Source organism: Xenorhabdus ishibashii (genome assembly GCF_002632755.1).
GTDB classification, from domain to species: Bacteria; Pseudomonadota; Gammaproteobacteria; order Enterobacterales; family Enterobacteriaceae; genus Xenorhabdus; species Xenorhabdus ishibashii.
This window is the reverse complement of sequence record NZ_NJAK01000003.1, coordinates 1-55,280: the sequence shown is the minus strand read 5'-3', so window position 1 is coordinate 55,280 and position 55,280 is coordinate 1. Positions and strand designations below refer to the sequence as shown.

At 33.4% G+C, this 55,280-nt stretch carries 70 protein-coding genes and 6 pseudogenes (1 of these 76 running past the window's edge); 26 read left to right on the top strand and 50 right to left on the bottom strand.

The features are described 5' to 3' along the window. The 7 genes in view from traC to Xish_RS18035 are tightly spaced (at most 10 nt apart) and all read right to left on the bottom strand, a layout consistent with a single transcriptional unit that may run on beyond the window. On the bottom strand, positions 1-2,282 hold the 5' portion of the coding sequence (gene traC, locus Xish_RS18065; RefSeq protein ID WP_099119209.1) for a type IV secretion system protein TraC. Its footprint begins 307 nt before the window's first position; only the first 2,282 of its 2,589 coding nucleotides appear in the window; it begins with the start codon at positions 2,280-2,282; the stop codon falls past the left edge of the window. 5 nt (positions 2,283-2,287) lie between these two features. Then, positions 2,288-2,878: a type IV conjugative transfer system lipoprotein TraV gene (gene traV / locus Xish_RS18060; protein ID WP_099119208.1), complete on the bottom strand. Its 591-nt coding sequence runs from the start codon at positions 2,876-2,878 to the stop codon at positions 2,288-2,290. Positions 2,879-2,880: 2 nt separating this feature from the next. After that, positions 2,881-4,227, bottom strand: coding sequence for a TrbI/VirB10 family protein (locus Xish_RS18055; RefSeq protein WP_099119207.1), 1,347 nt, complete (start codon positions 4,225-4,227; stop codon positions 2,881-2,883). Between the two features lie 3 nt (positions 4,228-4,230). After that, a complete protein-coding gene (locus Xish_RS18050) occupies positions 4,231-4,947 on the bottom strand; it encodes a TraK domain-containing protein (protein WP_099119206.1) in 717 nt (238 codons plus the stop codon). After that, positions 4,944-5,516, bottom strand: a complete 573-nt coding sequence (locus tag Xish_RS18045) for a TraE/TraK family type IV conjugative transfer system protein (RefSeq protein ID WP_099119205.1) — start codon at positions 5,514-5,516, stop codon at positions 4,944-4,946. Before Xish_RS18045 ends, Xish_RS18050 begins: the two co-directional genes overlap by 4 nt. Positions 5,517-5,518: 2 nt before the next feature. Beyond that, positions 5,519-5,818: a type IV conjugative transfer system protein TraL gene (gene traL, locus Xish_RS18040; RefSeq protein WP_099119204.1), complete on the bottom strand. Its 300-nt coding sequence runs from the start codon at positions 5,816-5,818 to the stop codon at positions 5,519-5,521. Positions 5,819-5,828: 10 nt separating this feature from the next. After that, a complete protein-coding gene (locus Xish_RS18035) occupies positions 5,829-6,146 on the bottom strand; it encodes a type IV conjugative transfer system pilin TraA (protein WP_099119203.1) in 318 nt (105 codons plus the stop codon). 210 nt (positions 6,147-6,356) lie between these two features. Here Xish_RS18035 and Xish_RS18030 point away from each other — a divergent pair, with 210 nt between their 5' ends. Beyond that, positions 6,357-6,863, top strand: coding sequence for a helix-turn-helix transcriptional regulator (locus tag Xish_RS18030; protein WP_099119202.1), 507 nt, complete (start codon positions 6,357-6,359; stop codon positions 6,861-6,863). Positions 6,864-6,870: 7 nt separating this feature from the next. Here Xish_RS18030 and Xish_RS18025 read toward each other — a convergent pair whose 3' ends face one another. Then, complete coding sequence (locus Xish_RS18025; protein ID WP_099119201.1) at positions 6,871-7,254, bottom strand: hypothetical protein; 384 nt, start codon at positions 7,252-7,254, stop codon at positions 6,871-6,873. A gap of 456 nt (positions 7,255-7,710) precedes the next feature. On the opposite strand from Xish_RS18025, the gene Xish_RS18020 reads away from it, so the two are divergent. Beyond that, a complete protein-coding gene (locus Xish_RS18020; RefSeq protein ID WP_099119200.1) occupies positions 7,711-8,184 on the top strand; it encodes a lytic transglycosylase domain-containing protein in 474 nt (157 codons plus the stop codon). A gap of 635 nt (positions 8,185-8,819) precedes the next feature. Here Xish_RS18020 and Xish_RS18010 read toward each other — a convergent pair. The 3 genes from Xish_RS18010 to Xish_RS17995 all read right to left on the bottom strand — a co-directional run bounded on the left by Xish_RS18010 (position 8,820) and on the right by Xish_RS17995 (position 11,005). After that, a complete protein-coding gene (locus tag Xish_RS18010) occupies positions 8,820-9,020 on the bottom strand; it encodes a hypothetical protein (protein ID WP_099119198.1) in 201 nt (66 codons plus the stop codon). A gap of 78 nt (positions 9,021-9,098) precedes the next feature. After that, positions 9,099-9,554, bottom strand: a complete 456-nt coding sequence (locus Xish_RS18005; RefSeq protein ID WP_099119197.1) for a hypothetical protein — start codon at positions 9,552-9,554, stop codon at positions 9,099-9,101. 971 nt (positions 9,555-10,525) lie between these two features. After that, complete coding sequence (locus Xish_RS17995) at positions 10,526-11,005, bottom strand: hypothetical protein (RefSeq protein ID WP_099119196.1); 480 nt, start codon at positions 11,003-11,005, stop codon at positions 10,526-10,528. Between the two features lie 561 nt (positions 11,006-11,566). Here Xish_RS17995 and Xish_RS17985 point away from each other — a divergent pair. From Xish_RS17985 to Xish_RS18725, 4 genes are all read left to right on the top strand, one after another. After that, entirely contained in the window at positions 11,567-11,929 is a 363-nt protein-coding gene (locus Xish_RS17985; protein WP_099119194.1) for a helix-turn-helix domain-containing protein, read from the top strand. Positions 11,930-12,040: 111 nt separating this feature from the next. Then, on the top strand, positions 12,041-12,304 hold the full coding sequence (locus tag Xish_RS17980; RefSeq protein ID WP_141554009.1) for a hypothetical protein: 264 nt from the start codon (positions 12,041-12,043) through the stop codon (positions 12,302-12,304). A gap of 88 nt (positions 12,305-12,392) precedes the next feature. Next, positions 12,393-12,557, top strand: coding sequence for a hypothetical protein (locus Xish_RS18730; protein WP_167383304.1), 165 nt, complete (start codon positions 12,393-12,395; stop codon positions 12,555-12,557). A 96-nt stretch (positions 12,558-12,653) separates the two neighbouring features. Continuing rightward, entirely contained in the window at positions 12,654-12,830 is a 177-nt protein-coding gene (locus Xish_RS18725) for a hypothetical protein (protein WP_167383303.1), read from the top strand. A gap of 100 nt (positions 12,831-12,930) precedes the next feature. On the opposite strand, the gene tolC is transcribed toward Xish_RS18725, so the two are convergent. From tolC to Xish_RS17960, 4 genes and pseudogenes are all read right to left on the bottom strand, one after another. Further along, a complete protein-coding gene (tolC, locus tag Xish_RS17975) occupies positions 12,931-14,268 on the bottom strand; it encodes an outer membrane channel protein TolC (protein WP_099119192.1) in 1,338 nt (445 codons plus the stop codon). Between the two features lie 197 nt (positions 14,269-14,465). Beyond that, positions 14,466-14,609, bottom strand: a pseudogene (locus Xish_RS17970) (IS1 family transposase); the annotation flags it as partial. 143 nt (positions 14,610-14,752) lie between these two features. Then, positions 14,753-14,872: a type II toxin-antitoxin system YoeB family toxin gene (locus tag Xish_RS17965; RefSeq protein ID WP_099119191.1), complete on the bottom strand. Its 120-nt coding sequence runs from the start codon at positions 14,870-14,872 to the stop codon at positions 14,753-14,755. A 115-nt stretch (positions 14,873-14,987) separates the two neighbouring features. Further along, on the bottom strand, positions 14,988-15,317 hold the full coding sequence (locus Xish_RS17960; protein ID WP_099119190.1) for a hypothetical protein: 330 nt from the start codon (positions 15,315-15,317) through the stop codon (positions 14,988-14,990). 256 nt (positions 15,318-15,573) lie between these two features. Here Xish_RS17960 and Xish_RS17955 point away from each other — a divergent pair, with 256 nt between their 5' ends. Further along, positions 15,574-15,942, top strand: coding sequence for a helix-turn-helix domain-containing protein (locus Xish_RS17955; protein ID WP_167383302.1), 369 nt, complete (start codon positions 15,574-15,576; stop codon positions 15,940-15,942). A 74-nt stretch (positions 15,943-16,016) separates the two neighbouring features. Further along, positions 16,017-16,130: pseudogene (locus tag Xish_RS19265) on the top strand (IS1 family transposase); the annotation flags it as partial. 328 nt (positions 16,131-16,458) lie between these two features. Here the strand turns inward: Xish_RS19265 and Xish_RS17945 are convergent. From Xish_RS17945 to Xish_RS17875, 16 genes and pseudogenes are all read right to left on the bottom strand, one after another. Beyond that, positions 16,459-16,809, bottom strand: coding sequence for an SPFH domain-containing protein (locus tag Xish_RS17945; protein WP_099119188.1), 351 nt, complete (start codon positions 16,807-16,809; stop codon positions 16,459-16,461). An 83-nt stretch (positions 16,810-16,892) separates the two neighbouring features. Continuing rightward, positions 16,893-17,297 carry a hypothetical protein gene (locus Xish_RS17940; RefSeq protein WP_099119187.1) on the bottom strand — a complete coding sequence of 135 codons (405 nt, stop codon included), beginning with the start codon at positions 17,295-17,297 and terminating at the stop codon, positions 16,893-16,895. A gap of 178 nt (positions 17,298-17,475) precedes the next feature. Beyond that, positions 17,476-17,754, bottom strand: coding sequence for a helix-turn-helix domain-containing protein (locus Xish_RS17935; RefSeq protein WP_099119186.1), 279 nt, complete (start codon positions 17,752-17,754; stop codon positions 17,476-17,478). After that, a pseudogene (locus Xish_RS17930) lies at positions 17,751-17,945 on the bottom strand (type II toxin-antitoxin system RelE/ParE family toxin); the annotation flags it as partial. The pseudogene Xish_RS17930 and the gene Xish_RS17935, both read right to left, overlap by 4 nt. A 400-nt stretch (positions 17,946-18,345) precedes the next feature. Then, positions 18,346-18,615 (bottom strand): hypothetical protein, encoded by a 270-nt coding sequence (locus tag Xish_RS17925; RefSeq protein WP_099119184.1) that lies wholly within the window; start codon positions 18,613-18,615, stop codon positions 18,346-18,348. A 126-nt stretch (positions 18,616-18,741) separates the two neighbouring features. After that, positions 18,742-18,891 carry a hypothetical protein gene (locus tag Xish_RS18720; RefSeq protein ID WP_167383301.1) on the bottom strand — a complete coding sequence of 50 codons (150 nt, stop codon included), beginning with the start codon at positions 18,889-18,891 and terminating at the stop codon, positions 18,742-18,744. 57 nt (positions 18,892-18,948) lie between these two features. Beyond that, positions 18,949-19,203 carry a hypothetical protein gene (locus Xish_RS17920; protein ID WP_099119183.1) on the bottom strand — a complete coding sequence of 85 codons (255 nt, stop codon included), beginning with the start codon at positions 19,201-19,203 and terminating at the stop codon, positions 18,949-18,951. Between the two features lie 647 nt (positions 19,204-19,850). Further along, complete coding sequence (locus Xish_RS17915) at positions 19,851-20,135, bottom strand: hypothetical protein (protein WP_099119182.1); 285 nt, start codon at positions 20,133-20,135, stop codon at positions 19,851-19,853. 56 nt (positions 20,136-20,191) lie between these two features. Next, on the bottom strand, positions 20,192-20,974 hold the full coding sequence (locus Xish_RS17910) for a ParB/RepB/Spo0J family partition protein (RefSeq protein ID WP_099119181.1): 783 nt from the start codon (positions 20,972-20,974) through the stop codon (positions 20,192-20,194). A 73-nt stretch (positions 20,975-21,047) separates the two neighbouring features. Further along, positions 21,048-21,284, bottom strand: coding sequence for a hypothetical protein (locus Xish_RS18440; RefSeq protein WP_141554008.1), 237 nt, complete (start codon positions 21,282-21,284; stop codon positions 21,048-21,050). A 58-nt stretch (positions 21,285-21,342) separates the two neighbouring features. Further along, on the bottom strand, positions 21,343-21,597 hold the full coding sequence (locus tag Xish_RS17905; protein WP_099119180.1) for a hypothetical protein: 255 nt from the start codon (positions 21,595-21,597) through the stop codon (positions 21,343-21,345). A gap of 342 nt (positions 21,598-21,939) precedes the next feature. Continuing rightward, positions 21,940-22,227: a transcriptional regulator gene (locus Xish_RS17900; RefSeq protein WP_099119179.1), complete on the bottom strand. Its 288-nt coding sequence runs from the start codon at positions 22,225-22,227 to the stop codon at positions 21,940-21,942. A 43-nt stretch (positions 22,228-22,270) separates the two neighbouring features. Continuing rightward, entirely contained in the window at positions 22,271-22,540 is a 270-nt protein-coding gene (locus Xish_RS17895; RefSeq protein WP_099119178.1) for a CCDC90 family protein, read from the bottom strand. Positions 22,541-22,874: 334 nt separating this feature from the next. Beyond that, entirely contained in the window at positions 22,875-23,129 is a 255-nt protein-coding gene (locus tag Xish_RS17890; RefSeq protein ID WP_244186235.1) for a helix-turn-helix domain-containing protein, read from the bottom strand. A gap of 316 nt (positions 23,130-23,445) precedes the next feature. Then, positions 23,446-24,006: a hypothetical protein gene (locus tag Xish_RS17880; RefSeq protein WP_099119175.1), complete on the bottom strand. Its 561-nt coding sequence runs from the start codon at positions 24,004-24,006 to the stop codon at positions 23,446-23,448. Positions 24,007-24,104: 98 nt separating this feature from the next. Next, positions 24,105-24,620, bottom strand: a complete 516-nt coding sequence (locus Xish_RS17875; RefSeq protein WP_099119174.1) for a J domain-containing protein — start codon at positions 24,618-24,620, stop codon at positions 24,105-24,107. Positions 24,621-25,529: 909 nt separating this feature from the next. Here Xish_RS17875 and Xish_RS17865 point away from each other — a divergent pair. From Xish_RS17865 to Xish_RS19430, 3 genes and pseudogenes are all read left to right on the top strand, one after another. Next, the gene (locus Xish_RS17865) at positions 25,530-26,435 is read left to right on the top strand and encodes a replication initiation protein (RefSeq protein WP_099119172.1); all 906 of its coding nucleotides are present in this window, start codon (positions 25,530-25,532) and stop codon (positions 26,433-26,435) included. A gap of 143 nt (positions 26,436-26,578) precedes the next feature. Beyond that, the gene (locus Xish_RS17860; RefSeq protein WP_099119171.1) at positions 26,579-26,920 is read left to right on the top strand and encodes a hypothetical protein; all 342 of its coding nucleotides are present in this window, start codon (positions 26,579-26,581) and stop codon (positions 26,918-26,920) included. A 17-nt stretch (positions 26,921-26,937) separates the two neighbouring features. After that, positions 26,938-27,048 (top strand): annotated as a pseudogene (locus tag Xish_RS19430) (transposase); the annotation flags it as partial. A gap of 1,291 nt (positions 27,049-28,339) precedes the next feature. Here the strand turns inward: Xish_RS19430 and Xish_RS17850 are convergent. The 3 genes from Xish_RS17850 to parA form a co-directional block, all read right to left on the bottom strand. Continuing rightward, the gene (locus Xish_RS17850) at positions 28,340-29,422 is read right to left on the bottom strand and encodes a Replication protein (RefSeq protein WP_244186233.1); all 1,083 of its coding nucleotides are present in this window, start codon (positions 29,420-29,422) and stop codon (positions 28,340-28,342) included. A 566-nt stretch (positions 29,423-29,988) separates the two neighbouring features. Then, positions 29,989-30,222, bottom strand: coding sequence for a plasmid partition protein ParG (locus tag Xish_RS17845; RefSeq protein ID WP_244186231.1), 234 nt, complete (start codon positions 30,220-30,222; stop codon positions 29,989-29,991). Continuing rightward, entirely contained in the window at positions 30,219-30,845 is a 627-nt protein-coding gene (parA, locus tag Xish_RS17840; protein WP_099119170.1) for a ParA family partition ATPase, read from the bottom strand. Before parA ends, Xish_RS17845 begins: the two co-directional genes overlap by 4 nt. Positions 30,846-31,499: 654 nt before the next feature. Here parA and parM point away from each other — a divergent pair. The 3 genes from parM to Xish_RS17820 all read left to right on the top strand — a co-directional run bounded on the left by parM (position 31,500) and on the right by Xish_RS17820 (position 33,825). Further along, the gene (gene parM / locus Xish_RS17830) at positions 31,500-32,363 is read left to right on the top strand and encodes a plasmid segregation protein ParM domain-containing protein (RefSeq protein WP_099119168.1); all 864 of its coding nucleotides are present in this window, start codon (positions 31,500-31,502) and stop codon (positions 32,361-32,363) included. Positions 32,364-32,482: 119 nt separating this feature from the next. Next, a complete protein-coding gene (locus Xish_RS17825) occupies positions 32,483-33,022 on the top strand; it encodes a hypothetical protein (protein ID WP_099119167.1) in 540 nt (179 codons plus the stop codon). 455 nt (positions 33,023-33,477) lie between these two features. Next, positions 33,478-33,825 carry a hypothetical protein gene (locus tag Xish_RS17820; RefSeq protein ID WP_099119166.1) on the top strand — a complete coding sequence of 116 codons (348 nt, stop codon included), beginning with the start codon at positions 33,478-33,480 and terminating at the stop codon, positions 33,823-33,825. A 602-nt stretch (positions 33,826-34,427) separates the two neighbouring features. On the opposite strand, the gene Xish_RS17815 is transcribed toward Xish_RS17820, so the two are convergent. Then, positions 34,428-34,835 (bottom strand): hypothetical protein, encoded by a 408-nt coding sequence (locus Xish_RS17815; protein ID WP_099119165.1) that lies wholly within the window; start codon positions 34,833-34,835, stop codon positions 34,428-34,430. 107 nt (positions 34,836-34,942) lie between these two features. Between Xish_RS17815 and Xish_RS17810 the strand changes: the two genes are divergently transcribed. Both Xish_RS17810 and Xish_RS17805 read left to right on the top strand, forming a co-directional pair. Continuing rightward, complete coding sequence (locus Xish_RS17810; RefSeq protein WP_099119164.1) at positions 34,943-35,266, top strand: hypothetical protein; 324 nt, start codon at positions 34,943-34,945, stop codon at positions 35,264-35,266. Positions 35,267-35,684: 418 nt separating this feature from the next. Then, on the top strand, positions 35,685-36,062 hold the full coding sequence (locus Xish_RS17805) for a helix-turn-helix domain-containing protein (protein ID WP_167383300.1): 378 nt from the start codon (positions 35,685-35,687) through the stop codon (positions 36,060-36,062). 363 nt (positions 36,063-36,425) lie between these two features. On the opposite strand, the pseudogene Xish_RS17800 reads toward Xish_RS17805, so the two are convergent. Further along, a pseudogene (locus tag Xish_RS17800) lies at positions 36,426-36,851 on the bottom strand (DNA-binding protein); the annotation flags it as partial. A 262-nt stretch (positions 36,852-37,113) separates the two neighbouring features. Between Xish_RS17800 and Xish_RS17795 the strand changes: the two are divergent. The 7 genes from Xish_RS17795 (at position 37,114) to Xish_RS17765 (ending at position 40,537) form a co-directional block, all read left to right on the top strand. Continuing rightward, positions 37,114-37,710, top strand: coding sequence for a recombinase family protein (locus Xish_RS17795; protein WP_099119162.1), 597 nt, complete (start codon positions 37,114-37,116; stop codon positions 37,708-37,710). A gap of 290 nt (positions 37,711-38,000) precedes the next feature. Further along, positions 38,001-38,228, top strand: coding sequence for a type II toxin-antitoxin system VapB family antitoxin (gene vapB / locus Xish_RS17790; RefSeq protein ID WP_099119218.1), 228 nt, complete (start codon positions 38,001-38,003; stop codon positions 38,226-38,228). After that, entirely contained in the window at positions 38,225-38,644 is a 420-nt protein-coding gene (locus tag Xish_RS17785) for a type II toxin-antitoxin system VapC family toxin (RefSeq protein ID WP_099119161.1), read from the top strand. The genes vapB and Xish_RS17785 overlap by 4 nt, the downstream gene beginning before the upstream one ends. A 243-nt stretch (positions 38,645-38,887) precedes the next feature. Continuing rightward, complete coding sequence (locus tag Xish_RS17780) at positions 38,888-39,079, top strand: hypothetical protein (protein ID WP_099119160.1); 192 nt, start codon at positions 38,888-38,890, stop codon at positions 39,077-39,079. 216 nt (positions 39,080-39,295) lie between these two features. Beyond that, positions 39,296-39,724 carry a hypothetical protein gene (locus Xish_RS17775; RefSeq protein WP_099119159.1) on the top strand — a complete coding sequence of 143 codons (429 nt, stop codon included), beginning with the start codon at positions 39,296-39,298 and terminating at the stop codon, positions 39,722-39,724. A gap of 50 nt (positions 39,725-39,774) precedes the next feature. Next, complete coding sequence (locus tag Xish_RS17770) at positions 39,775-40,122, top strand: hypothetical protein (protein ID WP_099119158.1); 348 nt, start codon at positions 39,775-39,777, stop codon at positions 40,120-40,122. Between the two features lie 85 nt (positions 40,123-40,207). Beyond that, complete coding sequence (locus tag Xish_RS17765) at positions 40,208-40,537, top strand: hypothetical protein (RefSeq protein ID WP_099119157.1); 330 nt, start codon at positions 40,208-40,210, stop codon at positions 40,535-40,537. Between the two features lie 264 nt (positions 40,538-40,801). Here Xish_RS17765 and Xish_RS17760 read toward each other — a convergent pair whose 3' ends face one another. Genes Xish_RS17760 through ccdA form a run of 3 tightly spaced genes read right to left on the bottom strand, consistent with a single transcriptional unit; the run spans position 40,802 to position 41,620 of the window. Continuing rightward, positions 40,802-41,038: a hypothetical protein gene (locus Xish_RS17760; RefSeq protein ID WP_099119156.1), complete on the bottom strand. Its 237-nt coding sequence runs from the start codon at positions 41,036-41,038 to the stop codon at positions 40,802-40,804. A 54-nt stretch (positions 41,039-41,092) separates the two neighbouring features. Further along, the gene (locus tag Xish_RS17755) at positions 41,093-41,401 is read right to left on the bottom strand and encodes a CcdB family protein (RefSeq protein ID WP_099119155.1); all 309 of its coding nucleotides are present in this window, start codon (positions 41,399-41,401) and stop codon (positions 41,093-41,095) included. Further along, the gene (ccdA, locus tag Xish_RS17750) at positions 41,402-41,620 is read right to left on the bottom strand and encodes a type II toxin-antitoxin system antitoxin CcdA (protein WP_099119154.1); all 219 of its coding nucleotides are present in this window, start codon (positions 41,618-41,620) and stop codon (positions 41,402-41,404) included. It abuts the gene before it with no gap. Between the two features lie 781 nt (positions 41,621-42,401). Between ccdA and Xish_RS17745 the strand changes: the two genes are divergently transcribed. The 3 genes from Xish_RS17745 to Xish_RS17735 all read left to right on the top strand — a co-directional run bounded on the left by Xish_RS17745 (position 42,402) and on the right by Xish_RS17735 (position 43,635). Continuing rightward, positions 42,402-42,671 carry a type II toxin-antitoxin system Phd/YefM family antitoxin gene (locus Xish_RS17745; RefSeq protein ID WP_099119153.1) on the top strand — a complete coding sequence of 90 codons (270 nt, stop codon included), beginning with the start codon at positions 42,402-42,404 and terminating at the stop codon, positions 42,669-42,671. Positions 42,672-42,673: 2 nt separating this feature from the next. Continuing rightward, positions 42,674-42,967 (top strand): type II toxin-antitoxin system RelE/ParE family toxin, encoded by a 294-nt coding sequence (locus Xish_RS17740; protein WP_099119152.1) that lies wholly within the window; start codon positions 42,674-42,676, stop codon positions 42,965-42,967. A gap of 170 nt (positions 42,968-43,137) precedes the next feature. Next, entirely contained in the window at positions 43,138-43,635 is a 498-nt protein-coding gene (locus Xish_RS17735; protein ID WP_099119151.1) for a hypothetical protein, read from the top strand. A 440-nt stretch (positions 43,636-44,075) separates the two neighbouring features. On the opposite strand, the gene Xish_RS17730 is transcribed toward Xish_RS17735, so the two are convergent. The 11 genes and pseudogenes from Xish_RS17730 to Xish_RS17680 all read right to left on the bottom strand — a co-directional run. Beyond that, a complete protein-coding gene (locus Xish_RS17730) occupies positions 44,076-44,651 on the bottom strand; it encodes a DUF459 domain-containing protein (RefSeq protein ID WP_244186229.1) in 576 nt (191 codons plus the stop codon). Positions 44,652-44,682: 31 nt separating this feature from the next. Continuing rightward, entirely contained in the window at positions 44,683-45,201 is a 519-nt protein-coding gene (locus Xish_RS17725) for a hypothetical protein (protein ID WP_099119150.1), read from the bottom strand. An 82-nt stretch (positions 45,202-45,283) separates the two neighbouring features. Further along, entirely contained in the window at positions 45,284-45,748 is a 465-nt protein-coding gene (locus tag Xish_RS17720) for an H-NS histone family protein (RefSeq protein WP_167383299.1), read from the bottom strand. A 10-nt stretch (positions 45,749-45,758) separates the two neighbouring features. After that, positions 45,759-45,965, bottom strand: a complete 207-nt coding sequence (locus Xish_RS17715; protein ID WP_099119148.1) for an Hha/YmoA family nucleoid-associated regulatory protein — start codon at positions 45,963-45,965, stop codon at positions 45,759-45,761. 56 nt (positions 45,966-46,021) lie between these two features. Then, complete coding sequence (mobF, locus tag Xish_RS17710) at positions 46,022-50,965, bottom strand: MobF family relaxase (protein ID WP_099119147.1); 4,944 nt, start codon at positions 50,963-50,965, stop codon at positions 46,022-46,024. Positions 50,966-51,000: 35 nt separating this feature from the next. Beyond that, positions 51,001-53,055, bottom strand: a complete 2,055-nt coding sequence (traD, locus tag Xish_RS17705; RefSeq protein WP_099119146.1) for a type IV conjugative transfer system coupling protein TraD — start codon at positions 53,053-53,055, stop codon at positions 51,001-51,003. 20 nt (positions 53,056-53,075) lie between these two features. After that, the gene (locus tag Xish_RS17700; RefSeq protein WP_099119145.1) at positions 53,076-53,549 is read right to left on the bottom strand and encodes a hypothetical protein; all 474 of its coding nucleotides are present in this window, start codon (positions 53,547-53,549) and stop codon (positions 53,076-53,078) included. A 118-nt stretch (positions 53,550-53,667) separates the two neighbouring features. After that, positions 53,668-54,051, bottom strand: a complete 384-nt coding sequence (locus Xish_RS18430; protein ID WP_141554006.1) for a hypothetical protein — start codon at positions 54,049-54,051, stop codon at positions 53,668-53,670. Beyond that, a complete protein-coding gene (locus Xish_RS17690) occupies positions 53,958-54,494 on the bottom strand; it encodes a hypothetical protein (protein ID WP_099119143.1) in 537 nt (178 codons plus the stop codon). The genes Xish_RS18430 and Xish_RS17690 overlap by 94 nt, the downstream gene beginning before the upstream one ends. 97 nt (positions 54,495-54,591) lie before the next feature. Next, complete coding sequence (locus Xish_RS17685) at positions 54,592-54,858, bottom strand: hypothetical protein (protein ID WP_099119142.1); 267 nt, start codon at positions 54,856-54,858, stop codon at positions 54,592-54,594. Between the two features lie 50 nt (positions 54,859-54,908). Next, positions 54,909-55,280, bottom strand: a pseudogene (locus Xish_RS17680) (hypothetical protein); the annotation flags it as partial.

Here is a 55,280-nt window from a genome sequence, read left to right as displayed (position 1 = left end):
AATGATTTTGCATCTTGCATTAATGTAAATTTAAAACTGCTATTATCATAAGCGGCTAATGCAGCCGTACTCAAATTTTTATCACTAATTGACTGTGTTACTGTACCGAATGAACCATTATGACGTCGGGCTGTTCGATAGCCTTCTTCAATAAACATTCTTATTTTTGGATTTGAACCGCTGAGTAGTTTCCATCCCTCATCAATAATATTCATTTTCCTCAGACTACGTTCAGTCCGGTACATCATGTTTTCAGACCAAATCATCAGTGTAAATAAAACCGCCATTAACAGATCACCGTTTGCTCTCAGGTCGCCCAGTTCTGTCACAACGAATTGCATATCATCTTTTAATGTTGGGTCACTTGAATTAAAATAATGTCCATAGATACCCTTTGTAGTGTATTTATTCAATAAATATACAATTTCATCAATCCGGTCAGTGATTTTTGTTGCTTGTTGAGCATGAATTTTATTTCTGTGTGTATTTAAATAATCTACTACATGATCAATCCGCATATCTTGCTGATAATGAGGGAATTGCTCGATAATAGCATCAAGAATTAAGGCTTCGTGGACTTCATCTAATATTCCGTTAGGGCTTGCCAGAATACTTAATTGATCTCTGATACGTTCAGCATTCATTCTGATATCTGTAATATTCGCAAAGGGATTAAAACGTAATGTAGAACCATTGATATAAGTTCCTCCCATGCTATGACAAAATGCTTTGTAAGAATCCCCGATATCATAAATAGATAACATGCCGTTTCTATCAAGAACCTGACGCCCGATAGCCTGAGAAACTACCGATTTACCCGCACCAGACGTTCCCGATTCAAACCAATTAAAATTAGTATTCGGTAAATCCTCATCAAAAATATCAAGGAACGCGAGCTGGTTACGATAGCTTGGAAGCAAAATACCCGCACGGCTTAATTTATTATCGGCAATGATAGGAAGTAAGTTTACAGCTTGGTATGTTTCTGCCCGAAGTATTGCACCTGTTGTATAAAAGTCCTTCCACAATTTGGGATCATCTGATATAGCAAAAGGGATCGTGGACAGAAAACCCCTTAATTGCATAAAGTCGCTTCGTATCATTTTTAAGCCCTGATTCTCAAAAGATTTAGTAATCTTTTCAGTCTCTCTAGACATTAAATCATCATCATCAGGACAAAAAAATCGAATACCCACATGATACTGACTAATGGCAGTGTTACCACTTAGCAGGTTCATTCTGAGTTTTTTCCACTCTTCAAATTCTTTTTTTGTGCCGGGCACAAACTTAGCAAAAGACGAATGCGCTTTCTTTTCTAGTCCCAAAAACTTTGCGTTAGCTTCACCAGTGCTTTTTTGCTGATCTTCGGTTAGTAACGTCATTGTCATGATAAACGGATAAGTGATCCCTCTGTCGGGGTTCATTAAATCAGCAATGATATTACCGTTTTGCCATAAATAATGTTCACTCGGATTTGCATCAAGATGCATTGATACTGAGCGTGTTTTTTGACGTTCTCCCCGTTTATTATTGGTCGATATCTCAATATAATTATGCTTTACAAGGTATTGTGTTCCTCTATCAACAACTTGTTTGTTTAAATAACGATCATTGCGATAATCATGTGAATAATCAGAGAGCTTACCAAATTCAAAATTGACGATTTCGCGCATTAATCCACAAAAAATATTCACGTTGATAGTTTGACAATGAATACTGTTACTGGTTAACCCACTCAGAAGGGAACGTCTGACTTCTCTTATTTTCATAATTTCCATTTCATCAGCCCGTTTAACAGGCTGCGAATAAACGAAAAATAATCGATAATCACGTAGGGTTAATGCATGATCGGCGGCATTCCTGAATGTGTTTTGAGCGGCATCAAAATAAAAAGAACGGGTTAATTCATTGCATTCTTCTGACCGGTATCCTTTCCATGAAAAATCTTTTAAACCAAATTCAATGGCACTTTTGACGGATTGACTGCCTAATAAAACTAGTTGTAAATAGCGATCTCTAGGTATATTGTTTTGAAATATCCTGTCTAAACTTTCAACAATTTTCTCGTTTGCACCGATTAGCGGTTGAGCTTCAATAATAAATCCCAATGAATTTTTGTTAAAAAATAACTCAGTATCTGTATCATAGCCAATACAAGGTAACAAATCGCTGATATGCGGATAATCAAGTTCTTTCATATAATCAGCGGTTTCTGATGAAGTATCACGCTCACCAATAATATTACTGATAATTTTTAAAATATTAATATCATCTAATTTCATGATATCTATTTCACCCCATACCAATTAGATTCTTCACTCACGAAATAGACGATTTCACCCACATGAACATTACTGTCAGGCGAAACATACGGTGCTAGCCATACTCGCTGAATTCGAGCTGGGGTTGTAAAGGGTTCTCCCGCTTCTTGGTAACATCGTTTTTGAGTACAATTAGCAACATTATTCACGCTTGAAATAGTTGTCACCGTTGGTGTCTGTTCTATCGTGCTTGTCGTTGGGGTGATTGTCGATGTTCTCTCAAGTGCGATAGGTTTTGATTTTATCCATTTATCGTTACTTTTAATCGGAGTTAATGTGGGACGAAAAATATTCACCGTTTCGTTAACAAACTTAATTGGTAAAGTAATATTTGTAATGTTAATAAGTTTATAGTTGGCTAAATTAAACTTTCCCATACCGCTATTATTAACACTCGATTGGCTGGTAAAGTGACTATTTGTTACATCTGTCATTTCATCGGCTTGTTGCATCCAATAACCTGAGTCTTTCGCGGGTTTATTAAATTCAAATTCACTATTCATTCCTGCACAGCCAGATAACATAACAGGGATAATGGCTATTAATAATTTATTCATGATTATTGACTCTTATTATTCGGTGCAACGAACTCACCAAGATTGCCATTTGTTATAGCACCCAATTGATTAACTAATTCAGGGGGTAAATCTGAGTTATCCTGATACTCCTGCGATGCCTGCTTATTAACTTCTGGCTGTATTTCATCTTCGCTTTCTTGATCTTCCAAGAATTCAGCCCAAAATCCCTCTTGAAACACGACTTCAACGCGGTTAGCAGCACCAATCGGTATAATCGGATGATATTGTTCAGCTAAGGCAATGTAATAATCAGCTAATTTATTTGCAGCACTTTGTACGCCTTTTCCGGCGGCTTGTTGAGCAACCTCACCCGCAGATATAGTATGTTCTGCGCCAATGCCGACAGAAGTTGAACCAATTTGAGATACTGCACTACCAATGCTCCCTAATGCACCAGACGTAAAGGCCAAGCCTAAGACTTGCCCGTTTCTCATAACAGGAGTACCTTTAATTCCGTTTTTTCCATAGAATGAAACGTGACCTTTTACCGCCATATCAATATGCTTATCATTGATAACACAAGATAGTCGTTGTAATCGAGGAATAGCCCGTTCACTCGATATATCGCCATAAGCTCCTGCCGTAACAAAACAGCCGTTAAATTTATCCAGTTTTTTATTTTGTGGTAAATGTAATAAACCAGTTAGTTTAAATTGCATCGGAGACATATCCGTTTCTTTTGCTGTAACAGCAGCGTTAGCATCTACCCCTTCTAAAACAATGGCATTAGAGAATGCACCCGAAGGAATGTAATATTTTTCCTTTTTCTTTGTTTCTTTCTGACTGTAGGTAAAATTTTGAGTTTCAAGTAATCCCTGTATAGGTTTTGGCGCACTGTAGCTAACCTGCCTCCCACTGATCCCATATTGCCCCTCACCTATACGTTCTATCGTAGAGCTATCATTATTAGTTGCAGGTTGTTGACTTTGGTTAGTCGTACTATTCGTGTGATTGCCTTTTTCTAATTCTTCTATTTTTTGTTTAAGCGTATTGATTTCACGATCTTTTTTATCTAAATGCGTTTTTAATCCTTGAAATTCTTTTGTTAATTCTTTTACTGCTTGTTGACTTTCCCTAGCAACTGTTTGTGAGTCAGTCAGGACTTGTGAATCAACACGACTATTAAAAGTATTTTGAACAGCACCCGTTAAATTAGGTTCTATAATTGACTCGTCTTCATATTGAGGTTCAGATTGTACCGTTGCGTCTTCTGTCATTTTTTTATTGATGTAGTAAATAGATGTCACAACAACAACTAGAGCAATCCCAATGGCAGTTAATAATTTTTGCTGATTCTTCTTGATAAAAGAATTAATGTTTTTTGACATGATTCACCCCCTTTTTTTTACAACATAGGCGGTCACACTCATATTGGGTTTGAGAGTAGTTACATTTGGTGAAAAACTAACCGCCATAACACCATATTCCCAAAGATAGCGTTCATTTAATTCAATCGTATGTATAGTCTTATTTGTCACTCGGAATTGCTGGATAACAAAACTATGTCCATTCCATGCATTCACACCTTTAACATCCAGATACTGAATAATCTCAGAAGATAAATTAATCGAAGCAGATTTAGTCTCAATAAATCCTTTTGGTGTTTTTCCTTTCATTATTTGCGTCAATGAAGCAGTAATTAGTCCTGAATAACTTTGATTATTTTCCTCATAGTTTAATGCTTCCTCTCCGCCTTTTGCCTGTTTATTATATACAGTAAGAGAAGCACCATTGAATCGGCCGGATGGTTGAGCAATCAAGGTAAAGGTAAATCCCGTTTCTGTCTCAATAATGATATTGAAACTTTTAGTAGCTTTAGTCGTAAATACAATTTTACCTTCTGTGGTTTTTTTATTACTTAAAATATTACCACTGTTCGCCGTAATTGATGTTATCTTATCATTATAAACAGAGATAACATTGGGGTCTTTCGTGCTAATCTGTGTCTCTATTTTTTGCATGGGATCAATAGAAATTGATTCTGCAAAAATGCTTTTTGATAGCAAAAGCAAAGGAATAGCAATCATGCATTTTAATTTTAAAATCATTTTTCTAACTCCACGAAATCAACGAGTTTAAAATTCCCATTTAGAGTTTCCATCCTTAACTGATAGTGCTTAGGTACTGGATCAGATCTTTCTATCCCATAATAAAATACCAAATCACCTGTGATATCAAAAATTCCGTTTGATGGGCTTACCTTCATTTCTTTAGGATAAAAAACAGAGCTGCCATTATTAATTTTTAACCGTTGCTTTTCCTGAGATAAAACAGGGATCAGTTTTTCCCTTAAACCCTCATCAAGATAACCTGTCAATATTTCATGGCTTTGTTCTACCGTTTGTGTACTGACATCAAGCCTTAACCCAATGAAGCTTAATCCCATTAAACGAAGATAACGCGCATCTCCTCTTTTACCTTTAAATGAAAATCCCTCATCATCATTAACCATTGGTTTAATGATGATTTGTTTATTGCTCACTAACTGGCTAACAAGAACTCTATAGTCAGAATACAGTTTATAATTGAAACCCAAAGATAAAATTGTCATAAAAACTAAAACAATGGCAGATATCGCCAACGTTCTCTCATACGATTTTTTTAAATTTATATCCATAATTATGAAATCCAATATCGTTTATAAGATGCTGGCAAGGCTCTAATAAAAAAATCTGCCATTGTTTTTGGTAAAAACCAATACACTAAATTGAGTAGATAACAGCTTCCTTTTCCTTTTTTTAGTTTACGGATAGAAATATAGGCCATCGCTAAGATAGGAAAATAAAGAAATAGATTCGAAAAAATTCCGGCAAGCGCCAAAGGTATATAAATACAAAACTCGTCTATAGGTAATCCCATCACACGCCGCTGGTTTGTTAGCGTGGATGGAAAGAGATAACGATTTTCTTTTCCATCCATTTTTTCTACCTTATATTAAACCAAAAACAACGTTAACGAAAATCATAACCACAGCGATGCCAACAAACACGCCAAGATTTTTTGTTCTGGCGTATGTATATATGGCAGCAATGATTTCAATTAAATACAGAACATAAACAACCGTAGAACCTTTACCAAATGAATCTTTGATTTGTTCTTTACCGCCTGCAAATAGATCATCTGCATGGGCTTGTAAACTGGGAAACAGCATCATTAGTGCACCCAAGACAAAAAATGTCATAATCGTGATAGTATTTTTGCTTTTAGAAAATTTCTTGATTTTTTGTTTTAAAACTACTGCATTCATTTCATGATTCCTTTTATTATTTGTTGAAAAGAATTGTTTAGATAGTGATTCATCAAAATATATTTTACTTAACTCCAATCAAAAGTAAACAAGTAGCTTGATAAAAAATCAATCACACATCACATACACAAAAAAATATGGCTCCCTCCCTTAAATTAATTTAGATTTAGTGTAAAACTCTATTTTTAACTTTTTTAAAAGAGAAAAAAAATGCCAACTGTTTCTAATCGTTTGAAAATGATCATAAATAAATTAGGTATAAAACAAAAAGATGTCGCTAATTTAACAAACCTTTCACCACAAACAATTAGTTACATATTGACTAATGATGTAGAAAAATCTTTCTATACATATCAAATAGCTTTAGGATTAGGAATTAATCCAGAATGGTTAGCAAATGGAATTGGAAAAATATTTTTAGATAAAACCATAGAAATCCCTTGCTACGATAGCATTTCAGATCTCAAAAGTGATTTACCTAATTTAAAGAAAAAAACATTAGTTAAAAATATTTCTTTCATTATATACAGTTTTAGTGTCTTTTTAGATAAAAGAAACTCTGTTATTTGCGGCGTGGCTCCTGAAAAATTGCTACAAAAAAAAGAGTATCTTTGTATTTTGGGTAATGAATACTATTTATTGGAAAATGTGGAAAACAAAGATAATTATGATCTTTGTTTCCTTGTACTAGAAAAAAGAAAAAGCAATCTAAAATAGAAAAATGTTATGAAAGTAGTTCCTTAGCTGCATCAGCCCACCGTTTTCTTAAATCAATTAACTCATCCGAATTCTTTAAATAATCTATTTCCCCAGAATTAGAGGCTGCCATACGTGAAAAATACTCACACGATAAAATAAGTTTGACAACAGTTTCAAATTCCTTTGTGTAAGCTTTTTGTACATCTGATGAGTCTTCTAAACTCTTTTTTAAAACTTGAGCACCTATCACCATCATTTCAATGGCTACAGCAGTTCGATTAATAGGGAGATCATCATCTCCATTATTAATACGGTGCTCTATGATTTTTTCAATAGTAGCGGAAACTTTATTGGGTATTTTTAAAGAAAGTCGTTTTCTCTGATCTTGATAACCATCTGAATCTTGCATCTATCTATTCCTAAATTTACATTATTTTACTATAAAAACACATTATATCACCCACCCAATTGGATTCCAAACATCATTAAATTGGAATCCTTGAAAACAAAATATCATTTTATATCAATATAATAAAAAAAAATCAAATAGACTCCGCATGGAGTCTATTTGGCGTCCACATGGAGTCCTAATTTAAAAAATTATTTAATATCATACAAATAAACCATTTAACCATAAAAAAATCAAATGGATTCTATATATATATAATTGGAATCCATGAAAATTTAACATAAACATAACATTTAAATAAAAAACACTATACTTTCATATATATACATACAAAAATCAATTTTGTGTATGGTGTGTGTATTTAAAAATACACAAATTGGCAAATTCGTTTTTTTCCGCTAATCTATACGGGTTTTCGGGTTAAACGAAGTGCTTCTAATTTAAAGGGGCGAAAGTATGCCTAATCAAATTTTTAAAAAAATAGTTTTTACTTTCATTTTATCTTTTAGTAGTACTGTTCTCGCTGATTGTTTTGAAGATGCAGGTAGGTATTATGGAATTGATCCGGATTATATCAGGGCTATAGCATGGCAAGAATCCCGATTCAAACATAATGCGATTAATAATAATGTAGATTTTGGCATTATGCAGATCAACACAAAAACATTACGCAGTATCAAACGAGAATACCCTACTCTCACAAAAAAAAGGTTAATCAATGAACCGTGTTTAAATATCTTTGTCGGGAGTATGCTCTTGAAAAGAAATTTTGATATGTATGGTAAAAAATGGCTGTCTGTGGGAATGTACAATGCGGGAATGAAAAATGAAGACTATGTTATAAAGAATCGCTATGACTATGCTTTACTAATCAGTAAGCATTATCAAGATTTGAAATCAGGGAAAATTAAAAGAGTTGTTGTGAATTAAAACATCCTTTGCTGCGCTGGCGTTAGCCAGCAAATGCAGCGTGGCGGTTTGAGTTATCCACGGAATTCATTTTATTGAGTAGAACTATTCAGCCCTAAAAAGCTGGATAGTTCGTAACGTATGGGTAGGCGATAGCGGAGCGAAGCCGTACCCACAATAAAATAATTCGGTGGATAACTCTGTTTAGCATGGTTGGCTCAATGCCAAGCATGCTAAAAACGGCTGACTCTTTGGTAAAAATATTTAAAATTTAGAAATAAAAAAAGTAGCAATTTTTTGCTACTAAGTTTTCCTATCTCAATAGTTTCTACAAAAAGGGGCATTTGCCCCTTAGTTAAATGACTAATTTTTTATTGGTAGTGATAGACGTTCCTGTTTAACAAGATGAATAAATTCACCCAATTGTTTCATTGTCATGAGTGGGAAGGTCACTTCAAAACCTCTTGCGAAAAATTTTGCGACTGTTATCATTTCATTTGACATGATTTTAATCTCTACAAAAAATGATTGTCTCGGTGCTAAGTTGTTGGAGCAACCTAGCACCACTTTTCAAATTTAATTTTTTATTCCTCCTTATCAATTTTTTTCATGCTACCTTGTAGGTGGCTAGGGTTTTCCCTAGCCTAATAAAAAAATCAAATAACCACTTCCATATAAATATCATTCACATCAATATCTTGCTGTTTAGCCAATTGCTTTAAAGTTGCTTCTAATTGGGATTTGCTTTCAATTAAAATGGCTTTTGTTTGAAATAGATTTACGACACAATTTTCAAAATCAATTTTATCGAAAGTGAATTTAAATTTATTTGGATATGTGTAATTTACTTTGATCATTTTAAAACTCCTAGCCGTTCGGCTGTTATGGTTTTGGTATTTCCCCTTGAAATGATTCAAGGGGATTTTTAACATTAATTATGAAAGTTCCCATTGCATTTTACTACTAAATGGCAACTCATAATACATTTTGTTTTTTACTTCTTCTCTTGTGTAATAATGATTTTCTATTAACCATTCTTTAAAATGGTTGAGCATTTCATCTTGAGCAATTTTTAGTGTTTTATAAACCAGCGTTTCTTGATAGCCGTCAAACCCACAAACTTGATAAAAATAACAAGCGATATTAACAATCATTTGCATGATAGCTAAATGTTCATCATGTTGAGAAACATTTGTATTTTGTTTGATAAAATTATATTTAGTGAAAATAATTTCATCCTCATTTTTATAACCTGAATAATAAGCCCTATCATTCAAATCCATTACCATATTTAAAAAACATTGAGCTTCTGTATTATGGATATAATTTAATTCAATTAATGCAGTAACAATACTTGATGCAGTTTTATTGTTAATAACAAAACAACTCATTTTTTAACTCCTAGCCGTTCGGCTGTTATGGTTTTTAGAATTTCTCTGTGTTGGTATAGATATAATATACTCCTTATTTAAGGAGTCATCAAGCATTATTTTTACTTATTCTTGATAAATCAGGCTGATGTTATAAATTCCGTAATCACCAGATAAGGGGCGAAATATGGCTAAAAAGGCATATAAACGCCGATACGCCCCGAAGCGGAGCATTTGAAGGAAATGACGCAAGGCATGACTGAAAAGGCGACTGAGTGCCTTACATAAAGCACAGAACCCCTCCCTGCAAAGCCCGCCCTTAACGAAACGAGCTGCGACTCGAAAGCCTGACGGTCGGAGACAAAAGAAAAATAAAGCGTGGGTGTTAATTCATTTTAAACATCGCTTGTTATCCGGCAGGACAGAGACGCTCTGCGGCTCTGCGGAGCTTACTGGACAAATTTATTTGGACAGTTAGCGCAGTACAGGCGACATTTTGCCGATTTCGGTAAAATGCCTCCGGTGTCCCTGTTTAGAGTAAAAATTAATTATTTTTCAATCTTTAATATGGGAATGTTCTGGAAAGCTGACAGTAAGACCTGTTGCTTCATTTGATTGAAAGGCATCAAGTAGTCCATAATTTTTTTGGGGTAAGGATACTTTTATCAAATTTCATCTTTTTTATTCCTGTATAGATATTCATTTTTAAATCGGTTAGTGAGTTTCTGAACGGGTAACATAATGAAATTGATATCATTTACACTATCAAATAAAAACTCATTATTTAATATTTCGAATCGCTGACTTTTTACGCCTTTTGCTTTCTCTGCTTTTGTTGGATTAGTTCGGCCTAGAATAAGATAATGCAACTTAAATTTTGTTCCATCGCTGTATACCGTAAGTATACTTCTAACGCTCCCTCCTGATCTCGTCATGTATATTTGCTTCATATAACCTCTTTAAGCCTTTAACGAATGTTAAAGGCTTTATAATCAAAGTGTTGTTATAAATCCAATGATTTTTATCAGTTGGTCAGTTGTTAGATTTTTAATTTTTAGATTATAATCATCACGCCTACGTGAGTATTTTTCAACAAAACCATAAATTTTATTCACCGTATTAAAACCTGTAAAAGCGTTATAATGTGGTGTCAACGAACCAAACCTTGAAATCATCCCTTTTAGAATCCGCTCCTTCTCTTTTTCGATCTCATACTCTTCAATATTTTTTTTGTATTCTTGAATTTCTTCATCAAGATGATTTAAAATTTTTCGGGTGATATCTCTTGCTATCTGTTCGGGTTTTCGTTTATCTGAAACTGTGCATTGATGATCAGCAGTACTAAACAAACTGGTATCAATTGAACCGTGAATGATTAAACGATCTTTTTCTTTCCTGACACAAACTGAATAATCTTTATACTTTGGTGAAGTTAAATGAATGCAGTGATACCATGATTTAATTTTGTTCATTCAGAAATTGAAGAATATAAACCACTTATAATTATAAGTGGTCAATATTTCTATATTGAATAAACAGGATCTACGTAATTAACAATAATTATAATAATAATTTTTAATTTTCGTATCATTTTTAAATCTAATTTAATTTCATGTAGTTTTTTTTTGAAAATAGCATTATATAAAACATGCACGCTCAATGTAGCAATAGAATATTTATGCATTCCAAATGAATTAATAAACTCTATCACATTTTTTTTTAGTTTCGATATTGAATCATTCCATGGAAACGTTGCTAATTTAACAGCAATAAAATAACATGTGTTATAATTGTGAAATTTATTATATTTCAACATATAATACTCTCTCTAATTTATATTTTTTGATACCCTCCAATAAAAAGGAGGAAGGGAGCAATAACATGATTATTAAATAGCTAAGTGATTCAATTTTACATCCATAAAATATTCACATCATGAATATAAGTAATTAAATATACATAATATGGATACTTTATAAGAATCTAAATCAATGTTAGTACTTGGTCAACTATTTATTTAATAAAGTTTTTGTATGAACCCACAAAGATTGATAGCAGCTAGAAAAGCACGAGGTATAACTCAGCAGCAGTTAGGCGAAGCGTTGGGCGAGAATCAACAAAATGCTGATTTTGCGAAAATGAGAATTTATCGTTATGAGAGGGGGATAGTAGTTCCACCGTATGATATTGTGTGTGAATTAGCGGAAATTTTAGATATACCAGAGTGTTATTTATATATAAAAGATGATTTATTCGCTGAACAAGTTTTAATTTTATATAAAAACAAAGAGTTAAGAGAATCACTCTTAACATTACTCACAGACAAAATATCTAAAATAGAGCAATATGAACAGATATTTAACACCATTAAAAATACCCTGTCACAATTAAAATAGATTTAAGAATATAAATAATGTTTTTTTTAGGTAATTAAAAGCAATTGTATCAAGTTTCATACAAAGAACTTTGATTTAAATAAAAATCAAAACTAGTTAATGTATTCACAGATGAATTTCACATTCATTTATACTGTCACTATGAATAACACTCATCGTGATTTTTTAAAGAAAAAAATAAAGAGGTTATCTATGTCTAACTGTTGGAACTGTACCGATTATTCTGCACAAAGTGCTGCTAGAATGGCACTAAGTAGTGCTAGCTTGGCAGAAAGTGCTGCTACCAAAGCTGCATCGGAAGCTAATTATGCCGACAAAAAACTCAAAGAACTAAAACAACGTGTAGAATCATTAGAAAATAAGATAAAAAGTTAAACTATTTTATTTTAAATAATTAATATACAATATCATAATTTATGAATGACATTCATAATGATTTTAAAAATAAATAAAGAGGTTATCTATGAACTGTGATGATAGAACTGCTCGAAGTGATGCTATGTGGGCAAGAAGTGCTGCTAGCAGGGCGCAATTTACTGCTGACAACGCGAAGATGAGTGCTATATATTCTAGCGAAGAAGTCAAAAAATTAAAAATACGTATAGAAGAATTACAGAAAAAAATATAATATTAAAATATCTTATTCAACTTCATTTGAAGTTTAAGAAGTTAATATTAAATTCCATATCATAAATTATTTTAAAAATAAATAAAGAGGTTATCTATGAACTGTACTGGTACAGATTTTTATGCTCAAAGTGATGCTAATGGGGCACAACGTGATGCTGACAATGCACGACGTACTGCTGATCAAGCTTATATGAGTGCTAGCTATACTAACGACGAAATCAAAAAATTAGAAGAAATTGTAACAACACTAGAGAATAAAATAAGAGGTTAAGCTATCTTATTTTTAATAATGATTAAGGTCATGTTTTCACATGGCCTTTTTATATCAAACTATAACATATTACACAATACTAAATTGTTGGTGATTTCACCTATTTAATAATACTATTGGATGATGTTAGAACTTTTTCCCCCAATAAGTTGTTTAGTTCTAAAATATCTTTATAATTTAACGTACCACGCGCTTGACGATTATTTAATATACTGAGTAAATAATCATAACGAGCTTGTGACAGATCCCGTTTAGCCTGATACAACTTAGTAGTAGCGTTTAGCACTTCAACAATAGTTCGAGTTCCTACTTGATAACCTGCTTGCATCGCGTTTAATGAGCTTTCGGATGAAATAACAACCTGTTTATTGGCTTCAATTTTACTAATAGACGCGGTGATATCATTGTAAGAAGAACGTACATTTTGAATTACTTTACGATACTCATTTTCCAAATTTTGTGTACTGGAAACTAAATTGTATTCGGCTTGTTCAATATTAGAACTGGTTGAACCTCCACTGTAAAATGGAAGAGATAATGATATTTTGGCCGAATTAGTACCATTATATTCATTTATATTTGATCCATTACGTTTATATATATTCTCGACACTTGTATTTGTCGATAAAGTAACAGTTGGCATATATCCTGTTTTTGCATCTTTTACCTGTTCTTGTTTCAAATCTTGCATCAAGCGTGCAGATAACAGGCTTAGATTGCGAATTTCAGCTTCTTTTAGTATGTCTTCAATAGATTCTAGTTGACTTATTTTGAAATTTTCAATATTTAATGATGCCAATTGTGAATAATGAATTCCGGTAATCAGACGTAATTTTTCTAAAGAATTGTTTAATTCATTACTATCATAAATCTCTTGAGCTAAAACAGCATCATATTTAGCTTGAGCACTTCGTACATCAGTAATAGCAATCAACCCAACATTAAAACGTTGAGTGGCTTGATCCAGTTGTCGATATAGTGAGGCTTTTTGCGCTTCTGTATGGACTAGTGAATCAATTTTGTATAGAACATCGAAATAGGTATTAGCGGTATCCAAGATTAACTGTTGTTGAGCGTTCTGGTAATTGATATTGGCAATGCTAGCGTTCTTTTCAGCCTGATTCAGTTTACTCCACTTAGACATATCAAAAATCGTTTGTTCTAAAGTTAAACCCGCATCGGGGCTATAACTTTCTTGTCTGCTATTGCGAAATTTTTTTTTATATGTAACGTTTGTATCCAATTCTAATTTTGGTAATAACGGGCTACGGGCTATGTTAATCCCTTGAAAAACCGAATTGCGATCAGCTAACGCCTTAAGCAATCCTGGGTTAGTTTCTCTCGCTTGTTTGTAAATTTGTAACAAATCTTCTGCATGGCTTGAAGTACTGAAACAGACCAAGTTCGTAGCGATAAAAAGAGATAGCAATTTTTTCATTTGCGTTCCTTATAGTTCAGTTATTTTTCTAAGGTTACCTCTGATTAAAAACTAACATAACAGATTTTAACAGAAAATAATTGAATAGTAACAAATTACTCACACTGAATGTACATGCAATCTCCTTAATGCTTCTTTCACAGCATTTAAACGAGAGTCCATTAGCTTGTATTTGGGGCTGTCAATATTTAGCCCAGACAAGCCCGATAAGAATAATCGAGCTGGAAAGTACGATGACAGGATAAACAACGATAACGTTGGTGCACACCTTTTCCAATACCATGTTTTTTAACGTCCTTCGTCTGGTGACAAAATCGACATTTTACTTCTACTGTGGCCATGCATGTTATCTCGCAAAATAAGCATTATAGATGAAGAACAACGCCTTAAATACATTCCCCTTAAACCATAACGCTCGCCACAGCCAAGTGACCGACCGTAGGGAGCGAACGGGCGAGGAAGCGTAATGTCTTCCTATGTCATTTCAACTCACCCTAAAAGTCGAGCATCGCGTTAAATTATGTTTTAATGACTCTGGTTTACCTATGCCGTGAAAAGGATCTCTTTTAATATCTTTTATCAAATCATTAATGCGTTTAACCATCTTTTTATCTTGTCATGTGTTAAGTGATTAGATTTAATATCAAAAAATAGTACTCACGCTCAATGAAAGCCCCTATCACTTTAGCGTGTATCTCCTCTGATTTAGTTAACTCGATTTAATTTATAACGTTAAGCATATTGAAATTTGCATTTATCAGAAATTTATCCATTAAAAAAATCGCAGTGACATTATATTTAGTAAACGTAAGACTCACATCATCAACATCACTCCGAAATTCAGTTAATAATAAATATATACATGCCATACCAATACCAGTACGAAGATTATTTGAATAAGATTCAATAATATTATAAATATTTTCACTCAAAACCCTAATCTCATCAACATTTATCTCTATCTCGTCGGTCTCATTGTTTCCCCAATTTAAATTTATGAGTTTATTTTTAATATCTAGAATACTAATAGTGCCTATCTCTTCTATCATTATCTTAACTCCACTAGAATTTTCAAAAAAAACCCCAAAAAAATGGGGCATAATCGGATAGCTATATAAGGGAAAAATATGGTTTATAATAACCGTACTAAATTAAATTTCCCCTGATGGAAAACAATTTTAGGTTTAGGAAAATGCACTCAAAAGACTCACTTTATGACTCATGAGTCACTTTATGGGTCTGATACTTATTGTGGGACGATGGTAAAAAATAGTCAAGAACAAAATGAATGATAGGTCTAGACTTATGAAACCACAACGGCTAAGAACAGCAAGAAAAATCAAGGGATTGTCACAACAAACTTTAGGACAACGGTTAGGGATCACTGATCCAGAGATGGCTCGAAAAAAAATTGGCCGATATGAACGGGGCGAAATATGTCCCACTTATGAATTGATATGTCAAATTGCAATAATTTTGGACGTTCCAGAGTACTATTTCTACATTAAAGAAGACAATACTGCTGAAAAGTTGTTGAATTCATATAAAAATAATTGCAGTGAAATTGATCATGATATGATTATTGCAACAATCGTAGAAAAAAATCAGAAGTATGAAAAAGCATTAAAAAATATACAAAATGAAATTAATTTTATAAAAAGTAATTTTTTATAACCTGATTAAATAAAAAACTGCGGGTCATGTATTAAATGGTTAATTGTAGTAAACTTCCTGATTTTTAGTGATAAGAGAGAACGAATTTAACTCATCGTATTCGAATCAAAGGACTGAATCGCAAAACGATAGGTTACTCTATACACGCTAAAGTGATAGGGGCTTTCATTGCTGATAATATTTTTTCTTTGTTTCTCGTAGTTTTTACTGAAACATATTCTTCGTCACGTACGCAAATAGCTAAATCTTTGTTAGATAATATAGAATCAACTAGTTTTTTTGATAATCATATGTTCACGATGCATTAGCTTTTCCATAACAATTACCCCTTAGAAAGATTGTTTTTTATTTACGATAACTATTATACCATTTTCAATTTATAAAAAAATAGCAATTATTTATTTTCTACTAAATTTTATCTTAATGCCATTTACAAAAATGGGGCATTACGCCCCTGTAAAATGAAGTTTTAACCCCAGTGCTTTTGTGATTTTTAGCATTGCACTAAATGTGGGGTCACAAATACCAATATGAAAACATTTTCGGGTTACAACTTATAGGTCTATAATTAAATTTAACAATTAACTCCTTAACCAATTGACGCCTACCTATAGCTGCTTTTGTCATTTTTTTATAAAAATCATAATCAAGGTTGGAGCGCAAGCTTTCTTCCCAAATGTCATTTTCCATGATATCTATTTTTTTCCATTCATTCATTATAAACATAAAATCTTGAATGAATTTTTCTTTTTTTAAAATTAAAAAATTTAATTTTACTTGCTGTCTGTCTTTCTCCATATTTTGACGAGACAAGCGGTCTTCTCTCTCCTTATCTGAGCCACGAACTTCGTAATCAAATACTGACATATTGATCTCCCTACAATTTATTCAACTTAATCTACAGCGGGGATTCCCCGCCTTCTATTAGATTAAAAATGTGTATCACATCTTTATATAGCTTGATTGAACCTATTTTCAGTTTTTATACTCAGATCTGCATAAAAATAAATATTTTTTCCCGTTATACTTTCATGGCGCGTTATAAATGCCTCACCTTCTTTTTTCAGACTTTCCATATATGAATCAACGATTCTTTTCTCACGACCTTTGGTGTAATCACTATCAGATTTAAACTTTCTTGATAAATAATGATATTCAATAAATGCATAAAGTTTTTCATATGATGTTAACTCCATGTATTTACTCTCCCATAACTGGTATTCCTGCCTTGCTTTCCATGAGCGTTTGATAAATTCATCATGCAGTGATTTTTTGTTTTTAAAAAACCTTGCCTTTAATAACAATTCAGAACATTTATTTTTATATTTTTTTGCCAAAACTTCCGCCATATTCATATTTAACTCCTAGCCGTTCGGCTGTTATAGGTTTATTTAGGGTTTTCCTGTGTTGGTATGGTGATAATACACTCCTTATTTAAGGAGTTAGCAAGCATTATTTACTGAATACTCGATTTAAAATATAAAATTAAAACAACTCAATAAAAAAGGGCTTTATTAAGCCCTTTCAAATTTTCTATAACGCAATAATGGGATTTTCAACACCACACGCCTTTGCATAACGCGCTAATGTGCTGATACTGGCCTTATCTACATTCGATTCCATACGGCTAACGGTAGAGACATTAACACCCATAATTCTAGCCAGCTCTTGAGGGGTTAACCCTTTATATGCGCGCCATTGTTGCAAGGTTTCTTGTAACCGTTCTTTTCTGTTTTCTTCTTCTAAAGCCGCTCTGAATTCTGGATCGTTCATCCATTTATCCGCTAACGCTTTATGTGTTTTCAATTTCATTTAAGAATCTCCTTTAATCGACTCTTAGCTAACTCTATCTCAGACTGTGGGGTCTTTTGCGATTTTTTAATAAATACCCGCAAGATAACTATCTTACGGCCTGATTGATAAACCCAAATACCTCTCGCAATATCTGTACCCATCGTTCTCAACTCGAAAAGCCCTTCGCCTAGCGCTTTTGTATGGGGTTCGGAGACAAAAGAAAGATAAAGCGAGGGTATTAATTCGTTTTAAACATCACTTGTTATCCGACAGGACAGAGACGCTACGCGGCTCTGCGAAGCTTACTGGACAAATTTATTTGGACAGTTAGCGCAGTACAGGCGACATTTTGCCGATTTTGGCAAAATGCCGTTGGTGTCCCAGTTCTATTTGTTGTCTACTTCTTGATACAGATCGCCATTGAATACACAGTATTCCGATCCATCACATTTCAGATCTTTTGTCTGGAAAATGTAGTTTCTATGACTCTGATAAAAATTTTTGTGCGAAATATTGATTGCCCGCACCTCATCAAACATTCCCATTTTTTTTAGCCTTTTCTTACTCTAAGTATTTAATACTTACTCATCAGACGTGGATTGCCAACACCTAATCCCGATTTTTATTTTTCATAAATTTATCTTGGTTTTCTTTCTCTTCATCTGTAATAGTCAAACATATTGCTTTTAATTTTTTTTCACTTTTCAATAATTTAATTCTTAAAATTTCGCAAGTGGGGAGATCAGAAATTTCAGTAACGGAAATATTTGCAAACCCATATGATAGTGAATTTTTCAAGATCAAGTATGTGTTATTATCCGCTAAAGTTTCTTTTGTAAAAAAAAACAATATTAATGTTACAAATAATTTTAATTTCATGTTTTATTAACCTTATGATTCGTTTTTTTAAATATATCATAGCCCACTAAAAAGTGGACTAGCGTTAATCACAAACACCAATACGAAAATCTTGCTGTGTTACAATTTATAGGGTTGTAATTAAATTTAACAATTTAACTGCTTTCTTATTGATTTAGTCATGGATGAACGCTTATTTACCCACGTTTTCGCACTAATCCCCAACATATCAGCCATATCCTGATCGGAACGCGATAAATAACGTTGAAAAAATACTAAATCTTTTGGGTTAATCACTTATTACCTCCTAAAATCAGGCAGTTCCCTGCCTGATTTTCCATTCTAATAATAGACTTATATAATAAACCGTTTAATAGCAGAATGTGAATCGTTAAGTCTATATATGTCTGACAGAGTTCCTTCACGTACTAAAATAAACGCATTATCATTCAAAAGTGAATTTAATGCTTGTTTCCATTCATCAATCTCATCACTTTTTGCAAAGGTCAAAATCGAAAAAAAAGTAAATTCAACATTCTTAAAATTCACAAATAATGTATCAATTAGACTTACAGGAATAACGATTGATTTATTTTTCAATACTGACATTTTAACTCTCTCGCCTATTGGCGCCAGTGGTAGGGAATTATCCCCGTATCGATAAAATCATTATGCCCGAAATCGGGCATAAGATCAATATATTTTACTATTTCTTTATCACTTTTTTACCACTAGGTTAGTCATGCAGTGCAGAGAACACAATATTATTACCTAACTTTTTATATTACTATAAATACTATCACTTTTTATTATTTTTTTTAGTTCAGATTCTTTATAAAAACCATCTTCAATATTTGAAGATGCATTATTAAACTTCTAAATCCGATCTTTTTGATAATCTGAAAAATTAAATTCAGATTCAGATTCAGATTCAGATAAAAACAATAAGCCTAGTTTTAAAATAAATAATGGCTTTTCTTTCTTCCCTTTTTCATAAACCCATATACAAAAACATCCTTCCCTGTATTGATTTTTTCATTTTATCTTCCTAAACCATCACCAAAAACAAACATTGTAAAATATAATAATATTCAAACAGAAAAAACGCAAACATTATACTTGTAATAATAATCTGATTGTGTTCATCCTCCTTATCCAGAAAATTCGATAATTTTATATCAGTATGAATTAATTTACTTTTTATACCAAATTTTTTACGTCTCATTTCACGCCTTGTATATTTATTAACATTGTTTTCACTTCCAAATAATGTTAAATTTTTCGCAAAATTCTTTTGATAACGTCTTACAGGGTAATTGTGAGAACTCTATATTTTCTAATGTAGTAAAAAAAAAATTACTTTCCATCAGTAGTTTTCGCTTAGGTTTTATCCCTTTTTTCTTATCTGATTTTGAAACTTGATCCCGTTTAAATTTTTGAAAGACTAGTTTATATTTTTCACCATTATAAAAAATCGAAAATCCCTCACTAAATGTATTCCCCTTTAATCGTCTATAGATGGGCTGATAACTTGAATCCATAGGTTTACCTTTTAAGTAGAGCGACCTGAACACAAGTCACTCTTTTATATGCTATATCAGTCACTTACAATGTCATTTATCAAGTCAATTTCAGGTGCAAATAACTGTTTATACAGCTCTATTGGAATAGATACGTTTACCGAATCACCATCAATTTCAGGTTGTGCCTCTGCCACAATATCAAGAATTTTTGTAATCGTCTTTCTCGGAGGTGAATACTTTTTAGGCGTATCACCTTGCAAGGCTTTAGCAACAGTTAGTTTTTTTTGCCGTATCAATTTTTTTGTTTCAAGCGACAAGCCGTTCACTCTTCTCATGTAGTAAACATATTGAACGGTTTTACCCACTTTTTGTGCAATTTCTTCTACTGAAAACCCGAAAACATCTAATCGTGCTAAACCTTCAGCAATTTCAACAGCGCTGACATCTAGCCGTTGGCCTGTGTTTATCATCAATAAAATGTTTTTGGCCTCATCGCCTTTCGAATCAGTAACCGCATGGCGAACAATCTCAGCGCCTAAATTTTCATTGGCTTCTTTAATAGCTAAGTATCGATGCGCACCATCAATGATAATCGCTTTCTGTGTTTCAGGGTTAAAACTCACAACAATAGGCGGAAAAATATCACCTTCTGCGTAGTCACGAGCCAGTTTTGATACATATTCTTTTACATGAGGTTGCGCCCAGTATTCATCAAAACCAAGACCTGCATAGCGAATATTTAGATTTTTTGGTAACTCAAGTAAATTAAGATCAAGCATTAATGTTTTTCTTGATCTTACCGCTTCTTTATCAATGCGTGACAATTGATCTAATGAAGTTGCTTTTTTGTCTGTCATTTTTAAACTCCCGCCAATTGGCGTTTAGTGGTAGAAAATCCAAAATAATTTAATTAAAAATATTTTAATTAGATCATTTATTATTTTTAGTTAAATAATATTGGGAATGATTACCTGTTAATAGCATAAAATACTCGCATTCGGCAGGGCTTAACAACTGCTTTCTTATTGCTCTAGACGTTGATGAACGTTTGTTTATCCACGTTTTCGCACTAATTCCCAACATATCAGCCATATCCTGATCGGAACGCGATAAAGAGCGTTGAAAAAATACTAGATCTTTTGGGTGTACATCTTTTGGATTAATCACTTATTGTCTCCTAATATCAGGCAGTATCCCTGCCTGATTATCCATTCTAATAATAGACTTATATAATAAGTCGTTTAATTGCAGAATGTGAATCGTTAAGTCTATATATGTCTGACAGAGTTCCTTCACGTACTAAAATAAACGCATTATCATTCAAAAGTGAATTTAATGCTTGTTTCCATTCATCAATCTCATCACTTTTTGCAAAGGTCAAAATCGAAAAAAAAGTAAATTCAATATTCTTAAAATTCACAAATAATGTATCAATTAGACTTACAGGAATATCAATTGATTTATTTTTCAATACTGACATTTTAACTCTCCCGCCTATTGGCGCCAGTGGTAGGGAATTATCCCCATTTCGATAAAATCATTATGCCCGAAATCGGGCATAAGATCAATGTATTTTACTATTTCTTTATCACTTTTTTACCACTAGATTAGTCATGCAGTGCAGAGACGAGAACACAATATTATTACCTAACTTTTTATATTACTATAAATACTATCACTTTTTATTAGTTTTTTTAGTTCAGATTCTTTATAAAAACCATCTTCAACATTTGAAGACACATTATAAAACTTCTAGATCCGATCTTTTTGATAATCTGAAAAATTAAATTCGGATTTTATTTTTTCATTGATTACTTCGCAATCATAATTTATCTTCAATGCTCAATCTATCAAACTCTGCGCCTAGCCTGTTCATTTCATTTAAAATACGGGATAAATTTTCATCATCCAGTACCAATTGCGCCGCAATAAAAAATAAAATGTGCAAATTAAGCTCTCTCGGTTTTTCACCGCCTGTATATTTTCGCCATTGGTTACTATTAGATACTCCCGCTAATTCAGCCATTTTCTGCCCTGTAAACTGCAATCTAAATTTCAGATCAGCTAAATCATTTGTTGAAGGCGGTATGTAATTTTTAATTAGACGCATATATCTTCCGTTTAAATGTGGGGCAATATGCCCCATACATGAATCAACCTATAAAAATATATTTAATGGCTGCAATGACAACCGCAATCCCAACAGTGACGATCAATTTTTTCAGCCAATCCATATCGCTTTTAATGGCTACCAGATCAGCTTTTAGATTATTTTCAGTCTGCTTTAAATCCTCTTTTGTCGCCGCGCTCACATTCTGCAAATCTGCAATGATTTCTACAATTTTCTCAGCTTGCGCCTCATCCATACCAGATGCTTTCAGAGATTTAATCGCGTTATGTGTATTCATAGTGATGGTTGTCATTTTTCATCCTCTTGGGGTTGATAGGCTGCTGACTATCAGCTACCTGTTTATTGACTACAATATTAACACCAAAGGGGCTAACGAGCAAGTTTTTTACACACCTTTTAAACCATTATTATGACATTTAACATAGTTATGCGTTGTTCAAATATCATACAAATTAAATACTAACTCAATAAACAACCATTAGCACTGTTTTTCTCTGTCATGATCACAAGGTTATCCACAGTTATTGTGATTAACATTTCATCAAGATTGGTTTGGGAAACGAAAAATATTGTACGATAAGAAAGCACGATTTAATCAATTACATAAGAATTAATTATCAGAAAAATTATTGATAAAAATCATTTTTTTTATCGCGTTTAACCAAAACATAATCAGGATGTTTATCGGAGAGTAATAAGAGAAATTCGTATTCCAATTTTTTCAATTTTCCACTGTTAGAGTTATCATTGACAGATATTTTGTTTTGCCAAGATTTTAAAGATATACCGAGGGCATCGGCTATTTCTTGACCTGTCAGATTAGTGGCATCTCGTAATTCAATTAATTTTTTTGGGGTAAGGATACTTTTATCAAATTTCATCTTTTTTATTCCTGTATAGATATTCATTTTTAAATCGGTTAGTGAGTTTCTGAACGGGTAACATAATGAAATTGATATCATTTACACTATCAAATAAAAACTCATTATTTAATATTTCGAATCGCTGACTTTTTACGCCTTTTGCTTTCTCTGCTTTTGTTGGATTAGTTCGGCCTAGAATAAGATAATGCAACTTAAATTTTGTTCCATCGCTGTATACCGTAAGTATACTTCTAACGCTCCCTCCTGATCTCGTCATGTATATTTGCTTCATATAACCTCTTTAAGCCTTTAACGAATGTTAAAGGCTTTATAATCAAAGTGTTGTTATAAATCCAATGATTTTTATCAGTTGGTCAGTTGTTAGATTTTTAATTTTTAGATTATAATCATCACGCCTACGTGAGTATTTTTCAACAAAACCATAAATTTTATTCACCGTATTAAAACCTGTAAAAGCGTTATAATGTGGTGTCAACGAACCAAACCTTGAAATCATCCCTTTTAGAATCCGCTCCTTCTCTTTTTCGATCTCATACTCTTCAATATTTTTTTTGTATTCTTGAATTTCTTCATCAAGATGATTTAAAATTTTTCGGGTGATATCTCTTGCTATCTGTTCGGGTTTTCGTTTATCTGAAACTGTGCATTGATGATCAGCAGTACTAAACAAACTGGTATCAATTGAACCGTGAATGATTAAACGATCTTTTTCTTTCCTGACACAAACTGAATAATCTTTATACTTTGGTGAAGTTAAATAAATGCAGTGATACCATGATTTAATTTTGTTCACTCGCCAATCATTACCTAATATTCTACAAATACTTTCACAAGTAGGCTCATACTGCTCAAAGAATGTTTTTATTTTACTCATTTTATCCTCTAGCCGCTCGGCTGTTATTCATGATTATAGGATATACCTATTGCCCTCATGACATAATGTCAATGTATAAGGGGCTATTGCCCCTTTTATTAAGCCCTATTTTCAACTTGTAGTCTTCCTTTTGACTTCTGTAACCCTGATGTACCGTACTTTTCACGGATTTCATCCATGCTGTGCTCTCTGCGATTTCCAAGACATTTATGCTCTTCAGGATGGTAATTCCACAATTTCTTTTTACGCGCCCATTTACAACCTATATTCTTAAGTTCTTCCTTATGGGGTTTAGTGTTGCCACTGATCCAAATCCAATTACCTGTAACCTCAAAAAACACTCCCTCCATCGTGATTAATGCAGTTAATACGCTTTCCAGTTTCTCACCATAATTGTATTGTGAGCTTGGATCAGTACTTTGCCATTCATTGATTCTATCAATGTTTTTCATCAGAAAATTATAAGCGTGATTAACGGCTTTCATCATTTCTGCACCAATGGAATTGCGGTCAGGATGATATTTTAACGCCGATTTTTTGTAGGCTTGTTTAACGTCTATTTCAGTTAATTCACCAGATAAACCAAAAACGTTTAATGCTTCTTGAAAGTTCATTTTGTAATTCCTCGCCGTTCGGCTGTTATGATTTTTTTATGTTTTCCCTTGTTAGGATACAGATAATATACTCCTTATTTAAGGAGTAATCAAGCGTTATTTCTGAATAAGCCTTATTTTTGAGAGTTATTGAGAGGAGACAATGATGCTAATGGGAAATGGCATAAAACGAAGTGAAACGACTTCTAAGCGGTTTTATCAGTGTATTGAATGAAATCCCAGTGAAAACATAAATATTCCTTACAATGCGATTTGTGAGCTTAAAAAAATAAAAATGGTTTTGCAGTAATCCGCAACGCTCGCCGCAGTCTTTTTCTGAGGCGTACCGTAGGAGCAAAGCGACGAGGAACGAACAGAGAAAGCGAGGAAGCGTAATAGCATCAGAAGTCGCATTTAGCACGGTCACACTTTGGTTTAAATTCGATCAGTTTGAAATAAGTTTAAGAAATGACCGTTAAAACCGGCTTTTTTATCAGACTGGCGACATTTATCCACAGTGATATGTGATTAGATACTTATAAAGCTTTTTTTTATTAGAAACTTGAAAGCTTGAACTACATTCAATGCATTAATATATATGTCTTTTTTAAGACAAACATGAGTGTTTAGTTCGTCAAACATGAGTACTTAGTTCGTTAAATATGAGTGCTTGGTTCACTAAACATGAGTACTTAGTTCGTTAAATATGAGTGCTTGGTTCACTAAACATGAGTACTTAGTTCGGCTTATTAACAGACTTTTTGTTGTTTGTAGATAATGTACTGATTAACTCAATGAGGTATGAAACAATTAAACTTAGATGTGAATGTGATCTAGCTCTAAACATGAGTGCTTGGTTCGTAAAACATGATAAATTAAATTTTACACTCATGTTTTTACTGCTAAGCTTATCGTTATAAAAGGTCAAATATGAAACTTAAAAGTGCTATGAATATTACTCAAAAAACAAAGATTAGGCATCGTAACGAGCTAAATCAAACTTTGGCTCAATTGCCTTTGCCCGCTAAAAGAGTCGTATACATGGCATTAGCGCCCATTGATAGTAGAAACCCGATAGAAAATGGACGAATATTTAAAATCAGAGCAGATGATTTTGCGGCTATTGCTGATATATCAGTAACACTTGCTTACCGACAACTAAAAGAAGGTGCTAAATTATTGAGTGCTAGTAGTTTATCACTTAATGGAAATGATATTGTTTCCTTAGCAGAAGATCTTGGGCTTCCATATTCTGCCAAAAATAAACCATCCCAAATTGATTTATCGATAACTGATTATTGTGCCTATTTCAATAATGAGGGATATTTAGAATTACGTTTTTCAAGAACCATTGAACCATACATCTCTAGTTTATTAGGAGAAAAGTATAAATTCACAACACAATTACTAATGTCTAGTATGAGACTTAGTAATCAATATTCATCTGCTTTATATCAATTAGTGAGGAAAAACTATTCTAGTTTTAAAAGGAAAAATAAATTTTCAATATCATTGATAAATCTTAAAGATGAGCTTGCTGTTTATAAAATTCTTCCTAATGGTGATATTGAATATAAATATCCAGATTTTCCGATTTTTAAAAGAGATATTTTAAAAAAATCCGTTGCTGAAATAAAGAAGAAAACAGAAATTTCTTTTTTAGAATTCACAGAAACAAGAAGTGGAAGAAAAGTAAGTAATATTGTTTTTGAATTCCTTATAAATGAAGATGTTTTCTCTGGCAAAGGAATTGAAAATAATATTGACATTGATTCTTTAAGTAAAGAGGAGGCTGGATTTATTAAGATGTTTGATGAAGAATTTCCCTCAGAATAATTGTAACTACTGGTGCATAAATCAAACAATTGATATGATTTATTTTTTCGACTAGAACAACAATTAAAAATACACTACCGAGTATTGAAGCGCTGGAGACGGGGTTGAACAGAGACTTGAATGAAGATGAAAGGTAAGCAATCATGAGTAAAGTACCTGGTGATTTCATAGGTTACAGTAAGTTTGTCGTGGATAGTGACTGGCTCAGGGATCAGAAGGAATTGCGTTATCAGAAACGCCTCCGCCAGTTTGAACAGTGGTCTAAAAAGTGGATCACTGTAACCCGCCTGAAAACGGATCGACTCTGGACTGATTGGGCAATCAGGCAATGGCTGGGAAAACCTAAAAAGCAAGGTAAATATAACGTGTTTTCGGTAGAAGATGTGAAGGTTGCCGAACGCAAAAAAGCCTTTAAGGAATGGCGTCAACCACGACTTGACAAGAAGCTGTCCATCAATGAATTTTTCGAACTTCCAAGATTATAGATAAATGGAATGATACGACACAAGCGATAGCAGACAGCAGATGTCAACTGGAATGGCTTCCCGCTTATAGTCCGGATTTGAACCCAATAGAACACAAATGGGGAGGAGCAAAAGCGATCAGGAGGCAAAAAAGATGTTCAGTTGATGAGTTATTTACGGAGCATATTTAATATGTCATATTATGATGATTCTGCTATACCATGAAATGATATTCTAATTTTACTCCATATTGGGGGGTTACCCATTCCCTCGATAAATTCATTCGAAATTTATAACAAGGAAATTGTTTTATGTATCAAATTTATATGTTATCCCCTTCTGCTCATAAGAGCATGGAGCTAGAAAGATAAACATTAGGCAGAGAGACAGAACGCTACTTAAATACTAACGGACGCTGGTCTAGTTTCCCCCCAAAACGTGATAACAGGCTCTTGTATTAGTCTTCTTTTGAAGAAGCACAGCAGGCTGCAAACCAAATGATGTTATGGCGGAAAAGAAAAATTAATGTATCTCAAGCAGGATTCTCAGATAAACGTATTTGGAGCGATTAATACCGTTTTAGGATAAAAATATCCCTTGTTTACAAGGATACCAAACTAATAAATTATCAAAAATCGAAATTGGGACTATTTAATCTTAATATTTAAAACAATCGGATTTTTGAATCGTGGAATAAGGTATCAATGGTTTTAAATTATGGTACTAAAATCCGTAAAATATTATAACTGAATGTTAATAAAAAATGTTGTTTTATTTGCGTAGCAAATATAAGGGGCGAAATATAGCTAAAAAAAACTACAATAGCCGATACGCCCCGAAACAGAGCATTTGAAGGTATGACGTAAGGCATATCTGAAAATGCGACTGAGAGCCTTACATAAAGCACAACCCCCCTCTTCCCTGCAAAGCCATATTTACTCAAGTTAATGATGAAGTCTCGTGAGTCTCTTACGCAGTGATTCCGCTGTTAAGCGGAATGTATCTGCGAGTTAGTCGGACGCGGATAGCGGGCGACTTACTGAGACGGCTAGTGCTATAGCTACAGGTAAAGAAGATTAAATTTTCATTGATATAAATGTAGTATTTTTGTTTAGCTCTGAACAGAGTGAAGAGTGCTAACATTCGGAGTTGTTGCCTTTAGGCCAACTCCATGCCATTCCCTTTTTAAAGGGCTTTTTTGTTCAGAAATAAGCTTCGAAATTAATAAAATTTAAAACCACTGATTCGAAGTTAATGGCTTTATTTTTATACCTCTTGGCAAATTTTAAGTAGAGAATCGATTTCAGATGCACAAGTTCGAAAAAGAGATAGAAATAGATGGGTGAAACGAGTAAGAAGCAATCGAGATTTATCATCGAGTGAAACACCAAAACCGCGCTAGGCACGGTTATTCGGATTAATCATCAAAGAAGTATTTAGTTAAGTAAGGATGATGCCTTCTTGCTCAAGTAACAGTCGGTAAAATTGTTCTGAGTACTCGCTTATGTAAGGATTCAGCTCTTTTAATTTGTTTTTTGCATAATGGACAGCAACCGGTGTTGTTGTTTTTTGCCATTCGACAAACATACTCCAGTAGATTGAATCTGATTTGTCCTTTTTACGTAGATTCGCCACTGAACGCCGCGTTCCATCAAGTTCGGCTTCCAGATTTTCCGTTTGGTTATCCAAAGTCTCAATGTTGTCTTTGATGTGTCTCAGAGCTTCGTTTTTCTGTTCCTGTAAATCCTGAGCAACTACTGAGCGTTTAATCTTTTTCAGTAGCTGGCGCAAAGCATGTTTATTCTTTATATCAATACCCAGCCTTTCCATTCGCAATAAGTGACGCTGGTATTTTTTATCCAGTGATTCTAGTTGGCCACTTTTGATAGCCCAGTTTTGAAAATTAACCAGACTACGCCGTATTTCTTCAATTGGAATACCTTTAGACGTAAAAAATGAGGGTGTGAGCCAGATACGCATCGGTTTGTTTTGCCCTGTATCGAGATCTTTATCTCTATGAACAATGAGATGTCCAAGTTGTTCAAGGACAGAAAGTGCATGGAGTGTTACATCATAGGCTTTGCGTCCATTATCATAGATATGCAACACACCCATCGCAGCAGCAATTACCTCAATAGACGCCATAACTTCAAACAGGTGATCACGGCATGGATAAAAGTCTGCATACGCTACCAACGCCAGTGACAATGATGTTAAAGCTTCACGACTTTCAGAACGAGTTGTAATTCGCATCGGTTTTGGCACAAAATGCGGATTATTACGTTCTGTATACGGAGTATACCCTGTTTGGCGCAAAGCAATAAGTTGCCTATCCTTTCGCCAGTCATGGCTTTTCAAGGTGCGCGACAGACGGGCAGGCGTACCATTGGGAATGCTAATATCCCAGTTTGGTGTGTGGTTACGGTGCGTTTTTGTTCCATTTCGTGGGACAGTTGATGAAATCGGCGGTTGTTCAGCACACGGAATCGAGGTAGAAATTTCGTCGAGTTGTAAATTATTCACCCATTCCCGCACTTATGGTCGGGCGAAGGGGTTGATCTGATGTCCACATTTGCTATAATCCTCTTTGCCGCAAGGAAGTTTAGCCCCCTGATTGCTCTCTACCGACCAAAGTTGAGGAGCATCAGGGGGTTTGTCTTTTCAGGCGTTTTACAGGACACCTGCGCCTTGCGAAATGTGTTTACTGTTTGTCCAAAGATTCTGATGAAATTAATTTAGTTTATATTTTTCTACACTATTACCTTATTATGGGTACTCGTTTCATCAAAAACTTAAATTATTCTGGCTGAGTTTCAACCCTCTCATAATAGCGGCTTGCATCTTCCAGCGCAAGCCAGCATAAAGAATTTTAAGTTAAATATTCTGCCATTCTGGTCACAGAGATTTAATTTATTTGCTTCATTGCACTATTTCGTTTTTTCATCAATTTTTCTGGAAAAAAATTGTGCATCTTGATTTTGTGGCTTACGAATAAAATTTATTCTTTTCTGATTGTATAAAGCCAAAATACTAATCCTAATATGGACATGGCAATTCCTGCGAACCAAATAAAATATCTATAATAATCATTATATTACATCCTTATTTTGTTCGTCTAACCAATTTTTAATCAGTTCAATCACAACACCTGTCATGTCGATTTCTTGAGTTAAACACGTCAGTTTGAATTTCTTATGCAGTTCCTCTGGTATATTCATCTGCAATTTCTTAGTTGGTAATGAAGGTTGCTGAATAGCCGCTAATGCCTTGCTCACTTGATTGTGTTTACCTAACTTCATTAATGGTTTGTTTTGACTACTCATGATTTGATAATTTCCATAATTTCTTTTGTTATGTTGTCAATTTCACCCTTAGCATGTCCATCCGTGGTATCGTAGACAGTTCCCCCATCAAGCATCGTTTTAATATAAGATTGTCTTTGTGTGATCCCTGTTTTTAACGTATTTACACCCGTTGATTCAATTGAATCTTTTAAAATTTTCAGCATTTTTGCGGTATTAATTTTCTTTGTAATCAAAAACTTAGCCTTAACTGGCTGTAATTCGTTACGGGCATCAATAACAGCTAAAATTGCCGTACTTGCAGCGAAATCTAACGGAGATGGTGTTACCGGAATGATAACCAAATCACTGACCATGACCGCAGCGGACGATATCGCTGAGATAGCGGCTGCGCCATCGATAATGATGTAGTCATAAGATTTAAGGGTTTTCTTGATGGAGTAAACTTCTTTCTCTGAACTTGCTGCAACAACCTCAAAAGCACATTTTTCTTCTTCATACCAATTCCCTATACTCATTTGGGGATCAGTATCCACAACAACAACGCGATGCCCCATTCTTACAATAGCTGTAGCTATGTTGATCGAAGATGTTGTTTTACCAACTCCGCCCTTGCCGTTTAAAAATGAAATAACCTGACTCATACAATGACCTCTTTGATTCGGTTAATCCTGTAATCCTGTAATCCTGTAATCCTGTAATCCTGTAATCCTGTAATCCTGTAATCCTGTAATCCTGTAATCCTGTAATCCTGTAATCCTGTAATCCTGTAATCCTGTAATCCTGTAATCCTGTAATCCTGTAATCCTGTAATCCTGTAATGATTGAAGCATACCCCTGAAATTTGTCAACCATAATCACATAATCTCGCCCTCCTAAAAAACACCATTAAGATCAAAAAAACAGTAACATATCACTACCTTATTTCTATTTTATAAAAAATAAAGACACCACAAAACCACCATTTTAACCTTGATATATAAAATAATGGTGATATCATGTAACCATATTAATTATTTTATGGTTACATTAAACTCCCTTTTTTAGTTTAAAAGGTGTCATTAATAAGTAACACTGATGCAGTGTTCTGACTTCATAGGAAAGATATTTCGATGAAAAAATGAACGTTGACAAGAAAGCGAAAAGGGTGAACACACACAAGAATGCATAAGCAATATATCTGATTCAGTAAGCTCAATAGAAACAGCTATTGATGAATTAGGAAATGTGCAAGAAGACTAAATTGCAATTAACACTATGTATCAAAATATTCAACTTAATAAAATGAGGTTTATAAAATGATCGTATTTTGTGATGATGGTTCTACAGCAACAAAATTATCTTGGTTTGATACAAATAACAAACTGCAAACCAGTGTGATTACAAATGGTTTTACGTCATCTTGGAAATCTAGTGGTTTCGGTATAACAAGCTATAACTATTTACTAGAAGATCAAAGATATTCTTATTCACCAAACAGCCATGAAATAGAAGTAACAACGAATATTAGATATCAATACAATGGCATCAATGCACTAGGTATTCAGCAGGCGCTACAAGAATCAGGTCTCAAACCACAATTGATTGATATTGTTGTCACATTACCTATCTCTGAATATTACGATTCTGATTCTCAAGAAAATACACAAAATATTAAGAATAAAATCAAAAATATCAAGAGAAAAATTTCATTGAATAAAGGCAACGTGTTCACATTTAATAATGTATATGTTTACCCTGAATCTATACCAGCTCTCGTCCCTGAGTTAGAAAAAACACATATATTAGACTATGAAAAATCACTCATTCTAGATTTGGGCGGTACAACGTTAGACTGCGGTTTAATCATGGGGGAATTTAAGGATGTAATTAAAGTATCTGGTGCTCACAACATTGGTACTCAATCATTAATAAAAGAAATTTCTAATGCTTTGTTAAAAGCAGATACCTGTATGAATTTTAATGACACGGATATTTTTATCAGGAAAATGTTAAATAATGAAGATATTGCACCATTGGTTAATAACATTGAACAGATTCCAAAAATCAAAGAACAACTGGTAATTTCTTTGAAGAAATTAGCCAAATCATGTGTTAATCATATAGAACAAAATTATGAAGGTTTTCAGAGGATTTATATCACAGGGGGGGGGCAGAATTAATCTATCCTCATCTACAAAAGCACTGGGAATATTTAGGTGATAAGGTTGTTAAGCTTGATTCGCCACAACTTGCGCTAGTGATGGCGTTGCACATGATTCACACTGAATAAGAGATAATAATGAACAATAAAAAACTATTTTTTTACTTGAATACCGATAATGCTGAACAAAATGAGTTGTTCGAATTTATCAGTAATGAAAAAAATAGAACTCAAGCTGTTAGGGATTCAATATCCCTAACTCTCAGATTGCACAAGTTAAACAATAGCTTACCAACAATACTCAATGCCTTACTACAAAACTCAGGCAACATTGATGATATCAAAGCAATGCTTGATGCTATCAATAAAAACGATAGCAACCATTATGAAAATGTGGCTTGGCAAAAAAGAGTCGTAAATACGTTAGAGCCTAACCATCCGTGGTCTGATTGGATTGCAATTACACAATCCGAATATGAAAAATCATTAAAAACACCTGATTTAACAACGCAGGTGAGGGCACTGAAAGGAAAACAACTAGGTGATAAGGAAAACAATATAGATCATGTGATAGCGATAAAACCGAATAATCCAGTGAACGCGCAACCCGAAAAATATAAAGTACCAGATAATGATGTTGTCAGTAACGCTAAGAAAATATTCGGTAAAAAAAGATAACCATGCGATAATCTTATTTAGGGTCTAAAATGCTAAAGACGAGAATTTAAAATATCTCCTTTAGCATTTTAGATTAAAATTGGAGTGAACATGTTTATATTTTTGATAGTTACACAAGTTATCATCTATGGATTAACACTGTACTACTTTGTTCAACACGGGAAAACGGGAAAACATAAATCTACTTTTAGAGTGTTATTATTTTTTCTGATATTTTTATCAGCGACATTATTGATCTTAACTGGCACACCAACAAAATATCCAATTAATTTTATATAAAAAATTAATTACAATCATTTTCTCAGCGGGTTCACGTTATGTCACGCCAATCAGAAAAATTTAAAACCAGATTATATATGAATATGATATTATGGTAAAATAATTAACTAGGAATTTTAAATTATTAACACTAATATTACCGCTAACCATACAAATAAAATTTTAGAGAAAAATTAATGAAAAAAATACTTTTGCCTTTGATCGTCTCTGTGTTGTCACTTTCTAGCATCAATGCTCACGCGACGCAAACACCTAACGATAGTGATAAAGCTGCTAAGAAAGCGATTCAAACGGTGAAATCTGAGGTAGATACAGGTATTCTTATTGATATTCTGATTGAATTGAAGTTCATGCGATCAGAGTTAACCAAATTGCAAGCAAAAGAAAAAGGCAATTCAAATCCCACTTGTACGGATGGTGAAAAAACGTACTCTATCGGAATGGTTATTAAAGGAATGAATCACAATCTCCGCTGTGATCTTCGCCGTGGTCATACTGAGTGGGTGGATGCAAGAATATTGTAAATTAATATTCGATAAAATCACACACTATATCGGTAAGTTGTACATTATACGACTACCGAATATCAGTTATAACTTTAATTATAGGGGATAGATCATCATTCCCTATGAATTTATTGGTTGGATACCTGTTAATCTTGGTGAATAAAGTATTCATCATTAGGTGAACATTAATTTATGGATATTATTCTTTTCTTAAAATACAGTTTTTATGCTTATGTCGTAATAACTGGCTATATCTTATGGCCTCCTTGCGTTATTGGAGGGTTAGGATGTATTTATGGTGTGTATAAAGCTAAAAAGATAAGAAGAAAAATTCTATTTTTAATATTTTCTCTGGCGATTTTAATTCCACCGTTAATCATATTAAATGTAGATATAAATTCTGGTCAGGGATCTAGCATATCGAGTGAAAGTTATTACTCAAAGTGACAACTGATTGATAATAAGTCTAATATTTGTAATCTTGTGGTTGTTCTGTCTTACACCCTGAGCTAAAAGATGGTGGCGCTACGCAAAATCCAGTAAGATTTCACGGAGTTTATTCCGTGTTTTTCACGTAGCGTTATCTGTATTTGTGATAATTTATAAACAGAAGCTAGATATCACTCTAATGGATGTATCTCTTTAACAGAAATATCCATCTGGTTAATTTTACCCTCAGCATCCATGATGTTAATCGCACAACGTTGATCATCATAAATTTTGGCTATCTGGCCTTTAAGTATTTCGCCTGTTGACTTTTTCCATGTCACAAACTCACCAATGCAGGGAACACGAAAATAAGATCCACTGACCTGTATCACCGCAATATTTTTTTTCGAATAAATGATACCGAGTAATGTTATAATCATTGAATAAATTGCTACTATAAAGACACCTAAAGATGAAGATGTGTTAATGATTTCTGTTAGTGGTTTTTTTGTTACTTCATGTAACATGAAGATACTTAGAAGAAAGATACCAATAATATTCATTGCAATATACATTATTCCATTATCCGTTTTTTTCATACTTACTTTATTCCTGTTTAATTAATTAAACACTTATTATACTATAACCAATTGATTTTTTGCGATATTTAATTTAATGATTATTTAATATATGTATCGGAGATCATATGTCACATAGTATTTACGTAGTTAAGTTTCAAGATGGATTAAGTTTGTATGGTATCCGTGATACCACTGACTGTGTTACCTATCGATTTCTTTTTCATACAAGAAAAGAAGCAAAAAACTGGATATTTAGCAAACCCTGTATTGTTCCAGAAGAACCAAAAAGAGCAGTTGAAACAGAAGAAGCTGTTATCTTTGAACCTGACGAAATGTGGGAAATTGAGACGCGCGCGTCTCGTTCAGCAATGTGGTTAACTGGAGCTAGAAATTACGAAGATTTAGAGAATGAACAACCAATGCATTTAAAATATGCAACGTCAATATAGTATATTTATCATTTTCAAATGATTTAACAAGATCCATCACTTCTTTTTTCAATTCCGATAATGTTCTATTCCATGAAAATTGTTTGAATTTTTCAGTAAGAAGATCACATGTATCACAGTGAGTAAAATAGTTTATCTCCATAAAAACACATTTTCAGTTGGATTTTTCAAAAAAATCCCCTTTTACGGGTTTTAAAAGGGGAATTGCATCGAGTCTTGTTTATTATTTATTATTTTATTCTAATATCAAATGTTATAATTCCCTGATGTTACCAATGGAAAATCACTTTAGAAATCATATATTGTTTACCCAATAATCAAGGTAAACACTTTGTGTTTCTGGTGCTCATTTTGTGATAGTGATAGTAAATAGTCAAGCTAACGTAATACCCATGTTATGAATAAAAAATGTATATCTATGAATAAAAAACGACTATCTGATTCTAGAAAAGCTCAGGGACTTTCTCAGAGAGAATTAGGTGAAAAATTAGGCTTTGAGGATGAGGATGTAGCGAAAGTCACTATATCCCGATATGAGCGTGGGATTGTTTCACCTGAATACAAAACTGCTCATGAGATGGCTAAAATCCTAGATGTTCCCTTATGCTATTTTTATATAGAAGATGAAAAAGATTTCTTTGCTGAACAAGTTTTAAACTTACACCGGACAGGCAACACGAAATTAGAAGAAGAGTTATCGATAGCCAGAGAAAGAATACAACAATATGAAAAAGCCCTGAAAACAGTATTAGAAATAACACAAGGCGAAATATTAAAATTGGAAAAAGGAGCGTAAGCTCCATTTTTCCATGGGTACATGTAATTTAAATTGTCCATTAAGCTAAATTTTGATATCTTTCTTTTTGAGAGTTGCAGCCAAATAAATCCTTTCGCTATCCCCTCGATATAAAAAAACGTCACTCAGTATTACTCAATAAATAGTAATTCTCTTTAATATATAGCATTGAATTTATTTTAATGATATAATTCATACCATTACATGAATTTTAGCTGATGGTTTGTGTATAGGGCTTGATACTCAAGCCCGTTCATAAATTTTTTATATAAACACAATTATGTTCTTTCGTAGTCATCTTTTATACTATCTATAAATGTATTTATTGCTCGAAATCCGTCTGGGTCAAGTCGAGCAACTGATATTATACTGATTACTCAATACATCCAGCCGTTCTTCTAGATCATTCACGGTCTGCGCAGCATCAGCTAACTCTCGCTCAGCCTGTGCTGTTTGTTCACCTGCTGCACGAGTGACTTCGAAAACGCGCAACTCTGCGGCTTTTACGGCCTTGTCATTCAGCTCTGTAGCAAGCTGATTGATTCGTTCAGCCAGAGCTGGCGATACTGTTTTAACTTCCTCAGCTACTTCCACGGGCAGTTCAACTGCCGGTTCTGCCGTAACTTCCATCTGAGCGGAAAGATACTCATCCCATATTTATTTTAATCTCGCAGGATTACCACCGCCAACTTTATTTCGCAACGCAAATCCGTTAATACTTTTTCCTTCGACCTGCAATGCCAATCCTGCCTCAATAATTTGTTGTGGTTCAAACGTTGCTGGGCGCATGATGCTATTTCCGTTGCGATGAGTTGTTTGTTAATTATACGCCAAACTAATAAAACAATAAACTAACAAACCAATTAATTATGTGACAACGTCACTTTTTTTTCAGAAGACGTCTGCACGAAATGTCAAAAGTCGGATGCACTCAATTGTCCGAAAGCGAACCATTTCGGACAGATAGGAACTGATATGTACGAAAGCAAGCTGATTTAATATCGTACATCTGTTATAATTCGTACATCCATTTCGGACAGGAAAATGTATCATGTCACGAGTTTTTGCTTATTGCCGAGTTTCCACTTTGGAACAATCAACAAAAAATCAGCGACAGGAGATTAAAACAGCGGGATTTAATATTCAGGCACATCGAGTGATGGAAGAAAGTATCAGTGGTTCGGTAACAGCTTATCAACGTCCGGTTTTTAATCGATTGCTGGATAGGATGGAAGCAGGCGATATTTTGGTTGTTACACGACTTGATCGGTTGGGACGCAACGCAATGGACGTCAGGAGGACAGTCGAAGATTTGGAAAAAAGAGAAATTCGGATTCATTGCCTGGCTCTTGGCGGTGTGGATCTGACCAGTTCAGCAGGAAAAATGACAATGCAGGTTATTGCTGCCGTGGCTGAGTTTGAACGTGATTTACTTATTGAACGCACTCATGCAGGTATTATGCGGGCTAAAGCCGCAGGCAAACGCTTTGGTCGCCCCCCAATACTAAATGAAGCACAAAAAAAAATAGTGATCGAACGTTTAAGAACAGGGCACAGCGTTAGCGCAACTGCCCGTGAATTTAATACGACAAGGCAGACGATCTTGAGAGTAAGGGCTGCAAATGCTGAACCGAAAGGAAAAAAATAAAGGCTTTAAACTGGAATCAACTGAATATTTTTAAATATTCATCCTCAACTTTGCATTCCGTGCTATCAGCTTCTGAAATTATTTTATCAGAAGTAATATGCGTTCTCGATTGTAAGCCTTATCCTTATCAATTGGACAATGGGATTCCATATTTTTTAAAAAAGTAATCGAAACTAAAAAATAATGATATCCATCACATATACCAGCATATGGATATGTTGACATATATATATATTGGCATATACTTGTTTATATGTAATGAGCATAAAAATGAGGTCGATACTATGGGAATAAGAACTGTTTCCATTTTTAAAAATGGTAATAACCGTGCTGTGCGTTTACCGAAAGATTTTGATTTTGAGGGCGTGAATGAATTAGAGATCAGACGTGAGGGTGATAGCATTATTTTACGCCCCGCTAAACCTAATTGGCTTTCCTTCAAAAATGAGGAAAAAGCCGATAATGATTTTTTAATTGAGCGCATTGATGTTATTGATGATGGACGGGTTATTTTGTGAATAAAATAATCATGCTCGATACTAATATATGCTCTTTTATCATGCGGGAACAACCTGAATTTTTGCTTGAAAAATTGCAAGAATCTGTAATGAAACATCACTCAATTGTTATTTCTGCAATTACTTACGCAGAACTGCATTTCGGGGCAGTAGGTAAAAAAGTATCAACTAAACATGTTGATTTACTAAATGCTTTCTGTGAACGTCTCGATGCCGTTCTATCTTGGGATAAAGCAGCAGTCGAGGAAACAATGATGGTGAAAAAATGTTTATCGGACGCAGGAACACCTATTGGTAACAATGATAGTGCTATCGCGGGTCATGCTATCGCTGTGAATGCAATATTAATGACAAACAATATTCATGAGTTTTCTCGCATAGAGAGACTTAAAATTTCAGATTGGATAATTGATTAGAAGATAAAATAAAAATGAATGACTTCCTTTTATTATATAAAGATAATCTTGATAGTTTTTCTCCTATTACTCTATTTTTTATAAGCATTTTAATTTTTTATATTGTTTGTAAATTACGAAAACATAAACCTAGATTAAAAACATCATTACTTGTAGCTTGCTCTATGGTTGCAATCATTGGATTGGTTATTTTTATCTATTCTTTATTTGAATACTTACAATAAACTCAGGAGTAATAAACTAATGAATATAATATTTAATTTTTTAGTTGGGCTTGGTGTATCGATTTGGCGAGTGTTTTTTTCGTTGTTTAACTTGATATTTGGCGCTATGACACTACCATTTATTGGTGTCTATGAAATTTACAAAGTTGGTAAAAAAATAAGAGACGATAACAAAGCAAGCCCATTTTATAAAAAACCAAAGAAAGAATAATATAAAAACTTTCGACGGGTATTTTTTTAAAATGGCAGTCTATATGTTGTAAAAACACTGCCATTCCTTATGATTTTTTGTATAGCAATGGGTATAATCTTCATGCCTAAAAAGTATTATTAGCATGTCTTAAAAAATAAAATTTATGAATTGCTGGAGATATGAAGCATATCTCCAATTTTACATCAAAGATTTTACGCCAGAGTGGATAAAACCATGATGAAAAAACTAGAAAAACAAAATTCTAAAGACATTCCTATAGAAATTTATGAAGTAACTCATTATGCAAGGCAATTATTTGATCATTTATTAGACTTCAACTCATTGAGAAACACGAAAGGAACATGCTTACATGCTAGCCTGCTTCTTGCTTTCATGTTAGAGCGCGCCGGATTTGAATCTAAAGTTTGTGGTGGGGATGGTTTGAGTGATGGAGGCTTATTTACTAAAAAAGGAGGACATGGGCATTACTGGTGTGAAGTTAAAAACTCACCTGTATCAATCATTATTGATATCACGGCTGATCAATTCGGTTTTGAGAAAATTATTATAAAAATGTTAGATGACATAAACTCATGGCCTAAATATATTGCTGGAGATCGAGAAGTTATTGAACAACATATTATAGAATATCGTTCAGAATAATTAAAAACAAACAATATATGGTAAGTATATATTTATAGAGGAGATAAATAATGAAGTTAAAGAAACTTTTTGCTGTTAAAAAACCTTGTGTTAACTGTCCATTCCTCAAAGAAACCCGTTTTATTTTATCTGAGGGAAGACTAGATTCTATCAAAAAGAAATTATTAGAGGATGATGAGCACGTATTTGAATGTCATGAAACAACATTTTCTACAGGAGGATATTTTGACGAAAATAGCGTTTATCATGCTTCGGGGAAAGAATCTTATTGTGCTGGTGCAATGGGGTGGTTAATGTTAAAGAAAAGACCTAATATTGCTATGAGATTAGGTCACGCCTTTGGAGAAATAGATCTAAAAGAATTAGAAGAGGCTACAAGAGATTTACTGTCTGAATAACCAACAACCAACTAGTGACTTTTTGTTAAATATCCATTGAAATTGTTATAAACAATAACGCAACGTATTTATTAGGAATATAATTATGGGGAATACTGAAAAATTTCATTCATCATACGAAAGTAAATTAGGTAATGCTTTGTTTCCTAAAAAAGAAGACGAAAATTATTTTAACCATGAAGCTCGTAGTTTTGTTTCTGAACTACTGCATAAATACGATGGTAATATTAATTCAGCGAAAGAATTTATTGAGCTTCTTGAAAATTTCATTCCTAGTAGAATACAAGATGAAATAGACAACCCCTCATGGGCTACTGAAAAAGAAGTTAATCGTTGGGAAAATATGATAAAACCAATGATTATAAATAGGGTAAAGAAATTCTTTGATTCAGAATTCAAAAATAGCACTTTATAAGTGTTAGGCAAAATAATCATAAGTTTTTAAATAAAAGAACAAATAAATAAAGTGGTTAATTAAAACACTTTATTTATTTGTTGCCATTGTAGCAATACTTTATTTGCCACTTATACCCATTTCAAATTTTACTAAAAACATTACTATATAAATTAACCGCATTTAAAAAACCCACGTATAAAATAGCAATAAATAAAAGTGCATGGGTAATAAAAACAATCGACTTTAGTATGAAAGTCAAATTAAACCCAAAATTTGTTTTATTTAAATCAAACAAAACAGCAAAAAAACAACTGGATAAATAAAACCAATTAAAATAATAATAATATAATATGGGATTGAATCATTCCCTAATTTATCTTGAATAAAAAACAACATAAAGGAAGAAAGAAAAACAATCATTACCGATGATGATAACAATGATACTGTTCGTCTGAAAAATTCAAAAAAATCATTCCAATCAAGAAATAAAAACCCTTTTTCGTCTACTGATTTTCGCATGAAAGCTCCTGAAAAACATCATTATACAAATTCCATTTTATGGGGGGTAGTAATTTAAACCCCCCAAAACAATATATTAATAGCATCTTTAATATTCGATGACCATTGACTTACATCAGCAATCTCTTTACCTATTACACTTTCAGATACACCTGAAATTTCTGTTGTTAGCAGTTGATAATTTTCTCCTCTGATTTTCACAATTGGGAATAATTGACGACTCACTTTATTTGAAAAATGATGAGCTTCAATCAAAGGAATGACGATCCGGCGTCCTGACGTTTCAATGATATCACTCTGAACGTCAACAAGAAGACTATATTTACTACCACTGCGTTTGTATTGATAAACAAAAAATTGCATTTACCAATTCCTATTCTCATCAGCAAAAGAACCATATTGTTTGATAAATTGAGAAACCTCTTCCATTCCTTCTGAATTGTCTGTTTTCCACTTTTCAGCGTTGATTCGTTGAGCTTCCCTGTTCATCATCTCATTAACAAAAGCTGAAATATTGACACCTGCGGAATTCAAGGTTAAATAATTTTCTTTATCAACTGTGACATTAACTCTATGTTTCATAACACACCTCAATTACATACATTTAAACACACTAATAGTGTGTATTTAATGAAGACAAAAAGCAAGCTTATTTTCTATCCCTGATATTGCTATCAATTTATGTTTCTTGCTGTGTAATCATGTTCGATTTGCGCAGCAAATATAAGGGGCGAAATATAGCCAAGATAACTACAACAACCGATACGCCCCGAAGCGGAGTGTTAGGCGCACTTACGTAAGGAAGTGCGCCTAATGCGACTATAGAAGCCATAAGACGCATTGAAACCCTCCATCCCTATAAAGCCATTTCAATATAACATGTTAAAAATAGTTAATTTGAGCCTTCAAAGAACGCAGTTAGCCGACAGAATAGCAAAGCTATGAATGGCGGGTGTACTGCGAGTGTGAGCGATAGCGAGCTACTGGCGAAACTGTAATGATTGGGGATTATCACTCATACCCTGATCTATAATTCAAAGGCCGGACAATCGAAGACGAAATAACGCGATAACTAACACTGAAAAAGATTTTTGTTTTGACCGGTATTGAGCCAGTCAAAACAAAACACACTTACCCACAAACTCCACAACCATAAAGTCGCACTCTTACGAGTGCTTGCCGCTCCCGTTTGCTTTTGCCCTTATTGGGTCAAAGCTGCACTGGCTGTTTAGGATGTGTATTTGATGGATAAGTATGCTACGCGATAGCTATGGCTACCCATTTATTAAGCTATTGTAACTGGTATTTACTCTCTATTTTGTCTAAAATAACTATTCAAGCCATTTTAGACAGAAGGTGATGTATGGAAGTTATCCCTGCACAATTAGCTAAGAATCAATTTGGTGATCTACTTATGAAAGTCCAACGTGCGCCAGTGGAGATCAGTAAACATGGTAAGCGAGTAGCTGTGGTTATCTCTCCTGAAGAGTATGATCAGTTTGCACAGCTTAAATTACAGAATTTAAAAGCAATTTTGGCTGAATCCATTGCACAGGCAGATCGGGGCGAATTGCATCATATTGATGATGTGTTTGCACCGCTGACGATTAATGAACTTGAAGGTAATGATTAAGGATGAGCGTTCGATTTACGCAGAAAGCTAGAGAGCATATTCGTGCAATAAAACGCTATTCTGTACGCCAATGGGGAAACAGTATTGCAGAAACTTACGCTTATTCGTTACGTGTGACCATGACAGAGATTATTGCTCGTCAACCCTCCCTCGGTCGGGATCGCAGTGAAGATCTTTATATTGGTGTGCGTAGCTTCCCTGTTGAGCGTCATATTATTTACTATCGAGAAGTTCTGGCGGGTATTGAGGTGTTGGCGGTGTTACACCAAACACAAGATCCACATAATCATTTATAATAAGCGACGATGAAAAATTATCACCTAAAATTTTGCAGATTACCGCCGAAAAAATCGATTCGGACAATGCTTTAATCACGGACGAACACCGGATCTTTTATCGCATAGTAAATAAAGGATTGGAAATAGTTTCTTATTGTTATCATTACAACTAAAAAAGGTAATATTTAATGAAAATGAAAAAAACTTCATTACTTTTAGCCACTATAGAAGTAACTATTGTTTTAACTGGTTTAGTGGTTGCTTTCCTGTCAACGTTTCATTACTTACCAAATTTTGTAGTAGATAGAATCGATTTTATACCAAATAGGTTTAGCCAAATCGGTATTTCGACTACAACTGATTTCATAAGTTTCATATTCGAGGGAATGTTACTTACAAGTTTTTATGTTTTAAATTTTACCCTTATCAATTTAGTTTTTAAAAAACTTACTGTTATCACTCATCATATTGCTGTTTTTTATAAAATAGGATTAAAAGGATATAAAAAATATAACGCCTTGCAAAATATAAAAAACGAAAAACTAAGAGAACATAAATCCATTAAATATCAAAGAGAAGCCTACAAAGAAAAGCGTAGAAAAGTATTAGCTAGAAAATACGACAACTCCAGTTTAAAAACCAAATATTTATTACTTGGCCTAATTTTTGGATTGTTCATAAGTTAAAATATCAATTGAGGTTATAAATATATGAAAGACTCACAATACGAAGATGTTTTATTATGTAATAAACCAGAAGGAGTTGATTTCCTCGTTAATGTTTTATTGTTAGCTACAGATATATATGTAGACGAAAAAAAGAAGGAATAAAAAAACTTCTTGGACTGATAACAGTCACAGACTATATTAAAAGCCTTTTACTTTGCAGTGTTATTATTATTGTTGTTTTGACACTTTCATTTTCTAGTAAGGAAGGTATAGAAATATGGATAATTATAATTCTCAACTCAATTCTATACCCTTTTTCAAATAAAATAATAAGTGATATCAAATCCATATAAAATAATGTATTATTCTATCACCTTGATAGATATTAGAAAATATCTTTCTATCATTGTATTATATTGGTTTGCGTATCATTATACTCTCACCTATATTTATAATGATTACCTTATTATAGCATTAACAACAATATCAGCACCATCTTTCGTGATATGAATACCATCTTTCGTTCTCACCTGAACGCCGTTAATAATGGAAGTATAATTTTTTCCTAGTGCGTTTCGCATATCGAATGTTCTCACCTTCTCTTGATAGGCCGCTTGAGTTATCGCCAGTCGGGTATTATCTAACAGAGTGTTTTTTTGTTCATTTTTAAGTGTTGGCGGTAATAACCATACAATATTTTTATTTTGCTTTTTGATCTCCTGAATAAATTGTTGTGCTTTGATTTGGTAACTGGGTATATCTGCCTGTTTAATTAAATCATTTGTACCCAGTACAATGTATACAGTGTCATATTGATGAAAACTCACTTGTTGTATGTAATTCTGCCAGTGAAGTAATTTTGTTGATTGCAGTCCTGTACTTTCAAGAAATTTAGCGTCTACGGGCGCACGTTCTTTGTAACTCATGGCGAGTTGATACGTTAACGAATCTCCCATGAATAAGGGCTTGGCATCGCCAAATAAAGGGATTGTACAAAGTAATATTGCACTGAACGATTTTAAGCCCTTGCTCATGAAAACCTTCCTAGCTTATTCAATGTTATTGCTATAAAGCATGGTTTTTGTTGATTTGTTCATCAACAAACTTTTTGATATTCTCTCTCAGACTGTATGTAGGTTTGTATCGATTCATCAAGAACAATATCATCATAGATAAAATGGTAAGAACAATGATAAATTCAGCCAATATCGATAGATTGGATTTTATCCATTCAAATAATATCACCATATTCTCTGTATTAATCTCGTTGATAACCTCTGGTGAATGTATAAATAAGATAAGTAGACCAAGAATGATTAAATTCGGTAACACTCTAAAAATGACATGGAATAAACTATTTAAAAAGTCATAACATAACCCAATGATAATTTTTATAAAAATTATTGATGTCATTGCTTTTACAAAGCAACTATTTAACTCCTTCTTCTCAATTTCAACTTTAGTTTCATGTTGGTTGTCGCTTTTGACGGTCACAAAAACCTTACCTTGATTTATTTTTCTCCCATATTTCAAGTTTAATAAAACAACAAAGTATATTGAAAAAAATATTAATACTATCCACATAATTAACCTCTTGAATAATTGAAAAACATTGCCTGAATCTACGCTCAGGTAACAGGTCATTATTTATACTTTAAATATAATTTTATAAATTTTCGTTACTTTCATTCTTATCAATCAAAAACTCTTCAAGAAAGTGACCTTGATCAATCAGTTGTTTTAAGCCATTTTTCATGCGACCAACCCCTGTCCACGTTTCTTCTTGTTGTGTTTGTGGATTAATAAAGCGATATTTAGGGTGTGTTGCTTTAGATACCCTTATTTTTTTACCCGAATTATTTTCACTTCCTTCAAAGGAGATAGCAGATGGATCAAATCCCATTTCTTTTGCTATTTCAAGTAACTTACTTTTTCTGTTTTCTAACTCCTGCCTTTCAAGCTCTAATTCTTTTTCTTCTTGTTGGCGTTCATCAATAATAGCCGTTAATTTATCGTATACATCAGTGAGCCATGCAAAATCCTTTTGTTTGGTGAAACGCCTTAATGCAGTAATACTACCTAAGTGGCTTGTGACAATATCATATTCTTTGTCACGCGATAATTCACTCATTTCTACCTCGCTATTCAACATATTTCCAGACGGAAACGGGGATGTGGTCATAGTGCTTATTCATAATAATTTCAGCTTTACGGTGATCACTCGCAAGTTGAAAAGATTCTTTTTCTTTACTCGTGAGTTTTGTCAGAATTCGTTCACTGACAATACCTAATGTTCCTAGATTCTGACATTTTCGTAACTGCCTCAACCAGCTAAATTTATTTTTCATATAACCTCATAGTATGAATTTTCCTTATAAAAAAACAATAAAAAATTTGTTTTTTTTTAAAAAGTTATATCCATATCATGGTTTTTATCTTTTTCGGATTGATGCCTAATGATATTTTCTTCATCATGCCTAATTCGTTTGTCACTTTCTTTGCTGTCGTACTCATTTTGAGTATCGATATCTTTATCAAGATTTTGTTTAGCTTCAATGATGCTATCAAGCAACATTTCTTTTTGTTCATTATCATCATATTTAACGTCTTTTTCTTTGTTCTGCTGCATGACTTCCTCAATGGTTTCTTGTAACTTAATCTCTTCTTTGCTTAATGGTATTTCATTGATTTCAGGTTTATCAGCTTCGTCAAGTTTTATTATTATTGCATTATCACCATTATCATTATTGATCGCTTTATCAATATCATTTTTATCATAAATGAGGGTATCAAGTTCTGAATCACCCCGATTCAACACAATAATCGTTCCATCGCTTGCCCCATTATAATGACCTTGATCAATATTTAAGCTCCCACTAAAAATACCCACAGGGATATGATAGTTGCCACGTTGAACACCATAATCATCATGAACAGGTAATAATATTTCTTGTTCTTTTCCTGAGTATTTAGCGATTTCTTGTAAATTACTGGGAAGTTTATCGGCTAAATCTCCAGAGATAAGGGTACTTTCATTCCATTTTTTTAATGCTTTTTCTGCTAATTGGTTATCAACATTATGTAAAACATTGTGTGCTGTTGAACGTTCACCAGAATTATATTGGAGGTGTTTTTCCCATTTATCAATATCATCAATGTAAAGTTGCACATGCTCTTTACTTCGTGATAATTCAACATAGGTACTGTCTAAAGCCGCTAAACTACGTTTAGCACCGTCAACACCATCATAGACAATCACATAAGGAATGGACGCACCTTGTGATGAGTAAGAAGTAATCGCATAAGAATAATCTAAATGACGATCATTCAACTGCTCTTTTGGTGAATATGTAATTTCTTTACCGTTAAAATCCATTGTGATTTGATCATCTTTGATACTTTTTACGACTCCCATATCATTATTAAATGCATTTCTCTCTACATCCGTTACGGTTAGGCGGATTTTTTCACCAACACTAATATCAATTTCACGATCTTGGTAAATAGCAACCCTGTGCGAATTAACTTCTAATGCAGACATGGCTGATTCGTGGTTATTTTCTAAATTACGTAATGATATAATTCCTTCTTTGTTGACATCTTGAATTTGAAAATAGTTTTTCCCAATTTTTGCCGTGTGACCGATATTTTCACTCCAATATTTAGTCGATTTTAATTCATATTCTTGACTATTAATGCGTTGATAAGTAGGGATTCTGACACTATTTTCTAAACTTCCATTCTGAACCAATGTAGAATGGATGCTTTCATTAATCGCGTTCCTATCTGCATTTAATGGAGTAATAATGAACGTATCATTTCTTGCTTCTGGTGTACGGCTGGCGAAGTCTTCTGCAATGATGACAATTTTTTCCGGTGATGATTTGTCATTTAAATCAATGACTGATGAAGACGGTGTTTCAGCGTCTTTCACTCTCGGTACAACAGTCGGAGACACTTTCTCAATCACACTGATTGACTCGTTGACTTTACCTTTTATGATAGCTTCCACTGCTGGTTTTAGTTCTGGCGTTTGACGAACAATTTCATCCATAACAACATGATCAATGGCGCTTCGCTCCAATGTCAGTTTAAAAGGTGCTCCGCTTTCAAATGATTTTAATTGTTGTTTGTCACCGGATAAAATTACCCGACCTTTATTTTCAATGATCGTATCCAGAAGATTACTGAGTCCTTTGTTTCCTACCATTGAGCTTTCGTCAATCACAAATACCGTATTCTGATAATTAGCATTAACATCGCCTGATGCCATTTCCTGTAAAAAACTGGCAATGGTTTGTGATTCAATACCTGCGGATTTCAGTTCTGATACGGCTTTGTGAGTTGGAGCTAAACCCCGTAATTCGATATCTGTTCGGTTACTTTTGATGGCTTCGGACACTGTTCTGAATTGTGTTGTTTTACCAACGCCAGCATAACCCTGAATCGCAATAATCGTATCTTTCGAGGTTAACAATAACTCACTTGCTGCTTTTTGTCCTTTTGTTAATGAGGTGTTTTCTAAAGAAATTTCCCCTTTAATTAAGGGTTCGGCTTTGTTCTTTCCTTCAAATATTTTCCTGACAATATTAACTTCATTATTTAAGGTTTCTCTTTTTACATAGTTATCTGTCAATGAGGTACTGCCAATCGGAATAATACTTCCTTTTTCAATACGATGATTGATTGAATCTGATAATTGCTCCAGTGTTAATTTATTATCGAGATTAGAGGCATGAAGAATAACAGCCGAGCCATTGAAATAAACTTTACCGCCGCTTGATTTCTCAATACTCAGATCAATAATTTTATCTAAGTCGCTTACCGTGTCTTTTTTAAGATCATTTATTTTCGATAAGGTATCAAAGATATTTCCATTATTTTCAGGAATGTGATTAATACTCACATCGGATTTGTTTATTTTTGTTTCTGACTGTTTTTTGCTTAATCCCGTAATGGCAATAATGGAGTCACCACTTTTTTTTATTTTATTTAACGTAGTACTACTCACATCATTTTTATTTAATAGGGCGATAACGGTTCTTTCTTTATTAATGGAATTACCAAATGTTTCACTGTAGTTATAATCTAACTTTGTTGTTTTATTCGGATTGATGGTGATTTTATTACCGTCTTTATCCTCTAAGATAACACGTTCACCAAACAGGAAGTTACCTTTTCTAAAGCCAGATACCATATATTCACTGTTTGCCTTAACATTATCAAAGCGTTGATAAGTCCTTAACTTTTCGCCTACACGTATTTCAAGTGCATTTTTTTCAATTAAATTATAATGTTTATCAATATCACTAATTGATAAATTAGATATTTTGCCGGAGTCATTAATCAATCGTAAATCATTATTTGATTTATCTATGTCAGTGATAGTAAACCTTTCTTTTTCTTTGGTGTTCTCTAAAATCAAACCTTTTCGGTATGTACTCCTTAAATTTCGGTTAGCATCGGATAAAAACACTTGTTTTTCATTATCAAGATGAATATGACGGTCTGATAAAATACCATTGTTAATTAATGATTCTCTTATTTTATCATTGACTTGATTCTTTGATTTATTGTCATGAACCTGAACAATAGCGTCTTTATTATTGACTGACAGTGTTAGATATTGTTTTGTCGCTAATTTCACTCTATCACTTTTATCAATGTCACTAACAAAATAAACGTGTTTTTTTTCATTTTCTTCATAAAGTTTAAAGTTTTCATATTTTGTTTTTTTTAATAGATCGACAAATATCCCTTCACTGTTTTTAGTTCCGGTATCAATAGAAACCACAACAGAATGTTGATTTTTAGATTTATTTAATATTGCATTAATTGAATCTAATTTCATATTTTCAGTTTGGTAAACAGAAACAATCGAATTTTTAAAACTACCTTCATGCGTTGATTCAATTTCCTTTGCTGTAAAAATGGAAACATTCTTATCAATATACTCCTTAAAAAAAGACTTTGATTTATTATTCGGAACAATAATAATATTCTCTTTACTATTTTCTCTTGCTAATTCATTTATGCCATTAAGTGTTTTTATAGAAAAATCACTCCCTCCCCTTAACGTCAATGATTTAAATTGATTTTCATTACTTGTCATGTAATTAGCTAATGAATTAGTTTCTTTTGAAACCAGAGTGACTTTATCATGATTAAGCTTATTGATATTTTTAATCACATTTGTTTCATTTTTTAAATGTTCAATCGTTGTAAATAGATCTCCGCTATCTTTAAGTGGAACAAGATTACCTAACTTAATTTCATCCTTGATTATTTCTCTTAAATCATCAATGCCTGAGAATTGACTCATCGACATTGAGTTAATAACTTGTGTCAGTAACTTATCATGTGTAAATTTAGCACTCTCTTTACCTAAATTCGCTATTGCCGTTTTGACGGTGTTTCTGATATCAGAACCCTCATCATTTTTTACTATCTCTATATTTTTAGTGCCTTTTATACTTTCATGATCAAATCCCGTTTCTGACAATTTTGTTTTCCAGCTTTCTCTTACTTCTTCGATATTCGTAAAGTCCTTTTTTTTACGTGTATCTTTTGCGGCAACACTTTTTTGCTTTGCTGTCGCATTTTCGCCAACCGCATCAATAATCTCCTGCCTGCGTGAAGAAAACATTTCTGTTGGCACACCTTCAATTTCAAATTGACCATGTTTACCTGCGTCTATAAAGCTATAACCTAATTCTTTCAGTTCAGGCTTTAAAAATTGTCGGTATAGTCCACCAATAGCAACGGGGTTTTTCCATATTGTTTCAATGAAAGCATTAATGTCTTTTCCCCGATCAGCCGATAACGTTCTCCAATTGCCCTCCTTTGTCTCTGTGACATTAGATAAAATGGCATGTGTATGTAAGGCTGGTTCTAGATTTCGTGAGGTATCGTGTAAAAATAATGCAGCAGTTATATTATTAGTTTCCTCAACACTTACAATACCCTCTTTCATTATTCGTGTTGATGCCATCTTTTCTAGTTCAGTGAGTGTTTTTTTTACGGCGGTATTATGAGCATCTAACACCGCTTTATCACCAACAACTAAGGCTAATACAGAAACACTTTTAGGGGCTGAAAATGTTAAGTCATATCCTGGTCTATGCTTATTTTCACCATTAACAATATGCTCTAAACTTTCACCATTGGGTAATTTTCCCTCTAAAACGTTTTTAAAATCCTCACGGTTAACCTGACCTGTTAAACCTAAACTTTCCGCACCCTTACCGAACCATGAAGTTGTTGCTTCCCCTAAGAAGTAATAATTATCTTCTTGTTCATAATAACTGGCTGCGCCACTCGCGCTACGGACTCTTGATAGTGATAACATTTTCTATCCTTATACTTATAATTTAGTGAATAAAATTAAAAACCATCAAGACCAAGGTCTTTATCATTTTCTATTTTCCTCACGATATTAGGTTCATTATTATATTTATCATTTTCTGTTATTATCTCTTTTTCATGGTTTTTGTTTTTCTTAATGTGATCATTGATATCAGGTTTTTTAATTATTTTTTCTAATTCGCCATCACTTCCTGATGTCGCATTGGTGCTAGTGTTTGAATTATTGTTTCCTTCATTTTCTTTTTTTTCAGATTTACGATTAAAAATTCCATCGACAAAATCATCTTCTTTATCCTCTTTTACAGATTCCAATTGTGATAAATCAATATCATTTCTTGCTACTTTTGCTGTAGCAATAATAGGGAATGATTTATATTCTAATTTTAGTTTAACAATAGGATAATCACCTTTTAATGAAATATAACACTCTAAATCATTCAAATTTTGAATATCTGAATAGCTGACTATTTTATCCATTGTGTCCGTTTTTGAAAAATTTACACCATCTCGAATAGTGTCAACCCCATAACTGTATTGGTCTTGAAATTTATTATGATGCGTTTCGCCAATTTCTTCTTGTACCCATTTAGCAACATTACTGCTTGGCGCACGAAAATAAACAACGGTATTACAGAGATCCCAAATTGCACTGGCTGATTTCGCGCCATAAATATCTTCAAGTTGGGGATAACTTTGTACACTTAAGAATGCGACACCGCCAAATTTACGAGCTTCTTGCATATAATCTTGTAATTTAGGTAGTTTTTTCAGACTGGCCACTTCGTCTAATACTGTCCATATACGACGAGTACGGCTAGGAGTAAGCGATAGAACAGACTCCATAAGAATGTTTAGCCACGTTGTAATAAGCGGAGTCAGTGCTGTTTGTTCTCGTCCATCACTGGCTATAAATATCCATGCATCCTCATCAGCATTATGCACCCATTCCCGAATAGAAAAAGGCTTACCTCTTCCATTGCTTAAATGTTGACAATATCTCAGTGTTTCGACATAAGATGCTAAAACGGTACGGATTGTTTGAGCCGTCTTTTCAACGCTGCCATCAATAAGACTGGCCGCATCTGTATTTTCTACATATTTCCGCAAATCGTCTAATGAAAAAGTGACTAATTTATCAAGTAATTTTTTTATTGAACGTTCAGGATCATGCCGCATTTTTTCAGCGGTTGAGACGAAAAGACGCCTTGCTGACATATTCCAAAAGGGATCACCTTTTCCATCAGGGACTAACGGTAGAGCAAAAGACTCAAAATCCGCTTTATTTAAACACTCCCGCCATAAATCCCAATTAGGGCATCTTAAATCCATTGGATATAAGATAGTATCTTTTCCTTCTCGATAAAATAAAGGAATAAAATTATTACCTTTATCATAAATAGCAGCTCGTTGATTATCCGCCCTGACCTGTTTAAGAAAACCATTAATAACAGTACTTTTACCTGTCCCTACTGTTCCATGAACGCCAAAGTTTTGAATCTCACTATTTTTAATAATATTTAAATCACCAATCTTCAAATGGGAAAGTTCTCCTTTCAGTTTGATGTACTGATTAAGCTCTTTAACGGATTTTGCAAGATATCGACCGCCAATAATATCATTCTTTCTTTGTTGAGCACCTTTTCTACCCAGATAATAAAAAACGAAAAGTGTTAATCCAGTATAGACAAACACTCCGACACCAAAACCAACAAAAGCATTTTCTTTTAGTAAATTTGCGCATTCGATAAAATAGGAATTATCGATTATTGTCGCTACCTTTAATTTTTTTTCAATTATTTGACCGTTTTTAAAAACAGAAACAACGTATTCATTATTATAAACGGCTTCCTTATTACCCATTCTTAAATTTAACACAACGTATTTTATATAAAAATAAAACAATCCACTTTTAATATAAATCCATTTCATGGACAGCAGAACATAACCGAAAAATGATACAACTCCAGCTAATAATGTCCAGTACACAATGATATTCATGATCTGTAAAAACATGCTAAGCATGTATTTGATAACCTGACCACCTTGTGTCATATTTCTTGCATCTAAACTCATTATGAATCCCTTACTATCTTTTATAGAAAATCATTTTCATTATGTTGTTTTTGTCCAAAAACATTTCCTACAGAATCAATACCATCTTTCATAGGTAAGCCTGTAGCTGGATTAACGTTATTATCAACTTTATCAAAATCATAATTTCTTCTAGAAAGTTTCATATTAAAAACAATAACAAACATTAAAAATACATTTATAAAAACACTTATCAATAACAATGAAAAAGGAATTTGATATTTTGCTTTTGATATACTTCCCTGATCGTATTGAAAATTGCAAAAGTAAATACCAGCTAAAATAGCCGTAAAGAAAGTGCCAAGTAATAAAAATTTAACCTTTCCATTTAAAAACTTAAATTTGTGGGAATAAATCCCACAACATGTAGATATAAAAATAACCATCAGCGGTATTGTTATCGCACTTCTATGCAACACAAATAAATCTAATAATATCAACACCACAACACCAATCAAAATAGTTATATATTTCATTTTGGTTAGCCTCAATATTTATCGTCATAATCGCGTTTATTCAAACCTTTTTGAGAATCAATACGGTGTTTGTTTTCCGTTATTTTTTCATCAACATTACTGATGTTGTTATCTTTTGCTAACTTATTCGTGTTAGCCTCTTTTTCGCTTGGTGAGCCTGTCCATCTGTACTAATACCATAATTGATGCTATCCAGAAGGGGCATTTTCGTTCCTTTGTTATTATCTGAATCAATAACTGTTACTTTTTGAATGACACCGCCTTTATTTGCATATTCTTTAAATATATCAGCATTTTGTTGATAATTCGCTGCACCATATTTCATTGCATTTTGGGATACACTCATTCCTGAGTAATTTGCTTCAACTTTCGATTCATTATTAAAATGACCTTTTCTAATGTTTTGGGCTAATTCATCCGTAAATTCATCTTTAAGTTGTTCTCTTTGTGCCCTTGCTTCTGGTGAACCGGCATCAGTGAGAACAGAAGTTGCTTTTTCCACACCCACTTTATTGGTGACATATTGCGCGTACTCGTGCTCAAGCGATTCTGCCGCAGATAAACGCTGGCTTCTGTAAAATTAGCTTGTTGAGAAATAGTTTTTTCTTTACTCAAGCTGTCATTATACGATGCATAGTTTTCACTCGCTCGATTAAGGCTTGCGCGTAAGTCATAGACAAGTGAACGAGTCTCACTGTCACGAATACGGTTAATATCACCATCTGACATATTACGGATATTCTGCGCTGATTTACTATCAGCGAAGCTTTCTGATACACGCGTATCATCAGAAGTTCTATTACCATAAGATGCACTATCTTCATTAGAATCAGTCCATTGATGCTGATATGATGCCGAAGCATTAGCACTCACATTAGCTTTAACTGGCGAACTTCCATCAAGACCTGCACCAACATTACCAGACAGGCCAGCACCTAATCCCATTGAATCCGTACTTTGTGTAGATGTTCGATTATCTCTACCAGTATAATCAGACGTGCTTTGGCTGTTATTAGCTTCTCTTGATTCACGTTGGATCTGTTCAATGGATTCCCGTTGCTCTTCGACAAACTAGATTCCATATCCCCACTTTTGCAAAATTATTACCAAGAGCAGTTGCAATATTATAACTGTCATTAACAGAACTACGATAACCCTCTTGATAAGATTGTGTTTCCCGCTGTTGAGCACTTAACGCTTTGCTGAAACTTGAATCAAGCATTGAAGAGGTATCAAGTTTCATTGGCAATTTAGACATACTCAAACTTGCATCATAAATAACTTGCCCTGATGGTGTCGTCGTTACCATAGCACCTGTTGACGTTTGAACACTGGATAACCCTTCTCGATATGAATGGTTTAAATCGTTTTAAATCCGCTCACATTTTCCATACTCATGTTCCCAACATTATAGTTACCATGAGAAACAGCCGCTGCATCTGCCGATGTTGCGCTTGTTAATGCATTACCTAAGTATGATCCCGCATTGGCAAGTTGTTGTCCTAATGCCGTAAATAATTTGAAACTAATAAAGGGAATCGATAACATCAACCAGCTTGCAATCCCAGCTAATGTACTGGCATTTTTTAATGCGGTATCCATACTTGAAATTGAAAATGCCTGACCATGCAACGTTGTTATTGTAAGCGAACTAATAATATGATTAAAAATGGCAAACATCACAGGCCATAACATTAAACTCCCTAATACATTGAGATAGTTTTTAACAAC

What these genes read in the sequence shown, in the direction of transcription:
- traV (WP_099119208.1), bottom strand. Translation starts at nt 2,878, where the DNA reads ATGAATAAATTATTAATAGCCATTATCCCTGTTATGTTATCTGGCTGT.
- Xish_RS18055 (WP_099119207.1), bottom strand. Translation starts at nt 4,227, where the DNA reads ATGTCAAAAAACATTAATTCTTTTATCAAGAAGAATCAGCAAAAATTA.
- Xish_RS18050 (WP_099119206.1), bottom strand. Translation starts at nt 4,947, where the DNA reads ATGATTTTAAAATTAAAATGCATGATTGCTATTCCTTTGCTTTTGCTA.
- Xish_RS18045 (WP_099119205.1), bottom strand. Translation starts at nt 5,516, where the DNA reads ATGGATATAAATTTAAAAAAATCGTATGAGAGAACGTTGGCGATATCT.
- traL (WP_099119204.1), bottom strand. Translation starts at nt 5,818, where the DNA reads ATGGATGGAAAAGAAAATCGTTATCTCTTTCCATCCACGCTAACAAAC.
- Xish_RS18035 (WP_099119203.1), bottom strand. Translation starts at nt 6,146, where the DNA reads ATGAATGCAGTAGTTTTAAAACAAAAAATCAAGAAATTTTCTAAAAGC.
- Xish_RS18030 (WP_099119202.1), top strand. Translation starts at nt 6,357, where the DNA reads ATGCCAACTGTTTCTAATCGTTTGAAAATGATCATAAATAAATTAGGT.
- Xish_RS18025 (WP_099119201.1), bottom strand. Translation starts at nt 7,254, where the DNA reads ATGCAAGATTCAGATGGTTATCAAGATCAGAGAAAACGACTTTCTTTA.
- Xish_RS18020 (WP_099119200.1), top strand. Translation starts at nt 7,711, where the DNA reads ATGCCTAATCAAATTTTTAAAAAAATAGTTTTTACTTTCATTTTATCT.
- Xish_RS18010 (WP_099119198.1), bottom strand. Translation starts at nt 9,020, where the DNA reads ATGATCAAAGTAAATTACACATATCCAAATAAATTTAAATTCACTTTC.
- Xish_RS18005 (WP_099119197.1), bottom strand. Translation starts at nt 9,554, where the DNA reads ATGAGTTGTTTTGTTATTAACAATAAAACTGCATCAAGTATTGTTACT.
- Xish_RS17995 (WP_099119196.1), bottom strand. Translation starts at nt 11,005, where the DNA reads ATGAACAAAATTAAATCATGGTATCACTGCATTCATTTAACTTCACCA.
- Xish_RS17985 (WP_099119194.1), top strand. Translation starts at nt 11,567, where the DNA reads ATGAACCCACAAAGATTGATAGCAGCTAGAAAAGCACGAGGTATAACT.
- Xish_RS17980 (WP_141554009.1), top strand. Translation starts at nt 12,041, where the DNA reads ATGAATTTCACATTCATTTATACTGTCACTATGAATAACACTCATCGT.
- Xish_RS18730 (WP_167383304.1), top strand. Translation starts at nt 12,393, where the DNA reads ATGAACTGTGATGATAGAACTGCTCGAAGTGATGCTATGTGGGCAAGA.
- Xish_RS18725 (WP_167383303.1), top strand. Translation starts at nt 12,654, where the DNA reads ATGAACTGTACTGGTACAGATTTTTATGCTCAAAGTGATGCTAATGGG.
- tolC (WP_099119192.1), bottom strand. Translation starts at nt 14,268, where the DNA reads ATGAAAAAATTGCTATCTCTTTTTATCGCTACGAACTTGGTCTGTTTC.
- Xish_RS17965 (WP_099119191.1), bottom strand. Translation starts at nt 14,872, where the DNA reads ATGGTTAAACGCATTAATGATTTGATAAAAGATATTAAAAGAGATCCT.
- Xish_RS17960 (WP_099119190.1), bottom strand. Translation starts at nt 15,317, where the DNA reads ATGATAGAAGAGATAGGCACTATTAGTATTCTAGATATTAAAAATAAA.
- Xish_RS17955 (WP_167383302.1), top strand. Translation starts at nt 15,574, where the DNA reads ATGAAACCACAACGGCTAAGAACAGCAAGAAAAATCAAGGGATTGTCA.
- Xish_RS17945 (WP_099119188.1), bottom strand. Translation starts at nt 16,809, where the DNA reads ATGTCAGTATTTGATTACGAAGTTCGTGGCTCAGATAAGGAGAGAGAA.
- Xish_RS17940 (WP_099119187.1), bottom strand. Translation starts at nt 17,297, where the DNA reads ATGAATATGGCGGAAGTTTTGGCAAAAAAATATAAAAATAAATGTTCT.
- Xish_RS17935 (WP_099119186.1), bottom strand. Translation starts at nt 17,754, where the DNA reads ATGAAATTGAAAACACATAAAGCGTTAGCGGATAAATGGATGAACGAT.
- Xish_RS17925 (WP_099119184.1), bottom strand. Translation starts at nt 18,615, where the DNA reads ATGAAATTAAAATTATTTGTAACATTAATATTGTTTTTTTTTACAAAA.
- Xish_RS17920 (WP_099119183.1), bottom strand. Translation starts at nt 19,203, where the DNA reads ATGTCAGTATTGAAAAATAAATCAATCGTTATTCCTGTAAGTCTAATT.
- Xish_RS17915 (WP_099119182.1), bottom strand. Translation starts at nt 20,135, where the DNA reads ATGGATTCAAGTTATCAGCCCATCTATAGACGATTAAAGGGGAATACA.
- Xish_RS17910 (WP_099119181.1), bottom strand. Translation starts at nt 20,974, where the DNA reads ATGACAGACAAAAAAGCAACTTCATTAGATCAATTGTCACGCATTGAT.
- Xish_RS17905 (WP_099119180.1), bottom strand. Translation starts at nt 21,597, where the DNA reads ATGTCAGTATTGAAAAATAAATCAATTGATATTCCTGTAAGTCTAATT.
- Xish_RS17900 (WP_099119179.1), bottom strand. Translation starts at nt 22,227, where the DNA reads ATGCGTCTAATTAAAAATTACATACCGCCTTCAACAAATGATTTAGCT.
- Xish_RS17895 (WP_099119178.1), bottom strand. Translation starts at nt 22,540, where the DNA reads ATGACAACCATCACTATGAATACACATAACGCGATTAAATCTCTGAAA.
- Xish_RS17890 (WP_244186235.1), bottom strand. Translation starts at nt 23,129, where the DNA reads ATGAAATTTGATAAAAGTATCCTTACCCCAAAAAAATTAATTGAATTA.
- Xish_RS17880 (WP_099119175.1), bottom strand. Translation starts at nt 24,006, where the DNA reads ATGAGTAAAATAAAAACATTCTTTGAGCAGTATGAGCCTACTTGTGAA.
- Xish_RS17875 (WP_099119174.1), bottom strand. Translation starts at nt 24,620, where the DNA reads ATGAACTTTCAAGAAGCATTAAACGTTTTTGGTTTATCTGGTGAATTA.
- Xish_RS17865 (WP_099119172.1), top strand. Translation starts at nt 25,530, where the DNA reads ATGAAACTTAAAAGTGCTATGAATATTACTCAAAAAACAAAGATTAGG.
- Xish_RS17860 (WP_099119171.1), top strand. Translation starts at nt 26,579, where the DNA reads ATGAGTAAAGTACCTGGTGATTTCATAGGTTACAGTAAGTTTGTCGTG.
- Xish_RS17845 (WP_244186231.1), bottom strand. Translation starts at nt 30,222, where the DNA reads ATGAGTAGTCAAAACAAACCATTAATGAAGTTAGGTAAACACAATCAA.
- parA (WP_099119170.1), bottom strand. Translation starts at nt 30,845, where the DNA reads ATGAGTCAGGTTATTTCATTTTTAAACGGCAAGGGCGGAGTTGGTAAA.
- parM (WP_099119168.1), top strand. Translation starts at nt 31,500, where the DNA reads ATGATCGTATTTTGTGATGATGGTTCTACAGCAACAAAATTATCTTGG.
- Xish_RS17825 (WP_099119167.1), top strand. Translation starts at nt 32,483, where the DNA reads ATGAACAATAAAAAACTATTTTTTTACTTGAATACCGATAATGCTGAA.
- Xish_RS17820 (WP_099119166.1), top strand. Translation starts at nt 33,478, where the DNA reads ATGAAAAAAATACTTTTGCCTTTGATCGTCTCTGTGTTGTCACTTTCT.
- Xish_RS17815 (WP_099119165.1), bottom strand. Translation starts at nt 34,835, where the DNA reads ATGAAAAAAACGGATAATGGAATAATGTATATTGCAATGAATATTATT.
- Xish_RS17810 (WP_099119164.1), top strand. Translation starts at nt 34,943, where the DNA reads ATGTCACATAGTATTTACGTAGTTAAGTTTCAAGATGGATTAAGTTTG.
- Xish_RS17805 (WP_167383300.1), top strand. Translation starts at nt 35,685, where the DNA reads ATGAATAAAAAACGACTATCTGATTCTAGAAAAGCTCAGGGACTTTCT.
- Xish_RS17795 (WP_099119162.1), top strand. Translation starts at nt 37,114, where the DNA reads ATGTCACGAGTTTTTGCTTATTGCCGAGTTTCCACTTTGGAACAATCA.
- Xish_RS17780 (WP_099119160.1), top strand. Translation starts at nt 38,888, where the DNA reads ATGAATATAATATTTAATTTTTTAGTTGGGCTTGGTGTATCGATTTGG.
- Xish_RS17775 (WP_099119159.1), top strand. Translation starts at nt 39,296, where the DNA reads ATGATGAAAAAACTAGAAAAACAAAATTCTAAAGACATTCCTATAGAA.
- Xish_RS17770 (WP_099119158.1), top strand. Translation starts at nt 39,775, where the DNA reads ATGAAGTTAAAGAAACTTTTTGCTGTTAAAAAACCTTGTGTTAACTGT.
- Xish_RS17765 (WP_099119157.1), top strand. Translation starts at nt 40,208, where the DNA reads ATGGGGAATACTGAAAAATTTCATTCATCATACGAAAGTAAATTAGGT.
- Xish_RS17760 (WP_099119156.1), bottom strand. Translation starts at nt 41,038, where the DNA reads ATGCGAAAATCAGTAGACGAAAAAGGGTTTTTATTTCTTGATTGGAAT.
- Xish_RS17755 (WP_099119155.1), bottom strand. Translation starts at nt 41,401, where the DNA reads ATGCAATTTTTTGTTTATCAATACAAACGCAGTGGTAGTAAATATAGT.
- ccdA (WP_099119154.1), bottom strand. Translation starts at nt 41,620, where the DNA reads ATGAAACATAGAGTTAATGTCACAGTTGATAAAGAAAATTATTTAACC.
- Xish_RS17745 (WP_099119153.1), top strand. Translation starts at nt 42,402, where the DNA reads ATGGAAGTTATCCCTGCACAATTAGCTAAGAATCAATTTGGTGATCTA.
- Xish_RS17740 (WP_099119152.1), top strand. Translation starts at nt 42,674, where the DNA reads ATGAGCGTTCGATTTACGCAGAAAGCTAGAGAGCATATTCGTGCAATA.
- Xish_RS17735 (WP_099119151.1), top strand. Translation starts at nt 43,138, where the DNA reads ATGAAAATGAAAAAAACTTCATTACTTTTAGCCACTATAGAAGTAACT.
- Xish_RS17730 (WP_244186229.1), bottom strand. Translation starts at nt 44,651, where the DNA reads ATGAGCAAGGGCTTAAAATCGTTCAGTGCAATATTACTTTGTACAATC.
- Xish_RS17725 (WP_099119150.1), bottom strand. Translation starts at nt 45,201, where the DNA reads ATGTGGATAGTATTAATATTTTTTTCAATATACTTTGTTGTTTTATTA.
- Xish_RS17720 (WP_167383299.1), bottom strand. Translation starts at nt 45,748, where the DNA reads ATGAGTGAATTATCGCGTGACAAAGAATATGATATTGTCACAAGCCAC.
- Xish_RS17715 (WP_099119148.1), bottom strand. Translation starts at nt 45,965, where the DNA reads ATGAAAAATAAATTTAGCTGGTTGAGGCAGTTACGAAAATGTCAGAAT.
- mobF (WP_099119147.1), bottom strand. Translation starts at nt 50,965, where the DNA reads ATGTTATCACTATCAAGAGTCCGTAGCGCGAGTGGCGCAGCCAGTTAT.
- traD (WP_099119146.1), bottom strand. Translation starts at nt 53,055, where the DNA reads ATGAGTTTAGATGCAAGAAATATGACACAAGGTGGTCAGGTTATCAAA.
- Xish_RS17700 (WP_099119145.1), bottom strand. Translation starts at nt 53,549, where the DNA reads ATGAAATATATAACTATTTTGATTGGTGTTGTGGTGTTGATATTATTA.
- Xish_RS17690 (WP_099119143.1), bottom strand. Translation starts at nt 54,494, where the DNA reads ATGGGATTAGGTGCTGGCCTGTCTGGTAATGTTGGTGCAGGTCTTGAT.
- Xish_RS17685 (WP_099119142.1), bottom strand. Translation starts at nt 54,858, where the DNA reads ATGGTAACGACGACACCATCAGGGCAAGTTATTTATGATGCAAGTTTG.